This is a genomic window from Pseudarthrobacter sp. NPDC058196, from assembly GCF_042882685.1.
Taxonomy (GTDB): domain Bacteria; phylum Actinomycetota; class Actinomycetes; order Actinomycetales; family Micrococcaceae; genus Arthrobacter.
In genome coordinates, this window is record NZ_JBHVVN010000016.1 from 57672 (window position 1) to 102200 (window position 44529).

Here is a 44529-nt window from a genome sequence, read left to right on the forward strand (position 1 = left end):
AGACCTCGGTACCACCGGCACCACCGACCTGGCAGCCGCCGCAGACGTCAACCTCGGACTCGGCACCAACCCCAACGGGACCACGGCCGACGCCGCCGTAACACTCGGCACCGGCACAGACCTCGGTACCACCGGCACCACCGACCAGGCAGCCGCCGCAAACGTCAACCTCGGACTCGGCACCAACCCCAACGGGACCACGGCCGACGCCGCCGTAACACTCGGCACCGGCACCGAAAGCACGACCACAGTCGACGCCAACGTCACCCTCGGCACCGGCTTTGGCACCGGAACGGCAAGCAGCGGCGGGCCGGAGGCCGCCGCCGGCCTCGGCACTGATCTCGGCATTGGACTCGGCGTCGACAACACCACAGGCACCACAGGACCGGCAGATGGCACCGCCGGGGACGCCGGCACCGTTGATCCGGGAACAAGCACCCCCGGCGCAAGCGATCCTGCCGCCGGAGATGCCGGCACCACGGATCCCGGAGCCGGCAGCCAGGGCACCGGCGACGTTCCGGCGGCATCCGCCGGCTCGAGGGCAGTGAGTGGGGCCATCGCCACCGTCACCGCCCCTGCCAGCGGTGCTTCCACCCCAGCCAACACCGGCACGGCCCACGCCAGCCTCGCCAAGACCGGCTGGGATGCATCCCTGGTGCCCCTGGCACTGCTGCTCCTGGTGGCAGGACTCCTGGTGCTCCGGAAGCGCAGGGTCTCCTAGGGCCACCGTCTTTACAGGATAAGCAGCGCCCGTACAGAGGCGCCTGAAGGGGCTGCCCCGTGCGGGGCGGCGAGAGGAGGACACCCACCCGGAACAGCATGAGCACAACACAAAACATGTCATCAGCACACATGTCCTTGTAGCCAATGGTCCGGCGGTGATGCTTCAACCAGCCGCCGGACCGTTGGCATGCCGCACAGCCAAAGCCAGCCAATCTGTGGTTTCACTGCGCCCCTCGTATAATTTGGGGTACGACAGTGCCGCAGCGCACCGGGAGGAACGGTCATGGTGGCGGAATCGCCTAGCTCCATCAAGAATGAAGTGGTCGGCGGACGTTACCGTTTGAGTGAGGTAATAGGCCGCGGCGGAATGTCATCGGTGTACTGCGCCCGCGACGAAAACCTCGGCCGCGACGTCGCCTTGAAACTCTTTGCCCCGCAGGCCCCGGACGCGGATGAGCTCAAGCGCCAGGAAGCCGAGATCCAGCTCCTTGCCACGCTCAACCACCCTGGCCTGGTCACGCTCTTCGACGCTGGGATTGATGACCGGGTTCCAGACGAACCCAGGCCCTTCCTGACCATGGAGCTCGTCGAGGGACAGGACCTCCGCGGCCGCATCCGGCACAGCCGGGTGCCTCTGGAAGAACTGTCCGTCATCGGTGCAGGCATCGCCGATGCCTTGGCCTACGTGCACGGCCTGGGCATCATCCACCGCGACATCAAACCCGGCAACATCCTGCTGGTCCAGATCCGTCCCGGCGAGCCCTTGCGTCCCAAGCTTACGGACTTCGGCATCGCCAGGATCGTGGACTCTACCAGGCTCACCGCCACCGGGACCATGGTGGGCACCGCCGCCTACCTCAGCCCCGAGCAGGCGCTCGGCAAGCCCCTTTCCCCCGCAACCGACATCTATTCGCTGGGGCTGGTGCTGCTCGAGTGCATCAAGGGGACCGTTGAGTACCCCGGCAGTGCGGTGGAATCCGCTGTTGCGCGGCTGCACCGCGCTCCGGAAATTCCCGACGACGTCCCCTCCGAATGGGCTGAGCTCATCCGCTCCATGACGTCGATTGAGCCCCTTGAACGGCCAACGGCCGCCGACATCGAGACCTCGCTGCGCCAGGCCCTGGTCTCGCCCGCTTCCACCCCGGGGGAACTGGCAGCGGAGACCACCCGGGTGCTGCCCGCCATGCCGTTTCACCCGCCATCCATCACTGCCCAAGAATCGGTGGATGAGCTGCGCCAAGCGGCGGATCCCGGCGGAGCAACCGCTCGCGAAGCGTCGGCCCCGGGGATCCCGCGACGCCCGGCGGAGAAAAGCCCCTCTTCGGTGGGCCGGTTCCTCAGGAGCAACCGAATCTGGCTGGCCGTGATCCTGGGCATCCTGGTGGTTGCCGCGGCCGCCGCCGCGGTGATGATCAGCGTGTCCGCCCGGCCCGCCGACGTCGTCCCTTATCCCACCGTGACGGGCACCCTGGGCGACCATCTCAAGGAACTCCAGAAGAGCGTAGCGCCGTGACGTTGCGGGTGACCACCGTGCTGCGGTTGGCTGTGGCCGGCTCGGCGGCGGTGCTGGCCGCCGGGCTCTTGGGTGCGTGTGCCTCCCCCGGGACAGGCCTGCAACGGGAAGCCGCCACACAATTCCAGGCCCGGGTACTGGAAGTTACCCAGGCGGCCTCGCAGGAGGATCCTGCCACGGCCCTGAAGGCGCTGGACGGGCTTGAATCCGACCTCTCGGCCGCCGCGGCGAAGGGCCAGGTTTCGGAGGAACGGAGCCGCAGCATCACCACCGTCGCCAGCGCCGTCAGGGCAGACCTCAACGATGCCGTTGCCGCCCAGCAAGCTGCCGCGAAGGCCGCCGAGGACGCGCGGACGGCGGCGCAGCAAGCGGCCCAGAGCGCCTCCCCCACGGCGGATGCACCCGTACCCCAGCCCGCGCCTGCCCAAGGTAATTCCGGCAGCGGCGGGGCAAAGAACAGCGGCGGCGACAAGGGCAAGGGCAAGAACTAACCCACGCCATGACGCTGGAATGCAGAAGAGGCGGTGTTCCGGAATCATCCGGAACACCGCCTCTTGTGTGGCTGCCGTTGCAGCGGCCGGGCTAGGCCAGGCTGGCGATGACCTGGTTAAGGGTGGCGGACGGACGCATCACGGCGGACGCCTTGGCGTCCTCCGGGCGGTAGTAGCCTCCGATGTCCACGGGTGAACCTTGGACCTCAGCCAGCTCGCCAACGATCGTTTCTTCCTTGGAGGACAGCTCACCGGCGACCGAGCTGAATGCGGCGGCAAGGTCGGCGTCGGACGTCTGCTTGGCCAGCTCCTCAGCCCAGTAACGGGCCAGGAAGTAGTGGCTGCCGCGGTTGTCCAGCTCGCCGGCGCGGCGGCTGGGCGACTTGTTCTCCAGCAGGAACGTGCCGGTGGCGCGGTCCAGGGTGTCGGCCAGGACCTGTGCGCGGGCGTTGCCCGTGGTGGTGGCCAGGTGCTCGAAGCTCACGGCCAGTGCCAGGAATTCGCCCAGGCTGTCCCAGCGCAGGTGGTTTTCCTTGAGCAGTTGCTGGACGTGCTTGGGGGCGGAACCGCCGGCGCCGGTCTCGAAGAGTCCGCCGCCGTTCATCAGCGGCACAACCGAGAGCATCTTGGCGCTGGTGCCCAGTTCGAGGATGGGGAACAGGTCCGTGAGGTAGTCGCGGAGCACGTTGCCGGTGACGGAGATGGTGTCCTCACCCTTGCGGATCCGCTCCAGGGTGAAGGCGGTGGCGTTGACCGGGGACATGATCTGGAGGTCCAGGCCCTCGGTGTCGTGGTCCTTCAGGTATTCGTTGACCTTGGCGATGAGGTTGGCGTCGTGGGCGCGCTCCTCATCCAGCCAGAACACGGCGGGGGTCTGCGAGGCGCGGGCGCGGGTGACGGCCAGCTTGACCCAGTCGCGGATGGGGGCGTCCTTGGTCTGGCAGGCGCGCCAGATATCACCGGGGACGACGTCGTGTTCGACCAGGACGTTGCCGTTGCCGTCAACGATCTGCACCTTGCCGGCTTCCTGGATTTCGAACGTCTTGTCGTGGCTGCCGTATTCTTCGGCTGCCTGGGCCATCAGGCCCACGTTCGGGACGGTGCCCATGGTGGTGGGGTCGTAGGCGCCGTTGGCGCGGCAGTCATCGATGACCACCTGGTAGATGCCCGCGTAGGAGCTGTCCGGCAGGACCGCCAGGGTGTCGCCTTCCTTGCCGTCCGGGCCCCACATGTGGCCGGAGGTACGGATCATGGCCGGCATCGAGGCGTCGACGATGATGTCGGAGGGCACGTTGAGGCTGGTGATGCCCTTGTCGGAGTCCACCATGGCCAGCGCGGGGCCGTCTTCCAGGCCCTTCTTGATCAGGTTCTGGACGCCGTCGCGGACGTCCGCCGGCAGGTCCTCAAGGCTGCTCAGGATGGCGGCCAGGCCGTTGTTGGGGCTGATGCCGGCGGCGCTGAGCTGCTTGCCGTAGGTCTCGAAGAGTTCGGAGAAGTATGCCTTCACCACGTGGCCGAAGATGATCGGGTCCGAAACCTTCATCATGGTGGCCTTCAGGTGCGCGGAGAACAGCACTCCCTCTTCCTTGGCACGGGCCACCTGGGCCTTCAGGAACTCGTCAAGGGCTGCGGCGCGCATCACGGTGCCGTCGATGACCTCGCCGGCCAGGACGGGGAAGGCCTTCTTCAGGACCTTGACCGAGCCGTCCTCGCGGACCAGCTGGATGGCGATGGTGCCGTCGGCGTCGATGACCACGGACTTCTCGTTGGAGCGGAAGTCGTCCTGGCCCATGGTGGCCACGTTGGTCTTGGAGTCCGAGGTCCAGGCGCCCATGGAGTGCGGGTTCTGCCGGGCGTAGTTCTTCACGGACAGCGGTGCACGGCGGTCCGAGTTGCCTTCGCGCAGGACCGGGTTCACTGCGGAGCCCTTGATCTTGTCGTAGCGCGAGCGCACGGCGGTCTCTTCGTCCGACGTGGGGTTGTCGGGGTAATCCGGCAGGGCATAGCCCTGGCCCTGCAGTTCGGCGATGGCCGCCTTCAGCTGCGGGATGGAGGCGCTGATGTTGGGCAGCTTGATGATGTTGGCTTCCGGCGTCTTCGCCAGCTCACCGAGTTCAGCAAGGGCGTCACCGATCTGCTGCTCCGGGGTGAGGTAGTCACCGAACACGGCAATGATGCGGCCGGCGAGCGAGATGTCGCGGGTCTCCACCTCCACACCTGCAGTCGAAGCGAAGGCCTCGATGATGGGCAGGAACGAATAGGTAGCCAGCATCGGCGCTTCGTCGGTGTGGGTGTAGATAATCTTGGACATGCGCGGGCGTCTCCCTGAAGGTCGGCTTGGTCGTGAAATCTTTGTCTATTTCACCAAGTACAACTTACCCGAGGACGCCGGTTTGAACCTTAACGGGCCTCCCGGATTACCCCGGTGGGAGCAGCATTACAGCGATAGAGAACGCCCGACGACGGCACCCACCCGGGTGCCCCGGCCGGCGTCGCTACCGGGGGGCAGGTACCGGGCGCCCGCCCGGCTCGTGCCGCCGGATGATTGGTCACGAGTGTGTACAAACGCGGCGCGCGGCGATAAGTTCGCTAAGTCACTCCCGATCCCGGGCCCAACCCCGTTCAGACAGGACAACAATGACACGTACCAGGTCCCTGGCATCCGGCCTCCTGACCTTCTCCGCGGCCGCCGTGCTGGCCATCACCTCAGCCGGCGGGGCTTCCGCCACCCCGGCCCCGTCCGACGGGAAGGCACATCCCTCGGTTGCCAGCATCTCTGTCGATGCCGGCGGCGCGGCCGACTACTGGACCCCCGAACGGATGCAGAGCGCCCTTCCGGGTGACACGCTGGCGGGCAAGGCGCTCGAGCGCGGCAACCGCTCCAGCCTCGCCGTGGTGGAGAAGGGCAAGCCGGCCACCACCCAGGGGACCAAGGGAAAGCCCACCATCGCCAAGAGTGAGACCCCCGTCTCGCACATCGGCAAGGTCTTCTTCACCATGGGCACAACCAACTACGTGTGCTCGGGAAACGCCGTCTCCTCCGCGAACGGCAGCACTGTGGCAACGGCCGGACACTGCGTTAACGAAAGTGGCGCCTACGCCACCAACTTCGTCTTCGTACCCGCATACGACAACGGCGCGGCACCCTACGGCAAGTGGTCCGCCAAGGCCCTGTACGCCCCCACCCAGTGGGTGTCCAACGGAGACATGACCTACGACACCGCCTTCGCCGTCGTGAACCCCTTGGGCGGGCAGAACCTGACGGACGTCGTTGGCGGCTCGGGCACTGCCTTCAACCAAGCTTATGGGCTGACTTACAAGGCCTTCGGCTACCCGCAGGCTGCACCGTTCGACGGCACATCCCTGTGGAGTTGCACCGGCAAGGCCACGAATGATCCCAACAATCCACAGTTCGGCACCCAGGGTATTCCCTGCGACATGACGGGCGGTTCCTCCGGCGGACCTTGGTTCATCCAGACGAACTCCACTACGGGCTCCGACGGGCTGCAGAACTCGATCAACAGCTACGGCTACAACCGCTCCGCCGTCATGTACGGCCCGTACTGGGGCTCGGTTATCGAGGCAACGTACACCGATGCAGCGAAATCCTAACGAACCGGCGCCGGACCAGGACCCTGTCAGCCACGCCGACCTTGACCAGTCCAGCGAGGAAGTCCTCGACTACTGGACCGAAGAGCGGATGGCTGAAGCCCGGCCCCGCGAGCTGACGCTTCCGGAACCCGGGCCCGGCCCGGCGGCCCAGGACTAAGCCGCTTAACAGACGACGGCGCCCGTCCCCTTTTCAGGGGACGGGCGCCGTTGTTGGTTCAATCCACCATCGATTGCTCCGTATTTGTCGAACCGGTGGGGAGCAATCGATGCCGCCGATCAGTGGAAGAAGTGCCGGGCGCCGGTGAAGTACATGGTGACGCCGGCCGCGTTCGCTGCCGCGATGACTTCCTCGTCGCGGACGGAGCCACCGGGCTGGACCACGGCGCGGACACCGGCGTCGATCAGGATCTGCAGGCCGTCGGCGAACGGGAAGAACGCGTCCGAGGCCGCGACGGCGCCGCGGGCCCGCTCAGGTGCGCCGCTCGCGTCCGTATTCGAGGCACCGCCGGCGCCGTCGACGTCGGACTCAACCTCCACGCCCAGGGTGTTCGCCCGCTCCACGGCGAGGCGGCACGAATCGAGCCGGTTGACCTGGCCCATGCCGATGCCCACGGCCGCGCCGTTGTCGGCAATCAGGATGGCGTTGGACTTCGCGGCCCGGCACGCGGTCCAGGCGAAGGCGAGGTCCGCAAGGGTCTTCTCATCCGCGGCCTCACCGGCGGCGAGGGTCCAGTTGGCGGGGTTGTCGCCGTCGGCGTCCACCTTGTCGCTGACCTGGACCAGCATGCCGCCGGAAACCTGGCGGAATTCCGTAGGATACCGGCCGTAGCCTTCGGGGAGGGCAAGCAGGCGGATGTTCTTCTTCTTGGACAGGATCTCCACGGCCTCGGGTTCGAAGCCGGGGGCGATCACGACCTCGGTGAAGATGTCCTTGACCGTGTTGGCCATGGCCGCGGTCACGGTGCGGTTGGCCGCGATGACGCCGCCGAACGCGGAGACGGGGTCGCAGGCGTGGGCCTTGGCGTGCGCGTCGGCGATGGGGTCGGCGGCGTCCGCGGAACCAACGGCAACACCGCACGGGTTGGCATGCTTGATGATGGCGACGGCGGGCTCGCTGAAGTCGTAGGCGGCGCGCAGGGCGGCGTCGGCGTCAACGAAGTTGTTGTAGCTCATGGCCTTGCCGTGCAGCTGGTCCGCCTGGGCGATGCCCACCGGCGCAGCCTTGTCCACGTAGAGTGCCGCCTGCTGGTGCGGGTTCTCGCCGTAGCGCAGGACCTCGGAGCGTTCCAAGGACAGGCCGGCGTACGCGGGCCAGTCGATGACGCCGTCGCCGTCTTCATCCAGGAACTGGCCGGCGGTCCAGGTGGCTACTGCGTTGTCATACGCGGCGGTATGGGCGAACGCCTTGGCGGCGAGGCGGCGGCGGGTCTTCAGGTCGAAGCCGCCGGCGGCAGCGGCCGCCACCACCTGGCCGTAGAAGGTCGGGTCCACCACAATGGCGACGGCGGCGTGGTTCTTCGCGGCCGAGCGCACCATCGCCGGGCCGCCGATATCGATCTGCTCAACGACGTCGTCCTGTGCGGCGCCGGACTTTACCGTCTCCACGAACGGGTAGAGGTTCACCACCACCAGGTCGAAGGCCTCGATGTCCATGCTGGCGAGGGTTTCCATGTGGGCCGGGACCCGGCGGTCGGCCAGGATGCCGCCGTGGACGCGCGGGTGGAGCGTCTTGACGCGGCCGTCCAACATTTCCGGGGAGCCGGTGACTTCCTCCACCTCCTGGACGGGGATGCCCGCGGCGGCGATCTTCTTGGCCGTGGAACCGGTGGAGACGAGCTTCACGCCGGCCGCGTGCAGGCCCGTGGCGAGCTCCTCCAGACCGGTCTTGTCGTAAACCGAGATCAGGGCCCGGCGGATGGGTACACGGTCAATGGATACGCGCTCATGCTGCGTGAAGCTCACAAATGTCTCCGTCTTATCTCGCGGAACAGGGCCGCGGTTGGTGGGGATATGGCCAGTTTATCGCGAAGGCAACGGTTACCCCCTGTGTGCGCCGGAGTGTGAACGTCCGCAGCCCCGGATAGAGTCTTCAGCAGGAGGCGGCGATGAATACTTACACCACTGTGCCCAGCGGCGAACAGGTGGTCCAGGAACTGCCCTGGCGATGGAAAGTCCAGGGCAGGATCTTCCTGATCGGGGGCCTCGGATTCATGTTCGACGCCTGGGATGTGACCCTTAACGGCATCCTCATCCCGCTGTTGTCCACGCACTGGGCGCTGACCCCGGGCGAGGCCGCATGGGTGGGTACGGCCAACCTGATCGGTATGGCCCTCGGGGCGTTCGCCTGGGGCACCATCGCGGACACCGTGGGCCGCAAGAAGGCGTTCACGGCCACGCTGCTCCTGTTCTCCATCTTCACCGTACTGGGTGCCTTCTCACCCGACTTCATGTGGTTCTGCATCTTCAGGTTCCTGGCAGGCTTCGGACTGGGCGGCTGCATTCCGGTGGACTACGCCCTGGTAGGTGAGTTCACGCCTCGGAAGCAGCGCGGCAAAGTCCTGACGGCCATGGACGGCTGGTGGCCCATCGGCGCCGCCCTGGCCGGGTTCGTCTCGGCGGGACTGGTGGCCCTGAACGGTGACTGGCGCCTGACCATGCTGGTGATGGTACTGCCCGCCCTCCTGGTGTTCTGGGTCCGGCGGAGCGTCCCCGAGTCCCCCTTGTTCCTGATCCGCAAGGGCAGGCGGGAAGAAGCGGCCAGGATCATTGACGGGCTGGTGGTGGCCACAGGCGCCGAACCCCGGGCCTACAGCCTGCCTGATGCCAAGGACGCGCCAAGGCTTTCGGCCGGCAGCGCCTGGACGCAACTGAGGTCCGTCTGGCAGTTCAACTGGAAGGTCACCACCGCCGCGTGGGCCCTGTTCTTCAGCATTCTCCTGGTCTACTACCTGTCCTTGACCTGGATGCCCAGGATCCTGATCGGAGCCGGGTTCGCGGAGTACAAGGCGTTCGTCACCACGGCGTCCATGGCCGCCGTCGGCTTCCTTGGCGTTGTGGTGGCTGCCCTGCTCGTGGAACGTGTGGGACGCAAGTGGATCCTTGCCGTCACCGGGCCGCTGTCCGCCCTGACCCTGGTGATCGTGGCGTTCGTGGTGGACATTCCCACGGCCGCGGTGTTCTGGTTGCTGGTGTTCGGGTTCGTGGTCCAGGTGGCCATCCCGGTGCTGTATGCCTACGTTTCGGAGCTCTACCCCACGGAACTGCGGGGCAGTGGCTTTGGCTGGGCATCAACGTTCTCCCGCCTGGGCGCCGGCTTTGGGCCGCTGATCTTCGCCAACTACTTCTGGCCGGAACTGGGCCTTGCCACGTCCTTTGCGCTGGCGGGTGCCCTGGTGGTGGTGTCGGTGCTGTGGATGGCCTTCTTCTCCCCGGAAACCCGGCAGCGCCGGCTCCAGTAGGGTGAACCGCGTTCCCCTTCCTTCCCAACTAACTCGCAGTTGTTGTCGTTTTCGCCCGTCAAAACGACAACAACTGCGAGTCAGTTTGCTGACAGCTTGGATGTTTGACTCGCCCGGTGTCCGAGGCTGTCGCTAAACTCCCACACGCACGCCGGGACCAAGCCCGGCCACGCCAAAGGGGGAAGCCATATGAATCCGCGTCAGACGCCGGCACCGAGGTCAACTGAAGGTTCCGTCAGCGAAGTCCGTGGCTGGGTAAGTAATCGGATCCGCAGGGCTGACCTGGCGGTGCAGGGTGAATGCGTAGCTCCACGCACGTCTGAAAACAAGTGGAATTTTGACCTCGCATCCGTCTCTCCCGAAGGGGTGGAGTACCTGCCATGCGTCGTTTGGGAGGATGCAGCACAGAAGTTGGATACGAGGCTAAGGCGGAGCGGTTCTTCATTGGAACAAGCAATGTTGGAAGGAATGGTCCTCACTATTAGAGGTACGCTGTGGTTTAGCGCCGACGGTTCGGTCGGAGTGCGGGTTAGCAACATCGAACCTGGATTCGCCCGCCGCGGCGAGCTCTATATTGAGCATAAAAGGGCAATCGCTTCGCTTCGCAGGGCAGGTCTCGATAGCCGCCGCCTAAGCAATGATTTTGTGCACGACAATCCCAAGAATGCATTTCAAGACGTCGGTTTCAAGCCAGAACGATTCATGGTTCTGGGCCCTGCCAAGGCGCAAGGAATTGGCGATCTGAGACGACGGCTTTCTCAGAGCGCAGGGTCCGCCCATGAGGTCATTTACCGATCCCATTCCTGGACCGCCGGTTCGAACATTGATGCGTTCCGCGCTCATCTTCAAGAGGCAAAGCGTCTGGATCTGGACCTTGTCCTTTTGGTTCAAGGTGGCGGGCATTGGAGCAGGCTCCGCGGCTACCAACGAGCGGACTTGGCTTTGGCAATCCATACGTCGCCGGTCCCTGTTGCAACGGCCGTAGGGCATGACGCCAACATTTCATTGGCCGATCGGGCTGCCATGCTGTCCTTCACCACTCCGACAGCCGCGGCGGAAGCGATCGCTAACGTTCTGGATCTCGATCGGTGGCGGCGGAAGAGGGATGCGCGCAATGCCTTTGCGCAAGAGCGCAGGCAGGAAGAACTTGCTGCCAAGACAGCTTCGATCGACCTCCAAAAAGCCAAAATGAAAGTAGTTGAACAGAGGTGCACTGCCGCGCGGGAGGCCGAAGAAAAGGCACGAACGAAACAGTCGGAGGCTGTTGCCGCATTACATATGGCGCTTAGGCTTCACACTAACGACCTTTTGGAAACCGCGGAGGCACGGGTCAGATTCCTGTCACATGCGGAATCGGCGGTGACTATCCTGGCGATCGTCGCACTCGTGGCCTACAACGATGAAGTGCTGAGGCTTCTTCAAATCAGTCCAAATGCGGTTCACAACTGGATTTACGTCCTGACGACAATATCTACTGGCCTCTGGCTGCTCGTGGGGCAACGGCGGGCACGAAAAGCTGCCGGGCTGCCCTCTGCTTCCCCCATGAAGCATCCGCCGGGAGATGTGGATTCATGGCGTGTCGCCGTCAAGAGAGTCCGTACCGTTCGAAAGCTCCGGCAGCTTCGACGCCACATGCCTCTTTGGCTGTAATCTCGCGCACTGGGGGACCGCCGGCGGCTCCACGGGCACTTCTCATGGTGACCAGCCCCTGCTTAGCAGCGCAGCCCTTACCTTCGAGACCGCATGCCTGGCGTCGTTGTTGTCCATGTGTCGTTTTGAAATCCTGACGAGTAGCCAGCCGGCACGGTTGAAGTCTTCCTCCCGGGCAATATCTTTAACCACTTGGCCAGCTGCGGAATGCGCTTCGCCGTCGTATTCCACCGCAACCCGGTGCTCCGGGTAGCTCATGTCCGGCTGACGCACGACGCCGTCGCACAGTTGCGTGGGCAGGTTTAACCTCGCTTCGGGCAGACCTGCATTCGTCAGGGCCAGCCTCAAGCGCGTTTCCGGCGCAGAGTCGGAGCCCACGCGTGCTTGATCCAGCGCCAGGCGGGCCTTCCTTATGCCTGGGGTGCCTTTGTGCCGGTCCAGCATCTGGGCCAGGTCCTCAAGGCTGCAGTACGGCTCTGATCGGGACTCAAATGCGACTCTTGGAATCCTGACAAGGTGATCCGCCACGACCGTTAGTTCGTCAACGCTCATCTTTCTGGCGTTGTCCAGCCAGGTACGGGGCCTACTCGTCACCAACAATCCCTCCACGCAGACAATCTCGTCGTCAAAGAACTGTCCCACATGCCCTACGACTCCCCTGCGGCGCGGTATCGCCATCGTGTCGGGGCGGGAAATGTGGATGCGGGCATCATTGTCCCCGGGCAAATATCCCGGAAATTGCCAGAACGTGAAAGCGGTGGCGTGCGACGCGGCGGAGAACGCCGTAATCGTCGTAAACGGGCGGACAAACTCCGGCCTGGGTACGGCCTCCGGACCAGCTGGGACCGTGGCGCCCGGAATCCTAATGCCGCGGCTGGGGGCGGGCAGCCCATGGTGACGCAGTCTCCTGAGGCTTATGCCGGCGTCGACCGCTTCCTGGAAGGTAAACGGCCGATTCAGGAGAGGGCCCGGGAGCGGACTGGGAGTCTTCACGGCAACATCGTTGCAAATTTAGACTCCCCGGTTGGAGTTATCCACAGGCTGGAAGCGCCCGGGACATCTGGCCGGCAGTTGTTGTCGTTTTCCGAGCTCAGAACGACAACAACTGCGAGTCAGTTGGGTGGCGAGGGGTCTGCGGCGAGGGCGGCCAGGGTGGACACCAGCAGCCGGCGCTCCACCACTTTGATGCGCTCGTGCAGGGTCTCTTCGGTGTCCGAGTCCTCGATAGTCACGGCCTCCTGGGCAATGATGGGCCCGGTGTCAACGCCGGCGTCGGCCCAGTGCACCGTGCAGCCGGTCACCTTCACGCCGTAGGCCATGGCATCCCGTACGCCGTGGGCCCCGGGAAACGCCGGAAGGAGGGCGGGGTGGGTGTTCAGGTACTTCCCGTTGAAGGCGTCGATGAACTCCGGGCTGACGATCCGCATGAAGCCCGAGGACACCACCACCTCTGGCTTGAAGGCTGCCACGGCGTCGGTCAGGGCGGCGTTCCAGTCTGTGCGGTCCTGGTAGGCCTTGAAGTCCACCACGAATGTGGGGATGCCTGCCGCGGCGGAGCGTTCGACGCCGAAGGTCCCCTCCCTGTCGGCCCCCACCGCAGCGATTTCCACGTCGAGTTCCCCCGCTTTGACGGCGTCGATGACTGCTTGGAGATTGGACCCGGTGCCGGAGACGAGGACGACGATACGCATTGGTCCAGCTTAGGTGCACGCTCGCGTACGCTGGAAAACATGAACAGCCAACCGGGCCGGGGCGTCCAGCAACAGGCCAAACCCCCGCTCAGCGAGGCAGCAAAGGCCTCCCGCGCCAAGACCGCTGCCCTGTTCCGGATGTTCCTGGTCTCGGTCCTCGGCGCGCTGTTCGTCTACCAGTTGGACGTCAACTACCTGTGGCTTTCAACGGCCCTCACGGCGGCCGGCATGGTCCTGGGGATATTCCTGCTGGTCAGGGCCATCCGGTTGAAGGAATCCAAACTGGTTCTGGTCGGCACCATCTCGGGTTTGGTGGTGGCCCTCGTCATGGTGCCGCTGCTCGTCACTGCCATGGTCTTCTTCAACCAGGTGCGCGACTACCAGGGGTGCGTGGGCCGGGCACTGACGGACCGGGCGACTACTGCGTGCGTGACGCAGTTCCAGGATGTGCTGCCTACCAAGGTGGGTTAGCGCGCGCCGGCACGGCGCCTAACCGACGAGTTCGGCGTCGCGTTCCGGGGCGCGGCTGTCCTCACGTTCCAGCCAGGGCCCGGCGGCGTAGCCAATGACGACGCCGACGCCAACCTCGGCTGCCACCCACAGGCCGGTCCAGAGCGGGTCGGGCCCGATATCGGTCAGGCGGCCGAGCCCCGCGGACCCCCTGGCTGCCCAGGCCAGGCACAGCGTCAACACCCCGGCGGCCAGCCCGGCGAGAGCCCCCAGCACCAGGGTGGAGACGGTGGCGGTGAACCAGCGCGCATGGACCTTGATGGCGAGCCATTCGTCGAAGTGGTTTTCCCCCTCCCGAAGGAACCACCAGCCCGCCACGACGCCCGCCAGCACCGGTACGATCAATGCCACGAACGCGTAGTCCATGGGGCCGGACGGGATGGCTGCCAGGACGGGAACCGATGGCATGGGCCCCACCGCGGTGCCCAGCGGACCCGCCTGGGACCCCACGCCCATGGCGAAACCCGCACCTGAGGTCCAGGCGAGGGCGAAGACCACCAGGTTTGGCAGGAAGCCGAGCTGCGCAATGGTGAGGGCGGCGCCTCCCACGGGACCGGCGTCGAGCGCTTCATAGACGGACACCACGAGGTTCCAGTGGATGAACAGGTCCATGGCCAGCAGCACGGCGGCAAGGGTCAGCGCGGAGGCCACGGCCACGAAGCCGGCCTTCGCCGCAGAGGCGAAGTATGAGCCCGCCCAGCGGGAGTGCTGGCTGGTGCGCGAAATCCAGTCCACTGCGTCGACGCCGATGAGCCTGCTCCAGGAGCCTGCTTCCCGGCGGGCGCCGATCACCATGCCCAGTCCGCAGGGAATGAGCGGAACCAGCATGGCGTACCAGAGATTGATGACGACGTCGGTGCTGCGGCACACGAAACCGGTGGCCGCACCGAAGGCTGCGTAAATTACCCATGAGCCCAGCAGGGCCTGCCACAGTTGGTCGGTATAGGAGGCCCGGGCCAGGCGGCGGCCGGCGCGCCACGCCAGCAGGAAGGGAATCAGGGTCAGGCCAAGGGGTATCAGGTTCAGGACGTCCGAGCCGCCGTGTGCTGCCGGCGCCGGCCCCGCTCCCCTGAGTTCCAGCGGCACGCCGTGGACCAGGAGCCAGGACTGGCCGGCCAAGCGGGCCAATACCTCGAACTGCCCGTTCTGGAAACCCGCGGTGGCCCAGACGGCGACGATGGGCGCTATCACCACCAGCGCGGAAATGATGGCCGCCTGCGCTGTTTCAAGGGCACCCTGCAGCCACAACGGCATGGGGAGGCCACGGTTTCCGGTCTGATCAGCACGCAGTTTCATCGTGTTCCATGGTGTCACGCCGGGTGCGCCCTGCCCGCGAACGACAGGCTCCGCGGCGGCACTGGGTCAACAATCAAATGGTGGCCTGTCCGGCGCTTTTTCCGGGACCCGGCCGTAAAATTGGTATCTAAACCAACATCCCGCCCATCCGGGCGCAGTGCGATGTGTGCCGGCCGCCTGACGTGACCCGCGCCGGCCAAGGACCCGGATCCGTAAACCGGGAAACAGGAGCCGCGAATGAGAGATGAACCGTAAGTTCTGAAGATATTCGTCCTACTGGCTGGTGCACCCGCGGCATTCAGCGTGGTTGCACCAGCGCTTAACGGTGCGGCGCCGGGAACCTCCAAGGCTCCCGGCGCCGTTCACTGCGGAAGGGCTACTCCCTCGGCCCGTACTTCCGGAGCCGGGGGGCGGTGTCCCGTTCGGGGCTGATCCCGGCGGTGGGGGTGCCGGCGTTCAGGTCGGCATCGCCCTGCAGGTCCACGTCGCCGGGGTCGGATCCCATGCCGGTGCGGGCTTCCGTGTACGTCCGTGCGCCGCGGTCGTAGTAGGTGTACAGCCGGTCCTCCTCTTCAGGGGTGAGGTGGCCGTCGGCGTCCACCCTGGGAGCGTCCTTGACGTGCTCCTTGGTGAACGGAACCACCAGGTCCTCGCCCTCGCTGCGGGCCCCTTCGACCGGCACGAAGGTCTCGGACGTGCCGAAGAGGCCGGTCTTGACGCTGACCCAGGTGGGCTCACCCGTGTCGTCGTCGGCGTACAGCTGGCCGATCGAACCAATTTTTGCACCATCGGTGCCCACGACGTTGCCGCCCTTGGCAAGCAGGCTTTCGAGGTTTTCCCTGTTGAGCATGACGTCTCCTTGGTTGTGTCTTGGTACCGGGTTTGCCAGCCCGGAGCCCGGACACCGGGTCCCCCCGGTGTCCGGCCCCTGCCCCGGCTGCTTGAGGCGCGCTGACTACCCCCACAACGTAAGCATGCTTAGCATCAAATGCCAAGCCTACTTAGTATTTTTCCTGCTCGTGGGGCAGCTGTTCACCCAACCTTTCCCTGCGGGTCACGCCCTCTCCCCCGCCATTTCAAGGCATGCACCCACGGTTGAAGGGTGAGGATCGCAATCGTTGCCGAATCATTTTTGCCGCTGATGAATGGCGTCACCCATTCAATCCTGCGGGTCCTGGACCACCTCCAGGACCGGGGCGATGACGTCCTGGTCATTGCGCCGTCCGCCCATGACGGACAGGCGCCGGGACAGGTGAAGGGCGCGGCGGTCCACCGGCTTCCCGCGGTTCCGCTGGCGGGATACACGAATGTGCGGGTGGCACTGGGGGGTGTGTACCGGGTCAAGCGAATCCTTGCCGAGTACGCCCCTGACGTGGTGCACCTTGCCTCACCGTTCGTGCTGGGCTGGCGGGCTGCCCAGGCCGCCCATCAGCTCGGCATCCCGTCGGTTGCCATCTACCAGACCGAGGTTCCCAGTTACGCCGCCCGGTACGGGGTGCCGTTCCTGGAAAACTGGGCCTGGAACCGCGTGGAGAACATCCACCTGCTGGCCACGCGCACCCTGGTGCCGTCAACGTTCGCGCTGAACCAGTTGCGCGGACGGGGTATCCCCCGGGTGCGGATGTGGCGGCGCGGCGTGGATACCGCGAGGTTCTCGCCGGAGAAGCGCGACGACGGGTGGCGGGCTTCGGTTGCCCCCGGCGGCCAGCGGATCATCGGCTATGTCGGCAGGCTCGCGGTGGAAAAGCAGGTGGAGGACCTCGCCGCGCTGGCCGGGATCCCCAACGCGAAACTGGTGGTGGTGGGTGACGGCCCGCAGCGGGCCGCCCTGGAAGCCGCACTCCCCGGCGCATCCTTCACGGGATTCCTGGGCGGTGACGAGTTGGCACGCGCAGTGGCGTCGTTCGACTTGTTCGTGCATCCGGGCGAGTTCGAAACCTTTTGCCAAACCATCCAGGAGGCCATGGCATCGGGCGTGCCGGTGGTGGCCACGGGCCGGGGCGGCCCGCTGGATTTGGTGGAGAATTCGCGGACCGGGTGGCTGTACGAGCCGGGCGACCTGTCCGCCATGCGTGCCCGCGTGCAGGACCTGATGGGCGACGACGCCAAGCGCCGCGCGTTCGCCGCCGCGGCACACGCCTCCGTACAGAACCGAACCTGGCCGGCTCTCTGCACTGAACTGGTGCAGCACTACGCCGACGTCATCGCGGATGCCCCGGTGGCAACGGAACCGGTCAACAGCAAGGGAGCAAACCTGTGAAAATCTCCGTGATCGGCTGCGGATACCTCGGAGCCGTCCATGCCGCAACGCTGGCGTCCATGGGCCATACCGTGGTGGGCATCGACGTCGATCCCCGCAAGGTGGCGCAACTGTCCAGCGGCGTAGCGCCGTTCCACGAGCCCGGACTCGATGAGCTCCTCCGGGACGGCCACACCACCGGCCGGCTGCGCTTCTCCACCGACCCCGCCGAGGCCAAGGCAGCACAGGTGCACTTCCTGTGCGTGGGGACGCCGCAGGAGAAGACGTCCGACGCCGCTGACCTCACCTTCCTGGTCTCCGCGACGGAAGCCTTGCTGCCGCACCTGGCCGCGGGCGCCGTCGTCGTCGGCAAATCCACGGTGCCCGTGGGCACCGTGGACATGCTCCGCGGAGTGCTGGCTATCCGGCCTGACGTGCTGCTGGGCTGGAACCCCGAGTTCCTGCGGCAGGGAACCGCCGTCAAGGACTCCCTGGTGCCGGACCGGTTGGTGTACGGCGTGGAAGGGGGCCGGGCGGCGGCCTTCCACCCCGCCACCGGCGCGCCGCTGGGCGTGACGGCGGCACTGGACGCCGTCTACGAACCGCTGCTCCGCGCCGGAATACCCCGGCTGGTCTGCAACTTTGCCACGGCGGAACTCATCAAGTCAGCCGCGAACGCCTACCTGGCCACCAAGGTCAGCTTCATCAATGCCGTCGCCGAATTGTGCGACGCCGCGGGAGCCGACGTCGGCGAACTCAGCGAGGCGATGGGGCTGGACCCGAGGATCGGCGGCCGCTACCTGCATGCGGGCCTGGGCTTCGGTGGCGGCTGCCTTCCCAAGGACATCCGCAGCTTCCGGACCCAAGCCGCCGCAATGGGCGTCTCCGCGGTGGAGGACTGGATGGGCCTGGTTGATTCGGTGAACCTGGGCCAACGGGCGCGCACGGTGGACCTGGCAGCGGCTATGTGCGGAGGCTTGCTGGCAGGGCGTTCCATCACCGTGCTCGGCGCCTCCTTCAAGCCGGACACGGATGACATCCGCGACTCCCCCGCCCTGGACGTGGCGGACCGGTTGGCCGCCGCCGGTGCGCACGTCACGGTGACGGATCCCAAGGCGGTGAACAACGCGTGGCGCCGCTACCCCCGGCTCCGGTTCGAGGTGTCCACCGGGAGGGCACTCCAGGACGCCGAGTTGGTGTTGCTGTTGACCGAGTGGGACGAGTACCGGCAGCTTTGCCCTGCGGCCGCCGGCCGGCTGGTCAGACGCCGGGCGGTCCTGGATGCGCGGAACGTCCTGGACGCCGCGGCATGGCAGGCGGACGGCTGGACCGTGCGCGGGCTTGGAACGTCCGCGGGCGCGGTCATTGCCCCAGCTGCGGTCCGCTGAGGTTCAGCCCAGGAGCCCCAGATCGGCAAACGCCAACGCAACACCTGCCCCTGCCGGTCCGGCGGTGGTCCTGTCGGCCACGGCAAGGACGGCCGGGTGGCCGCCCTCCACGGCAATGCCCACCCCGGCGTATTCGAGCATTTCAATATCGTTGGCACTGTCACCAATGGCAACGATGTCGGCCCGGTGGAGTCCAAGCCGGGACTCCACCACCTGGATGCCCACAGCTTTGTGCGTGCCCGCCATGAAGATCTCCCCTGCACGGTCCCCCAGCGACGAGAGTGAACTCGGGATCAGCCCGACGTCGGGACCCAGCTTTTCCATCAGCCGCCGCAGAGGGACCGTCGAATCGAAGACCGAGATCTTGGCATAGGACGTGCTGCGGAGGTCGTCGCCGTACTGCATCGGCCCCAGGATGTCCTCCAGCGGGTCCACGTCGGTGCTGAGGATTCCGTCGTGCCGGGGCCGGCCGGCGAAGATGGGGCCCAGGACCTCCCTCAGCCGCTGGTCCACCCCGGTGCGGCCGTGCAGGGCCTCGGGTGCCTCCAGGATGTAGGCGGCCCCGTGGGCATCGAGGGTGTCCACGATGAGCGCCGCCAGGTCCGGCTCAAAGCGTTGGTCCCGAAGGACCTCACCGTTGACTTCCACCCTTGCACCGGCCCCCGTGATGGTCCCGTCGAAGCCGGCGTCCAGGATGTGGCCGGGCACCATGGACAGCGGGCGCCCGGTGCAGACGAAGACCAGGTGGCCCAGCCTGCGGGCGGTCCGGACCGCGTCCACGTGCGCATCCGGGGCCAGGCCGTGGTCCGCATAGGTACCGTCGATGTCGAGGAAGACGGCACGCGGCCTGGCGGTCTGGCTTGGCATGCCTGGGCTCCTTGGTCAGTTGCGGATCATCCAAATCCTATCCCCGGACGCTGCGCCATCCGGGCGGACCCAGTTGGCTTCTTCCGCCCAAAGTGACAGCCATCCTGTGATATTCAAGGCCTTGCACAACAAATAAGCCTGCTGATTGAATAAAGGAACCGGAAATGGGGGCCCGGCACAACTTACTGACAAGGAGTGACAACATGGGCATTCTCGGATTTCTCATTTTGGGCCTGATCGCCGGTGCTATTGCCAAGGCCATCCTTCCGGGCCGCCAAGGCGGCGGCTGGGTGGTAACCATGGTTCTCGGAGTTGTGGGGGCCATCCTGGGCGGCTGGATCGGATCGCTGATTTTCGGCGGCGGACTGGCCGAATTCTTCGACCTGCGGACATGGCTGCTGGCGATCCTCGGCTCCATCATCGTGCTGCTGGTCTACGGAGCAATCACCAACCGCAGCGGCCGCAGGGTGTAGCCGCACCACCACCTGTCCCATAAGCGAAAGGCGCCGGACTCCCCTCGGGAGATCGGCGCTTTTTCACGTTCCCGATGAACACACCGGCAAAACGGACAGCCGCCCAACAGCTTTGCCGGTGAGCCGCCCAATTTGCGGTCTGCCCTCTATGATGGCCAAGGGGTGGTGTTATGACCGGCTTTTCGAGCCGTGGCAATGATGTGGCATTACAAATTTTTGGTGCGGTCATGAATGCCAGTCCGGATGCCCTGCTGGCCCTGGACACAGACGGCATCATTCTCTGCGCCAACGCTGCTGCGGCCCGGCTCTTTGGGTTGCCCCAGGAGGCGTTTGCCGGTGTGGACCACCGGCCCCTGATCGCCGAAAGATTCCGCGTTGAGGTGGACAACCTGTTCCGGCAGCTCCTGGCCCACCCTGATCAACCGCAGCCGCCGCGTGAGATCACCGGCCTCCGCAGCGATGGAACCGAGTTCCCCCTCGAGGTTGCCGCCGCCGTCCTTCCCGCCGGGCCGCTGTCCGATCCTGCCCTCATCCCTGCCTGGCACAACGGCGCTGCCGGAGCACACCTCCTGCTCTCCGCCCGGGGGACCGCACACCGCCAGGCCGCCAACGACGGCCTGCGCGAAGCCATGTCACTGCTCACGGCCACCCTGGAATCCACTGCAGACGGAATCCTGGTGATGGGCATCGATGGGAGCGTGGCCGGATTCAACGAGCAGTTCCTCGCCATGTGGGGCATCCCGCCCGCATTCCTGGAAGCGGACAGTGAGGAGCCTGCGCTGCAGGTGGTGATGGCGCAAGTGGCCGACCCTGTTTCCTTCACTGCGCGGCTGAACGAAGTCCAGGAGGACCCGTCCGCCGAAAGCCACGACGTGGTTGAGCTGCTCGACGGGCGCACCTTTGAACGGTACTCACGCCCGCAGCGGGTGGGTGAGAAGATCGTGGGCCGGGTGTGGAGTTTTCGGGATGCGACGCCGCGGCGGAAGGCACAGGAGCAGGCGCACCAGGCGTTGAAGGATCTCGCGGAGCAGGCCGAAAAGTTCCGGGCCATGGCTTTCCAGGACCCGCTGACCGGGCTCGCAAACCGGGCGGTGTTCAACGAGGCTCTGGCCAACTCCATCGCGGAGCCACGGCTGAAGACGGTTGACGTCCTGCTCCTGGACCTGGACGACTTCAAGGAGGTCAATGACATCCTTGGCCACCAGGCCGGCGATGACATGCTGGTGGAGGTGGCGCGCCGGCTCCGAGGCTGTACACCCACAGCGGACGTGGTGGCACGCCTTGGCGGCGACGAATTCGTGGTGCTCCTGACCGCCTGCCCCGACCCGGACGAGATCGCGGCGTGCATTGTGCGGTGCCTCCATGTGCCGGTGACCATCGGCGGCACGGTCCTTCGTCCCAGCCTGAGCCTGGGGCTCGCCTCCCTGGGCCAGGACAGCGTGGGCCCCTCCGAATTGCTCAGGCATGCTGACATCGCCATGTATGCGGCCAAGGCTGCGGGCAAGAACCGGTTCCTGCGCTTCCACCCGGACATGATGCAGGCGCTGGTGCAGCGGACGCACATGGAAAGTGGCTTGCAGCTGGCGGTACCACGGGGCGAGATTACGGTCGATTTCCAACCGATCGTCTCGCACCGAATGGGGCAGGTGGTCCAGCTGGAGGCGTTGGCCCGTTGGGACCGCGGCGGCGAACGGGTGCCGCCGTCGATCTTCATTCCGCTCGCCGAGCGCACCGGACTGATCAACGAAATCGGGGCCGAGGTGATGGCCGCCAGCATGGTCCAACTGGCACGCTGGCTGAGCGAGGATCCGTCCCGGTCGCTGGCCGTGAACGTGTCCGGCGTCCAGCTGCAGGAGCCGGACTTCGCCGAAACGGTCCTCAAGCTGGCGGAAGCCAGCGGCGTGGCCCCGTACCAGCTGGTCCTGGAGGTGACGGAGAGCGTCTTTTTCGACGCCGACGGCGGCCTGATCGACCAGCTTGGGACGCTGCGGGACGCCGGAGCCCGGGTGGCGCTGGACGACTTCGGCACCGGCTACTCCTCGCTTGGCAGGCTGCAGGAGTTGCCCGTGGACACGGTCAAGATCGATAAGACCTTTGTATCCATGGTGCGGACTGGCAACGAGCGGTTGCCGATCCTCAGCTCCATGATCAACATGGCCCACAGCCTGGGCCTGACCGTCACCGCGGAAGGGATCGAGACGGCGGCGCAAGCGGACTACCTGACAGCCCTGGACTGCGATTCGCTGCAGGGCTACCTGTTCTCACTGCCAGAGCCGGGCGACAGGCTGATACCGGCCCTGCAGCACGCCGAAGAGGCGCTCAATGCCCTGAAAGGGCGGTAGGGCAGGAAGGCTAGGCTGCTTCCCGGCCGGATTGCCGCGGTTTTTTCGCGGGCAGTGGCGGGCGTGACGCTTGCGTGGCACCGGAAGAAGACTTCGCAGCGTCTGCTTCGGCGGGGCCGGCAGGCACGGGTGGGGTTGCTGTGGAGGAGTCCGACGCCGTTTCGTCGCCGAAGATTCCATCCTCGGCTTCAGAGCGGGTTTCCGGAGCGGCGGCACGGTTGCGTCGCCAGCGGCGGACCAGGTCGATGCCGGCCACCAGTCCGGCGACGGGGCTGAGGACGGCAGCGGAGTAGACGAACAGCAGCCACGTCAGCGTGGTCAGCGGCGGCTGGTTGTTGTTCAGCAGCGACAGTCCACCGAGCAGTCCCACCACCCAGAAGAGCAGCACGGCCGCCAGCACGGATCCGGCAGGGAAATACTGGTTGGTCACGATTTTTTTCAGGGTTTCCATGCACTTCCTCCTGCCTGGGCCGGGGACGGCGAAGGCCGTTCAAGACAAGTATGGGGCCCGGCCGGCACGAAACTGCGCAGGACGCCACGGCGAGTGACCAAACTAACCCGGCCGCCCGGCGTCGTACGGATTCCCGGTCCGAAAATGCCCTGCCGAACCCTTCCGCCCATCGGCTCCGGGCGCATAGCGTAGGGCTGAGCACTCGATCAATGGAGGACCCATGCGCAAAGTCACTGCCGGACTGTTCCACTCAGTCGACGGGGTGGTGTCAGAACCGTTCAAGTTCCAGTTCGACAGCTTCGATGAGGACCTCGGCCAGGGGCTGACCCGGATGATGAACACCGTGGATACCGTGGTGCTGGGCCGTGTCAGTTACCAGGAGTGGGCGGGCTACTGGCCCACCGCCTCCGCCGACCAGGACTTTGCCGCCTTCATCAACCCCGTGGAGAAGTACGTGGTGTCGCGGACACTGGCGGGGCCGCTGGAGTGGGAGAACTCGCAGCTGATGGATGCACCGCTTGAGGAATTCGTGGCGGCCCTGAAGGAACGTGACGGCGGTGAGATCGCCGTGTGCGGGAGCATCTCCGTGGTGCGGCAGCTGCTGTTTGCCGGGCTGCTGGATTCGCTTCAACTGATGACCCACCCGGTCATCGCGGGCACCGGCCGTCGCCTGTTTGAGGACGGCGACCCTTTGACCCGCCTGGAGTTGCAGGAGCAGTCCCGGACCAGCAAAGGGAACGTGCTCAGCACGTATGGGGTCCGGGCCGGGTAGGTCATGCCGCCAGGGGCGCCCCGAACAGCTCCTCCGCGAGCCGGGGCAGGTGCTCCGGGATGTCCGCTTCGGCCCCGTGTTCGCCGCGGCCAAGGAAGACAGCGGTGCCGCGGATCCCGTCCAGGTCCAGGCCGCATTCGTGCATGAGCTGGCCGGCGCGGAAATTCACCGGCAACAGCATGGCCGCGCTTTCGGCATTCAGGTACACGTGCCAGTCACCGCGGATCACCGATTCAAGCGGACCGTCCACCAAGGCTTCCAAGGCCGGCAGGTCCGCACCCACCTGATCCATGCGGATGGGCTCGGCGTTGTTCGCCGGTATAACGAGTGCTGCGTACGTTCTGCTGTCCATGATTGATCTCTCCACAGGTTTTAACATGCGGGGAGGGTGTGGTGTTCCCGACCCGGCGTAGCCCGTGGGCAGCACCCTGTTGGTGCTTAGCTGGCAGCTGCGACGGCGGCGATGTCGCCGGGGGTGGTCCGGCAGCAGCCCCCAATGATCCGGGCACCCTGTTCGCGCCAGGCAGGGGCCCAGCCGGCGAGGTCCCGGGGCGCCCGCTCCGCCGTTCCGCCGATCCCGGCCGCACCCCATGTCTTGGTGTCCGGGTGGTAGGTTTCGCCGGAGTTCGGGTAAGCCAGCAGGGGCTTGTCCGTGTGTTGCCGCAAGACTGAGAGTGCCGGTGCCACCAGGTGCAGGGGTACGCAATTGACACCGACCGCGGCAACATGCGGGTGCGCATCGAGGAGCCTGGCCACGTCCGCCAGGGGTGTGCCGTCGCTGATGTGGGTGCCATCTCGCAGGGTGAAGGAGAACCAGGACTCGACGCCGGCTTCCGCGGCGAGTGCCAGCAAGGACTCCGTCTCGGCGTAGGAGGGCAGCGTTTCACAGGCCAGGACGTCGACGCCGGACTGGACGAGGGCTGCGATGCGGGGCTCGTGGAAGGCACGGAAGTCCGCCGGGCTGAGGACGTAATCCCCGCGGTATTCGGAACCGTCGGCCAAGTAGGCTCCGTACGGCCCGACCGATCCCGCGATGAGCAGCGGACCGGCGTCAGGGTGGTCCGCCACGTGCTCCCGCCGGGCCTCATCCGCCAGCCGGACCGACAAGCCAACCAGCTCCAGGGCCTCCTTCCCGCCGATTCCCCGGGCCGCAAATCCTTGGGGCGTTGCCTGGTAGCTGGCGGTGGTTGCGATGTTGGCACCGGCGGCGAAGTAGTCCCGGTGCACGTCCCTGATCAGTCCAGGCTGTTCCAGGAGGACCTTGGCGGACCACAGCGGATCGTTCAAGTCGCAGCCGCGCGCTTCAAGTTCGGTGGCAAGGGCGCCATCGGAGACTAAGCCGGCGCTGTCTTCAAGCGAGGTGGTAAGGGAAAGGCGGTGAGGCATCGCAACTCCGGTCAATTGGCGCAGTTTTATTCATTATAGACAAGTTTCCATGCTTGTAATGCATATCACTCTGTGTCACCATGACAGCATCGACCACCACCCCAGGAGGAAAATTCGTGAGTGTGCACCTGAACAGCGTCCGCAAGCTGCGGGTCCATTGGCCCATCAGTGCAGAAACCTTCGGCCGCATCGCAGCCGGAGATGCTCATGCCGTCCAGCAGGATCCGGGGCTGGCAGAACTCCTGAAAGCCGTCGAACAGTTTCCGGACCTTGGTGATTTCGGGAACTACAAGCACGTCTTCGAATCTGGAATCGGGTTCGAGGGATTCTCTTGCGGCGAAGGGGCCACGCCCACCCTCGGCCGCGTGGGCGAGCAGACCCTCTCGCCCACGTTCGTCTTTACCACCTATTTTGATGCCACCCTGGCCGACGCCGTCCTGGAGCGTGCCATCCAGGAACTGGTGGCCATCCACCCATGGGAACTGCCCGTCATCGAGGTGACCGGTCCACTCAGCGTTGCCGGCGGCCTGCACCGCAAAACTCCCTCGGCAGCGGCAGCGTCATGACCCTCACCACCACTGCCGCCTGGCCCGCGCTGCAGTCCGCGCTGGCAGGCAGGACGTTCACGGACCTCACCCACGCCTTCCACCCGGGCCAGCCCCGTTTCGCCGCTTTTCCGGACGAAAGCCGGGAAGCGCTTTTCGATCTTGAAAAGGGCGACGGATTCACGGCCCACCGGTATTCGATCGTGGGGCAATGGGGTACGCATGTGGACCCGCCGTCCCACTTCATCCGCGGCGGCCGCACCCTGGACCGGATTCCGGTCCAGGACATGATCCTTCCCCTTGTGGTGCTGGACATCACCCGGCGCGTTGAGCAGGATCCTGATGCCACCCCTGCGCTGCAGGACGTGCGGGACTGGGAAGACCGGAACGGAACAATTCCCGCCGGATCCTTCGTTGCCCTGCGGACCGGGTGGAGCCAACGGTGGCCTGACGGGGAGGCAATGGCCAACAGGGACGCCGACGGCGTAAGCCACACTCCCGGCTGGTCCCGGGAAGTGCTCTCCTTCCTTATCGAGGAACGTTCGATCTCCGCTGTCGGGCACGAGCACACGGACACGGACCCCGGGTTGGCGACGTCCCGGGGAGACTTCAGCCTGGAAAACTACATCCTCGCCCGGGACCGCTGGCAGATAGAGCTGCTGGCGGACCTGACCGGACTTCCGGAGTCCGGGGCCGTGGTGGTGGCCAGCTGGGCAAAGCCACGTGGAGGAAGCGGCTTTCCCGCCCGCGTCTTCGCCATCTCCTGACCGCCGCCAAGGGTCATCTAAACTCGGACCATGGTGAGGACAACAAGCATGGGGCGGGGAATCATGGCAGTCCTGGCTGCCGGGGAGCGCCACGCCCGCGGCCTCCCCGGCGGCAGTGTGGCCGAGATCGCCGCGGACCTCGGCAAAGACCGCAGCCAGGTCTCCAGGAGCCTGCGGACAGCGGAGCAGGAGGGTTTCCTCCAGCGGACGCCCCAGCGCACCTTTGCCTTGGACTGGGGTGTCTTGACGGACGCCCACCTGCTGACCCGCCGTCGGCTGCATTCCGACGGAGCAACCGCGTTGGAGCACCTTTCGAGCCAGACCGACGAGGGGTGCTTCCTGGGGGTTCTCAGCGGCAACAGCACTGTGACTGTGGGGGAATGCATCCCCGCCAGCAGCAGAATGGTGGGCTCCTGGCTGGGCCGGCCCTACCCCGCCTACTGCAGTGACGCAGGTCAGGCGCTCTTTTGGGAAACCTCCGATGACGAAGTCCGTAAGATCTTCGCGGGCGTACCTTTCAAGCAGCACGGCCCAAACACGCCGGCCAACGTTGAGGAATACCTGGCGCGCCTTAGGGGTGCACGCCTGCGCGGTTATTCAATCGTCGACGAGGAAGCGGAACCGGGGCTCTACTCGCTGGCCGTGCCCGTCAGGGACTTCAGGGGTGAGGTAGTGGCCGCGCTGCAGGTGGTTGGACTCAAAAGCCGCATCGAACCCAGGCAGGCCGAACACGCAAAGGCGCTCCGAAGCGAAGGTGAATGGCTTGAAGCCATGCTCGGAGGGCATTCGCCCAACCATCCCTAGGCCCAGCGGACGGTCTTCACTGGTCCACCGCGAGACGGCCGGATCCGAGCCTGGCCGCAGCCCCGGCGAGGATATCCGCCACTTCCCCAGCCCGACCATCAACATCGGCGCGGCCGCCCAGCACGCTGAGCGACGCCAGGACGCCGCCCTCCGGATCGCGGATAGGTACAGCCACCTCAGTGATGCCGTGTTCAAACTCCTCGGCAGCAACAACATAGCCCCGGGGCTTGTCCCTGGCCATCAGCTCCCAGGCCTCCGCGCTGGAGTGCGGAGCTCCGGGGCCCCCGACCCCGACAAAGTTCACGTTGGCAAGCAACGCCTCAAAACCGCCCCGCCTATGGTCCCACAGCAGGGCCCGCCCCGATCCCGTGCACCAGACGGGGGTGACCATGCCGGGCTGGACGAAGCTGCCGCTTTGCGAATCGTTGCTGGACGCCAGCAGCAGGATGACCCGGTAACCGTCACGGACGGATACCCGGGCGCGCAGCCCCGTTGAGGCCACCAGGGTCTCGAGCTCCGCTCCTGCGTCCCTTACCCAACCGGTGTTAAGTGTGGCGGCAAGGCTGAAGAAGCCGCTTCCTACCCGGAACGGGCCCCGCTCGCGGCGCTCCAAGAGGCCAAGGTCGCAGAGTTCCTGTGTCAGGCGGGAGACCCGGCTCTGGTCCATATCCAGTTCGGCGGCCAGTTGCGAGACGCCCAAGAGCTGCTTGCCGGCCTTTTCCCGGTCCACCACCAGACGCACGATCCGCAGCCCCTGCGCCAGGGATGACGCCTCCGGGGAGTTATCCACGCTTACTGCTCCTTCCGACCGGCAACCACCCTATCCTCACACGTGCCCGGCTTTCACGGCCCAAAGGCACCACCGTGCCCCGCCCAACAGGCGGGGCACGGTGCAGGTGGTTCAGCCGTCCGCGCCGGGCCCCGGTAAGGCCTCTTTCCCTAGTTCACCCGGACGGCCCGGGACTTCCGTCCGTACCTGAAGTGGAAATAGCCGTAGCAGGCAGCAACGAAAGGGACACCAAAGTACAGGGCCGCGACCTGGGCCGGGTCCAATGCGATGCCAACGAGGGAAAGCACGCAGAGGGAAAACGCCAGGACCGGCACCAGCGGGAAGAGTGGGGCGCGGTACGGCAACGTGGAAACGTCCCCGCCGTTCCGGACAAAAGACCGTCGATGGAAGAAATGCGAGGCAGTGATGGACATCCACACTCCCACCACGGCGAAGCCCGCTACCGAGACGAGCGCCAGGTAGACCGACTCCGGGGCGACCACGCTGCTGATGAGTGAGGCCAGGCCGCCGAGCATGCTCACTGAGAGCGCGATCATGGGAATGCCCCGCCCCGTCAACCTCTTGAGTGCCTGGGGTGCGTGGCCTTCGTCGGCGAGGGAATAGAGCATCCTGGCGCACGAGAACAAGCCACTGTTGCCGGCAGACAACAGCGCCGTAATGATGACGAAGTTCATCAGGTCGGCGGCGAACGGGAGACCGGTGGCCGTGAACACAGTAACGAAGGGGCTCTCATCGAGCCCTACTTCCTGGTACGGAATAGTGGCCGCAATGACAGCGATGGCACCCACAAAGAACACCAGGAGGCGGATTACCGTACTCCGCATCGCCTTGGGGATGCTGGTGGCGGGGTCCTTCGTCTCCCCCGCGGCCACACCAATGAGCTCGGAGCCGGAGAAGGCGTAAAAGACAGCGAGCGCTGTCACGAGGACGCCGGTGAACCCGTTGGGAAACAGACCGCCATCAGTGTTGAAATTCTCGAACAGGAAAGGATGGGCGCCGGATTCGCTCAGCGGATGGAAGCCCAGAAGGGCTGCCCCGCCGAGGACGATGAGCGCAATGATGGCGCCTACCTTGATGATGGCGAACCAGAATTCCGACTCACCGAAGAACTTGGACGACACCGCGTTCAGTCCGAACAGCGTAGCGGCGAACACGAGGCACCAAACCCACACATCAACGCCGGGGAACCACCGCTGCATCAGCAAGCCCGAGGCTGTGAACTCGGATCCGATGGCAACCGCCCAGCACAGCCAGTAGAGCCAGGCTGTGGCGAATCCGGTGGCGGGGCCGATGGACCGCGCAGCATAGATATGGAATGCGCCGGACACCGGGTACGCGATGGCAAGCTCACCCAGGCAGGCCATCACCAGATAGACCACGAAGGCGCCCACCAGGTAGGCGAGCACGGCGCCCAGGGGGCCCGCCTGGGAAATGGTGTATCCCGAGCTGAGGAACAGGCCGGAACCGATCACGCCGCCCATGGCGATCATGACCAGGTGCCGGGGTCCCATGGAGCGGCGCAGGCCCGACTCCGTGGCCGGTGGTGCACCCGGCTCCGGCTTGAGGGTGAGGGGGGTCAAAGATTCCAAGAGATGCCTCCAGTGGGGGGATGGTGTGAAGGACGGCCGCAGTTCGATGGCCCGTCCGAGAGGAGCTGTTAGCGCGTCGACAGTGACGAAAGTAACACGGAAATGAAGTTTTAGTCATCAAAATCATATGAAAATGCGAATGTTGCACGCCTATGGCCATTACGCCGTATGTCGATGTGGTTCTCCAATGGTCGATGTGGCCGCCCGATAGTGCGTTTGGACATGCCCCGACGGACAGCGGTCGGGGCCACGATGAGAGCACCAAACCACCACATCAAAGGAGCACCATGACCACCTACGACATTGCGCTGATCGGGTTCGGCGGCGTCAACCGAACCCTCGCCGAACTGGTTGCAACCCGTGGTGATGAGCTCAGCCGCGAATTGGGCTTCGGCCTGCGGGTGGTCGCCATCACGGACCTTCGGCTCGGTTCCCTGGTCCGGGACGGGGGAATCGACATGGACATGGCCCTGCGGATAAACCCTGCCGACGAGACCTTCGCAGCGCACGGAGGATCCGCGGACCCGGACAACGAGCGCGTCATCAGGACGTGTGCCGCCGACATCATTTGCGAGGCGACCTTCACCAACCCCGCAACCGGGGAGCCGGCTGCTTCGCATGTGCGGTGGGCACTCGAGGCGGGGAAGAGTGTCTGCACCACCAATAAGGGTCCCGTGGCCCTGCACGGTGCCGAGCTCACCGGACTTGCCCAGCGGAACGGGCTGCATTTCGAATTCGAGGGCGCCGTGATGAGCGGGACCCCCGTCATCCGATTCGCCAGGCAATTATTTCCCGGACTGAACCTTAACGGGTTCGAGGGCATCCTCAACGGCACCAGCAACTATGTCCTGGGCCGGATGGAAGAAGGCCTTGGGTTTGAGGAGTCGGTCCGGGAAGCCCAGCAGCGGGGATATGCCGAGGCGGATCCCACAGCCGACATCGACGGCCATGACGTCCAGCTCAAAGTCCTGATCATGGCCAACGAACTGCTCGGCGCGGGCCTTAGGCTTGCGGACGTTCAGCGCCAAGGTATTTCAGCCCTGACCCCCGGGGACCTCAGCAGGGCAAAGAACGAGGGCCGCCGATGGAAACTCGTGGGCTCAGCACGGCGGAACCCGGACGGAACCGTCAGCGCCTCGGTGGCACCCGCGGCCCTTCCCCTGGACCACGGCCTCGCGGGCGTGTCCCGTGCGAACAACGCCGTCTCGTTCAATACCGACCTCCTCGGTCCGGTGACCGTTTCAGGGCCCGGCGCCGGACGGGTGGAGACTGCGTATGCCCTCCTGTCGGACATTATCGCCATGCACGGTGCCCGGAACCAGGTGGCCGCAGATGCGTGAATCAATGCTTGCACCCCTTGACCCTGACATGGCCGTCTTCCGCGACGTCCTGAGCCCCTACGATGGCCGGGTGGTGGGCGCGGTCGCCCTTGCCCACCCGGAATCCGTGGAGGCGATCGTTGCGGCGGCCCGGTCCGGTGCGCGGCAGGCACGGGCGATGTCCCGCCACGCCCGGGGAAAAATCCTGGACAGTGCCGCCTCTCTGATCGAGGAACGGTGCACGCAATTTGCCCGCACCATCACGGCGGAGAGCGGAAAAACGATCCGCCAGGCGCGCAAGGAGGTGCTGCGGGCAGTCAACACCCTGCGCCTCTCCGCGGCTGAGGCCCGCCGCAACGCCGGCGAGACAATTCCTTTCGATTCCTATGAGGGCTCGGAAGACCGCACGGGCTGGTACTCCCGCGAACCGCTGGGGATCATCGCGGCAATAACGCCCTACAACGATCCCTTGAACCTGGTGGTGCACAAAGTGGGCCCTGCCATCGCAGGAGGAAACGCCGTCATCCTCAAGCCATCCGCCCTGACGCCTTTGTGCGCGGAACTGCTGGCGGCGGTCCTCACCGAAGCCGGCCTGCCGCCGGGGGTGCTCACGGTGGTCCACGGGGACAAAGACGTTGCGGAGGCGATCGTGGCACACCGCGGGATCCGCCTGGTGTCCTTCACGGGCGGGTTTTCCACCGGGGAAGCCATCGCCAGGACGGCAGGACTGAAGAAGCTCGCCATGGATCTTGGTGGGAATGCCCCGGTGATCATCATGGACGACGCGGACATTGACGCTGCCGTGGAGGCCTGCGTCTCGGGAGCATTTTGGGCGGCGGGCCAGAACTGCGTGGGAGTGCAGCGCATCCTTGTGGCCGAATCCCGCTACCAGGAATTCCGCCGTGACTTCCTGCACGCGACGGCCCAGCTCGTATCCGGGGACCCGGACGACGAAGCCACCGACATGGGGCCGATGATCACGGCCTCCGCCGTGGACCAGCTCACGGCAAAGATAGATGCGGCGGTCGCTGCCGGGGCTGCTGTCCTCGCGGGCAACAGCAGGGTTGGCAACGTCTTCCAGCCCACGGTCCTGGAGAAGGTCAGTCCCTCCAGCGGGCTCTGGATGGAGGAGGTTTTTGGACCGGTGGCCATGCTTCAGCCGTTTTCAACCTTCCACGAAGCCCTGGAGATGGCCAACGCCGTGGACTTCAGCCTCCATGCCGGGATTTTCACGCGGTCGCTGGACACGGCGCTGCAGGCGGCATCCCGACTCGAGGCAGGCGGAGTCATGGTCAACGATTCGTCGGACTACCGCTTCGACGGCATGCCGTTCGGAGGATCCAAGTACGGCAGCATGGGCCGCGAAGGCGTACGTTTCGCCTACGAGGAGATGACCCAGCCAAAGGTCGTCTGCATCAAGCGCCCAAAAGGGAGCGGACCTGCCGTTACCGGAAACCACACCGTCCTTCACCCGAAAGAAACCCTGGAATATCGCATCGAGACGGACACGTCAGGTGGCACCCGCATGCCCGGTTCCCCTTGCTAGGCCGGCAGCACTCCTGCGCCGCGCCGGACATAGTTGGACAGGGTCATCGCCGTTACCGTGTCCGTTACACCCGGTGTGGCCGCTATCTGCTCCCAGATCTCCTGGATCCGTTCAAGCGAACGCGCTTCAACCCGCACCAGGAGGTCGAAGTCACCACTGACCACATCGCACAGAACCACCTCCGGGATCGACTGCAGCACGGCAATAACGTCCGCCCCGCGAACCCTGTCCTTCCGGTAGACCATCAGGAAGGCCGAAACTGTGCCCTGTCCCGGAGCGCCGGCCACCACGGTATAGCCCTGGATATAACCCTGCCGTTCCATCCGGTCGATCCGTTGCCGGACAGCGTTGCGCGAGAGCATCACCTTGGCTGCCAGCTCCGCATGACTGATGCGGGCATTGCGCGTCAGTTCCGCCAGGATGCTCTGATCGATCCGATCAAGACTCGCCCGATCCATGTCCACCCTTCACCGTATGAACTCCCAACAGCAGACACGAGTCGGCCCGGCTCCAGAATGAAAGTACACAGAGATGATACTTCGGCACCAGCGCCTCCACCCCCGCACGGCAGCCTTCAGTTGCGTGCTGTTCGACATGGACGGGACGCTTCTCGATTCGGCACCGGGCGTCACGGCCAGCGCCGCCCTTGCCTTGGCTGCCGTGGGGGCGCCGGTTCCACCGGGTGCAGATCTGCTCCGCCTGGTAGGGCCGCCCATGCTCGAATCCTTCAGGGAGATATTCGGACGCGATGAAGTCCTCGCCCGGCGGGCCCTCACCCATTACCGGCAGGCCTATGCGGACGTCGGCGTGCAACAGTCGGTTCCGTACCGGGGCGTTCGGGAAATGCTGGAACAACTCCGTCTTGCCGGCATCCCGATGGCGGTGGCAACGTCCAAAGCCGAAGACCAGGCGGTCCGGATGGCACGCCGCTTTGGGCTGGACCACTACTTCACCACCATTTGCGGTGCATCGGACCTGGACGCGAGATGGAGCAAAGCGGATGTTATTGCCGAAGTGCTGGCCAGGCTGCAGGCTGCAAATGTGGACGTGGGCGGCCCGCTCATGGTGGGTGACCGCAGCTACGACGTTGCCGGAGCCACCGTCCACGGTATGCCCGCAGTATTCGCGAGCTGGGGTTACGGCTGCGCCGGAGAAGACGAAGGAGCCACCTTCGTTGCCGGCTCACCGGCTGCAGTGCTCGCTGCGGTCATGGGCCCCGAAGGAAGTGCAGGCCCGAGGGCACGGCGGATCCCGCTCCCCCGCCCATGAAGGAGGGCGACGGCGGCACTCCGCCACGTGCCGTCGTCGCCCGTGCACCTCGAGGGTGCGAAGGCGAGCGGGTAAACTTGTCCGGTCATGGACTGCTCCTATTTCGATGCCGGCGCCTGCCGTTCCTGCACCCACATGGGCATGCCGTACGGCGAACAGCTGGCCGGCAAGCAACTCCACTGCCAGGGCCTCCTCTCCGCACACACGGAACTCGAATGGCTGCCGCCGGTTGCCAGCCGGGAGTCAGGCTTCCGCAACAAGGCCAAGATGGTGATCGGTGGAACGGCGCAGAACCCCACCATCGGAATCCTCGACGCCGACGGCCACGGCGTGGACCTGCGCCGGTGCGGCATCTGCTCCCCCGGCCTGCTGGCCTGCTTCCCGGTCCTGGCGAACTTCATCCGCCGGATCCGCCTGACACCCTACGATGTGCCGCGCCGCACCGGCGAACTCAAGCACGTCATCATCACCGAATCCCCCGATGGCGAGGTCATGCTCCGCCTGGTCCTGCGCTCCGAACAGGTGGTGCCGCGCATCCGCAAACACCTGCCGGAACTGCTGGCGGCGCTGCCCCAGGTGAAGGTGGTCTCGGTCAACCTGCACCCGGAGCACAAGGCCGTGCTGGAAGGTGACCGGGAGATCCTGTTGACCGGCCGGGAAACTTTGGCCATGCGGGTCAACGACGTCACCCTGCACCTGCGCCCGCAAAGCTTCTTCCAGACCAACAGCGAGATGGCCGCAGCGTTGTACCGGCAGGGCCGCGAATGGGTCAACGAGCTCGCACCCGCATCCGTCTGGGACCTTTACTGCGGGGTGGGCGGCTTCGCCCTGCACTGCGCCGCCCCGTCCCGTAACGTCACCGGCATTGAAACCAGCACGGAGGCAATCGTGTCGGCCCGGCTCAGCAGCAGGGAGGCAGGCCTGGAGGGAATGGCGTTCCAGGCCGGCGACGCCACCGCCTTCGCCTTGGCCGCGGAGGAGTCGCCGGACCTGGTGATTGTTAACCCGCCCCGGCGCGGCATCGGCAAGGACCTGTGCGGCTGGCTGGAAGCCTCGGACGTGCAGCATGTGGTGTACTCCAGCTGCAACGCACAGTCGCTGGCCCGCGACCTGGCGGCCCTTCCGTCCTTCACCGCGCGGCGGGCGCGGGTGCTGGACATGTTCCCGCAGACCACGCATTACGAGGTCATGGTGCTGCTGGAACGGGCCGCCTGACCGGCTGCTTCGTCCTGCCGTGAATCTCAGTTCCTGCGGGCGCGCTCGACGGCGGCCGCGCCGGCTTCCCGGCCGGCGGCCCGCAGGCCTGCCGCCACCCCGGCAGCGTCGGCGTCGGAACGGTTTTGGCTCAGCTTTTCCTTCGCCTCGATCCGGGTGACCAGCAGTTCCACGCCGACGATCGCCCGCAGTTGCCCGGCAATGAACTTCTCCGGGGCGTCGTCCACACCCCAGGGGTGCTCCCGGCTGTCTTCGTGCAGGCCTGTCAGGTGCCGGACGTGCCGTGCCAGCCAGCCGGCGTCGTCATGGATCACCAGCTCGCCGTAAACATGCAGCGTGGCGTAGTTCCAGGTGGGCACCACCCGCCCGTGCTCGGCCTTCGCGGCGTACCACGACGGCGAGATGTAGTCATCGGGGCCCTGGATGACGGCCAGCGCTTCGCCGGTTGGCAGGCTGGACCACTGCGGGTTGTTCCGCGCCATGTGCGCCTGCAGGGAACCGTGCGGCCCCACGCCGGGGTTGAAGGCGACGGGCAGCAGCGTTGCCAGCAGGCCCTGGTCCGTCATGGTGATGAGGTTTGCGGCGCCGGGCCTTGCCAGCAGGCTGTGGACAGTTTCGGGGGCGGCGGCGAAGTGGGCGGGAATATACACGGGTGCTCCTTTTCGGGCTAGCGGACGGGACGGTTGAGTCGGACACGGACGGCCGCGGCGGCGCAGAGGATGACGGCAAGGGCGCCCAGGACGGTGGTCCAGGTGAGCTCCTCCCCCAGCAGCAGCGCTGCCCAGCCGATGCTGAGGACCGGTTGCAGGAGCTGGATCTGGCTGACCTGCGCCATGGGACCAATGGCCAGCCCGCGGTACCAGGCGAAGAAGCCCAGGAACATGCTGACGACGGCCAGGTAGCCGAAGGCCGCCCACTGGACAGGCGTGGCCGACGGCGGCTGGCTGAGGACGGAGGCCACGGCCAGGACCAGCATGGCCGGGGCGGCCAGGACCAGCATGGCCGGGGCGGCCAGGACCAGCGCCCAGGCGATGGTTTGCCACGAGCCCAGTTCACGGGCCAGCAGTCCCCCTTCGGCGTATCCGACGGCGGCGCAGGCCACGGCTCCGAGCAGCAGCAGGTCTGCCCACTGCAGGTGCCCGACTCCCCCGGACTGCAGGAAGGCGAAGGCAACCGCCGCCAGCGAGCCAAGCGCCATGACAACCCAGAAGGCGGCGGCCGGCCGCTCGCCGGTGCGCAGCACTGCCACCGTGGCCGTAGCCGCGGGGAGCAGCGCGATGACCACGGCGCCGTGCCCGGCGGGCACCGCGGTGAGGGCATAGGAGGTCAGTAGCGGAAAGCCCGCGACGACGCCGCCGGCCACGAGGGCAAGGCGCAGCCAGGTGCCGCGGCGGGGCAGCCGCTGCCGGGTCAAGGCAAGCGCTGCGGCGGCGAGGACGGCGGCGACGACGGCACGGCCCGAGCCGATGAGCAGCGGGGGGATCCCGGCGACGGCCACACGGGTAAAGGGTACGGTGAAGGAAAAGGCTGCCACGCCAAGGAGTCCCCACCAGACTCCGGCGGACAGTCCCTGCGGTATCGCTGGGCGCTCCATGACAGTAGCGCTACTATGTTCTTTCATGAACAACGATAGCAGTTCGCGCATCACTGCGGCACTCCGGCAATGGATCAGCAGCGCGGCTCCCGGCGCGCGGCTGCCCTCTACCCGGCAATTGGTGGCCGAACACCAGGCGAGCCCCGTCACGGTGCAGAAAGCCCTGCAGGCCCTGGCCGCGCAGGAACTGATTGAAAGCCGGCCCGGCGTCGGAACCTTCGTCCGCGCGGTCAGGACTGCCCGTCCGTCCGACTACGGCTGGCAGACCGCAGCCCTGCGGTCGCCGTCCTCGCCGCTGCCGTCCTCGTCGAGCACCATGCGCACCGTTCCCGGCGATGCCATCTGGCTGCATTCGGGATATCCGGACCGGGAGCTGCTCCCCGAGCGGCTGGTGCGGGCAGCCCTGGCCCGTGCTGCCCGCGGTGATGCCGCATTGTCGCGTCCGCCCGCCGCCGGCATGCCGGAACTGCAGCAATGGTTCGCCCGCGAACTGGGCCAGGCAACACCGGTAGGCGTCACGCCGCCCACGCCCAATGACGTCATCGTGCTGCCGGGAAGCCAGAGCGGACTGAGCTCCATCTTCCGCGCCCTCGTGGGAGCCGGGCAGCCGCTGCTCATCGAATCGCCGTCGTACTGGGGCGCCATCCTGGCCGCGGCACAGACCGGGGTGCGCCTGGTACCGGTCCCCACCGGGCCGGACGGACCCGACCCCGCGGACGTGGACCGCGCCTTCGCCGAGACCGGAGCCCGCGCCTTCTATGTGCAGCCCAACTACGCCAACCCCACCGGCACACAGTGGGCGGCGGGACGCGCCGGCGAAATCCTGGACGTGGCCCGCCGGCACGGCGGGTTCCTGGTGGAGGACGACTGGGCGCACGACTTCGGCATCACCTCCGATCCCGTGCCGCTGGCCACCCGGGATGATTCCGGCCACGTGGTGTACATCCGGTCCCTGACCAAAAGCGTCTCCACCGCCATCCGCATCGCGGCGGTTATTGCCCGGGGCCCGGCGCGGGAACGAATCCTTGGCCAGCGTGCGGCCGAATCCATGTACGTCAGCGGACTCCTCCAGGCCGCCGCCCTGGATGTGGTCACGCAGCCCGGCTGGCAGACACACCTGCGCAGCCTCCGGCAACAGCTCCAGTCGCGCCGGGACCTGCTGGCCACCAGCATCCGCGAACACGTCCCACGGGCCCACATCGACAACCTGCCCCGCGGCGGATTGAACCTGTGGGTGCGCCTGCCCGATGGCACGGACCTCCCGCGGCTGGCGCGCGACTGCGAAGATGCCGGTGTGATCATCGCCGCCGGCACGGAGTGGTTCCCGGCGGAACCCGCCGGGGCCTTCATCCGGCTGAACTTTTCAGGCCCCAACCCGGGCGCGTACCCGGACGGGGCACGCATCATCGGCGAAGCGCTGGCGAGGCAGGACGGCTAAGGGCTTCCGCGTTTTCCCGGCGGAAACGCGTCAACCGGACAGTCCTGCGACAACGGCAGTTCACCGGGGCGCCATGCCCGGTTCATTACCCATTAGTAACTTGAGAGCTCCTGTTGAGACCCCAACCTTAAGAGGCCCTATGAGCTCGAAACCCACACGACGCGCCCTCACCGTGGCCGCGTCCCTGATCGTTGCAGCCTGTGCGGCCGCCGGTACAGCGGCCGCACAAGCGGACACCCCGGACAACGGCAGCAGCCCCGCCTCCGGCACCCACCATGAGACAAACACCGACCTGGCGGACGCCTTCGACTCCGTCACCCGGACCACCGCCTGGCAGCAAACGTCCAAGCTGAAACTGAACTTCCCCACGTACCACACCGAGGGCATCGCCTACAGCCAGGACCACATCTTCCTGTCCGCCGTCCAGATCCTCGAGCCCACGGTCAAATACCCCACCCCGCAGGGCGGCTACGACCGCACGCCCGGCAAGGGCATCGGCCACTTGTTCGTCATGGACAAGGCAGGCAACCTGCAAAAGGACATCATCCTTGGCGAGGGTGACATGTACCATCCGGGCGGCATCGACTTCGACGGCACCAACGTCTGGGTTCCGGTGGCGCAGTACCGGCCGGACAGCAGCGCCATCATCTACAAGGTGGATGCTGACACCCTGGACGTCCACAAGCAGTTCGAGGTCAAGGACCACTTCGGCGGTATCGTGCTGGACAAGCAGACCGGCCACCTCGTGGGAAACACCTGGGGCTCCCGGCGGTTCGCCGAATGGGACCTCCAAGGCAAGCAGCTCTCCACCTGGGAGAACCCGAACTACTTCATCGACTACCAGGACTGCGAGTACGTTCCCAACGCGAAGATGCTCTGTGCCGGAGTGACCAATCTCCCGCAGACACCGCAGGCCGGCGGGAAGGCAGCCACTTATGAACTGGGCGGCATGGCGATGATCGACCTGACGTCCCACGAGGTGACCCGTGAGGTCCCGTTCCAGCAGTGGTCCACCGCAGGGCACGTGGCCACCCGGAACCCGTTCAAAATGACCGCCAACGGCGGGCACCTCACCATGACGGTGGCCCCCGACAACGGCGATGAAGGCAACGGCACCGAAATCCTCACCTACGAAGCCGACGCCGCGAAATAGCACTCCCCCGCACCCGCCGCAGGCCCCGGCGGTGCACCCCACAGGAATGATTGGACACCCCATGCCTTATCCGGCACCCAGATTCACCAGGAAAAGCGTTACCGCTGCCACCGGCGCGGCTGCCTTGGCCGCGTCCGCATTGACGGCCGGGCTGGTCGGCTTCGGCGCCGTCCCGGCCACCGCCGGCACGCACGACGACACGGCGACGCCGATCAAGCACGTCGTGGTCCTCTTCCAGGAGAACGTTTCGTTCGACCACTACTTCGCCACCTACCCCAACGCGGCCAACACCGCGGGCGAAACCCAACAGGGCTCCGGTGCCCCGGCGGCCAAATTCACCGCGTCGACGGATACGCCCAAGGACATCAACACCCTGGCCAATGCAGGACTGCTGGCACCGAAAAACCCCAATTCGGTCCAGCCCTCGCGGCTGTCCCCGATGCAGGCCGTCACGTGCGACCAGGACCACGGCTACAAAGCCGAACAGAACGCCTACAACGGCGGGGCGATGGACAAGTTCGTCCAGTTCACCAGCCGCGACGCGTGCGGAGCCAACCAGTACGGACGCCCCGGCCTGACCATGGACTACTACGACGGGAACACCGTCACCGGCATGTGGAACTACGCCCAGAACTACGCGATGAGCGACAACCACTTCAGCACTGTCTTCGGCCCCTCAACGCCGGGCGCGCTGAACCTGATCTCGGGCCAAACCCATGGCGTCAAGGAATACGACGCCGCCGGCCAGCCCACCGCCACCCCGGCAGGGGGCAGCAGCGCGGTCCGGCAGCCGGACGCCAACGGTGTGGGCACCGTGATCAACGACCCCGACCCTGTCTACGACGACTGCTCGAACAGCAGCCACGCCAAGGCCAACAACCTGGCCGGCATGACGGGCAAGAACATCGGCGACCTGCTCAACGCCCAGGGAACGTCATGGGGCTGGTTCCAGGGCGGCTTCGCCCCCACCACCACCGCGAACGGCAGCACTCCCGCATCCTGCCTGGCCTCCCACACCAACGCCGCCGGCGCGTCCGTGGTGGACTACTCCCCGCACCACCAGCCGTTCCAGTACTACGCCTCCACCGCCAACCCGCACCACGTGGCCCCGGCCTCGGACGCGGAGATCGGCCACAACGGCCAGGCCAACCACCAGTACGACCTTGCCGACTTCAGCAAGGTGGTGGACAGCGACAACATGCCTGCCGTGTCCTTCCTCAAGGCCTCGGAGTTCCAGGACGGGCACGCGGCGTACTCGGATCCGGTGGACGAGCAAAACTTCGTCACCAAGACCGTCAACCAGATCCAGCAGTCCAAGAACTGGGACAACACCGCCGTCGTGCTCGCGTATGACGACTCCGATGGCTGGTACGACCACGTCGCCGCCCAGCCGAAGAACGCCTCCACCGGATCCGACGACGCCGCATGGTGCCTGAACGCCGCGGCCAACGGCGTCCCGGTGGCAGGGGGCTACGCCGACCGGTGCGGCCCCGGCCCCCGCCAGCCGCTGGTGGTCATCTCCCCGTACGCGAAGAAGAACTTCGTGGACCACACCCAGACGGACCAGGCCTCCATTCTGCGGTTCATCGAGGACAACTGGCACACCGGCCAGATCGGTGACTCCTCGGCCGACGCGACGGCAGGATCGGTGGACGCGATGTTCAACTTCCACCATGAGCGCAACGACAAGGTGCTCCTGGACGAACAGTCCGGCGCCGTCGCCTCCATCAGCCACCACGGCAACGTGCAGGGCAGCGGATCGGACAACTCCGGCCGCTGACCCGTCCTGCGACGCTTGTAGGTCCGCGTCGCCGGAAATGCGTCACTTATACGCCAGGGACAGGACCAAGGCACCCGTCACCACGGGGCCAGCACCTGCCAGTGCGCTGATAAGTGGCGCATTCCGGCGTCGTCAGACATTCCCGGAATCCTTGAGGTGGGTAATTTCAGGCATTATCCAAAGAAACCATCAAGATTTGTGCCTAACCCGTTTTGCCAGAGTTTGCAACGCTACGCTGGCCATGCATTCGCAGCCAGCACAAAGCATTTGGGGGAATCATGCCTGCACCTTTCAGATCTGCCATGCCATCGAACAGCCGAGAAGACGGCACGCATGTGGGCACTGCCCCGCGGACGGGGCGGAACAAGACCTTGGCGGCGGTGGCTGCCGCGGCCGCCATTCTTGTGCTGACAGGCTGTGGGGGATCCCCCGCCTCCCTGACCGCAGCGGCTGGGCCGGTCACCGAATCCGCCACCGCAACACCCACGGCAACACCTATTGCCGGTACAACGTGCAGTACCGTAAGCGGGCAGCAGATCTCAGCTGGCACCACCTATGTTTGCACCAAGGACGAATCGGGCCGGTTGGTGTGGCTCGAAGCCACGCAGTCAAAGCGCCTGACAGAGAAGCTTGCTGCCGCCGCTGCGGCAAAGGTGGCGGCCGACAAAGCGGCTGCCGATAAGGCCGCCGCCGACAAGGCTGCCGCAGATAAAGCCGCAGCCGACAAGGCCGCTTCAGATAAAGCCGCTGCCGATGCGGCCGCAGCAGCCCAGCAGGCCGCTGATGCGAAGGCCGCCCAGCAGGCTGCCGCAGCCCAGGCGGCAGCGGCAGCCGCAACAGCTGCCAAGGCCCCTGCACCGCAGGCCCCAGCCGCTCCCGGAACAAATCCCGGCTGCGATCCAAACTATTCAGGATGCGTTCCCATCGCCTCCGACGTCGATTGTGCCGGCGGAAGCGGCAACGGACCCGCATACGTCCGTGGCCCGGTGCAGGTTATCGGCCGCGACATCTACGGACTGGACGCAGATCACGACGGCGTGGGATGTGAGTAACCCAGCGGGTCAGGCGGCGGCTTCAACCAGTCCTTCGCTCTTCTCCCACAGCCCGCGAGCCAAGTCAGCGTCGTAGGCCTGGCGGTTGGCTTTGGCCAGGGCCCGCTTGGCGTAGTAGGCGCCGGAAATCCAGTCGGTGCCGGCAGTCCCGTTGATGAGCCACAGCATGGTGTCGGCCCCTTGGTCCGGGCTGAGCATGAAGCGGTTGGCCACGCTCTTGTAAGCGTGCCGGAAGGGGCTGGTGGAGTCCGCCGCGAAGTTGGTGCGCACCACGCCCGGGTGGAAGGCCGCCGTCGTGATTCCTTGTTCGTGGAAGCGGCGGTGGAGCTCGGACGTGAAGAGGATGTTGGCCAGCTTGCCCGTGCCGTAGGCGCGGAAGGTGCGGTACCCGTGCTCTGCGTTGAGGTCGAACAGGTCCACTTTGCCGGAGAAGTTCGCGGCGCTGGCCGTGTTGATGATCTTCGCGCTGCTGGCGGTCAGCGTGTCCATCAGGGAGGTGGTGAGCAGGAACGGCGCGAGGTGGTTGACCTGGAAGGTCAGCTCGTTGCCGTCCACGGTGAGCGTGCGCTTGCCCATCATGCCGCCGGCGTTGTTGGCCAGGACGTGGATGCGCGGGTAGGTGGAGCGCAGGGTGTCGGCCAGGGCGCGCACCTGCGACAGGTCGGCGAAATCGGCCAGGTGGTGGTCCGCACCGATCTCAGCAGCCAGGGCGCGGGTCTTTTCCGCAGACCGGCCGACGACGACCACCCGCTCCCCTTCCTTGGCCAGCGTCCTGGCGGCTGCCGCGCCGATACCGTCGCTGGCGCCGGTGATCACGATGGTGCGAGGAGTCAAGGGGTGTCCTTCGGTTGGCGGGCGGCGCACCGGGAGGGCACACCAACGGAAACAACGACGGCGGGGCGCCAGGTGTTCCCGGCAGCGCATGGATCTGACGCATGTCGCCTACCGGGTTCGCCAACCGAAGCCCCTTGCGTGGCGAACAAGCTTATGGTGCTCTTTACTGCATGGACAAGCGGCGTCGCCGAATCCACGGCCTTCCGCACACCGATCCGCTGCGAGCACGGACCCAGGGACGGACCTTGTGGCCCGCTCCCACGAACGGCGGACGCGTCCAACCCCGGCTCAGCGGGCTTCACCGCAGCGCCGGTTTTGTGCCCTCATGCCGGGCGTTCGATGGCTCCTAAGGTTAGCCCTCGGAACGCGCCGGCACTCAGCGGCCCCTTCGGCCGTCGCCGCACCATACCCTTCCCAGGTAGGAGAACTCCCGTGATCCACAGATACGCGCGCGGAGCCGCATTGCTCACCATGCTGCCGGCAGCGCTCATGCTCAACATGAGCGGAGCCGCCGCCGCGACGCTCACACCCCTGACGGTTCCGAGCGGAGCCAGCCCATTCTCAACCTGCACGGCAGGCTCTGCGCCCGGCGCAGTAAACTACACGAACGCCGAGGTCGAGCCGTGGGTCGCCGTCAATCCGCAACGCTCCAACAACATCATTGGCGTCTGGCAGCAGGACCGCTGGTCCGACGGCGGCGCGCACGGCCTCGTGGCCGGATACTCCACGAACGGGGGCAAGACCTGGAGTGAGGCAGCACAGCCGTTCACGGCGTGCGCCCCCGGCGGACCCTCCCGCTACGACCGCGCGTCCGACCCCTGGGTCTCGATCGGACCGGACGGCACGGCATATTCGGTATCCATCTCCTTCCAGGGTGTGGGCTACGACAATGCCGTTCTCGCCTCGACCTCGCGCGATGGCGGAGCAACATGGAGCCCGCCGAAGTCCTTGATTGAAGACCTCGGGTCGGCCCAGTTCTTCAATGACAAGGAGTCGGTCACGGCCGACCCCGCGATTCCAGGCACGGCCTATGCGGTGTGGGATCGTCTTGTGTCACCGACCGACAATCCGCGGTCAGCGGCCCATGCTGCCGCCTACACGGGACCGACGCTTTTCTCCAAGACCACAGACGCGGGCGTCACCTGGAGCACCCCGACGGTCATCGTTCCCACCGCCAACAAACAGCAGACCATCGGCAACCAGATCGTGATCGGCCCGGACGGGACACTGTATAACTTCTTCGACCTCATCCTGGGCACGGGACAAAACGGTATAGACAAGTTGCACGGGATGAACGTGGCCTACACCAAGTCGACAGACGGTGGCACCACCTGGACGGCCCCGCAGGTCATCGCGAAGCTGAACACTGTTGGGGTTACCGATCCCAACACGGGCGCGCCCGTCCGGACTGGCGACATCATCCCGGAACCGGCCATCGATCCCGCCACCGGGCAACTGTACGTCGTATGGCAGGACTCACGGTTCAATGGCGGCCACTACGACGAAGTCGCGATGGCGACGTCGACTGACGGCGGCGTGACCTGGAGCGCACCGCAGCGGGCCAACACTCCCCATGGGGTCCCAGCCTTCACCCCCAGCGTTCGCGTCGCCGGCGGGAACGTCGCGGTGGCGTACTACGACTTCCGGAGCCTCACCGCCGGGAACACCAGCACGCTGCCAACGGACTACTGGTTCACCTCCTCCCCTGTGGGACCGCTTACTCTCGGGGGCGAGACACACGTTCATGGCCCATCCGACATGATGACGGCGCCCTCGTCCCGAGGGTTCTTCGTAGGTGACTACGCAGGACTGGCGTCCACCGGTTCATCCTTCGCATCGCTGTCTATACGGGCCAACGACGCAAACACCCGCAACCGGACGGACGCGGTATTCACTGTGATCACACGGTAGGCGAAGGGACTGCACTGACAACCAAGACGCCGATGGCCCGGCCGGAGCATCCGCTCCGGCC

The 44529-nt window shown here is 66.0% G+C and carries 41 protein-coding genes (1 of these 41 cut by a window edge); 25 read left to right on the top strand and 16 right to left on the bottom strand.

From position 1 onward, the window contains the following. From ACFVVC_RS19910 to ACFVVC_RS19920, 3 genes are all read left to right on the top strand, one after another. A protein-coding gene (locus tag ACFVVC_RS19910; protein ID WP_387457301.1) for a hypothetical protein crosses the window boundary here: on the top strand, positions 1-721 show its 3' portion. It extends 296 nt beyond the left edge of the window; 721 of the gene's 1017 nt are visible here — the last part of the coding sequence; the start codon falls outside the window, past its left edge; it ends in the stop codon at positions 719-721. 285 nt (positions 722-1006) lie between these two features. Continuing rightward, complete coding sequence (locus tag ACFVVC_RS19915) at positions 1007-2236, top strand: serine/threonine-protein kinase (RefSeq protein ID WP_387457304.1); 1230 nt, start codon at positions 1007-1009, stop codon at positions 2234-2236. After that, positions 2233-2727: a hypothetical protein gene (locus ACFVVC_RS19920; protein ID WP_387457307.1), complete on the top strand. Its 495-nt coding sequence runs from the start codon at positions 2233-2235 to the stop codon at positions 2725-2727. The genes ACFVVC_RS19915 and ACFVVC_RS19920 overlap by 4 nt, the downstream gene beginning before the upstream one ends. A 91-nt stretch (positions 2728-2818) precedes the next feature. On the opposite strand, the gene ACFVVC_RS19925 is transcribed toward ACFVVC_RS19920, so the two are convergent. Beyond that, positions 2819-5038 (bottom strand): NADP-dependent isocitrate dehydrogenase, encoded by a 2220-nt coding sequence (locus tag ACFVVC_RS19925; RefSeq protein WP_387457310.1) that lies wholly within the window; start codon positions 5036-5038, stop codon positions 2819-2821. A 326-nt stretch (positions 5039-5364) separates the two neighbouring features. On the opposite strand from ACFVVC_RS19925, the gene ACFVVC_RS19930 reads away from it, so the two are divergent. Both ACFVVC_RS19930 and ACFVVC_RS19935 read left to right on the top strand, forming a co-directional pair. Next, complete coding sequence (locus tag ACFVVC_RS19930) at positions 5365-6339, top strand: trypsin-like serine peptidase (RefSeq protein ID WP_387457313.1); 975 nt, start codon at positions 5365-5367, stop codon at positions 6337-6339. Continuing rightward, on the top strand, positions 6323-6496 hold the full coding sequence (locus tag ACFVVC_RS19935; protein ID WP_387457316.1) for a hypothetical protein: 174 nt from the start codon (positions 6323-6325) through the stop codon (positions 6494-6496). Before ACFVVC_RS19930 ends, ACFVVC_RS19935 begins: the two co-directional genes overlap by 17 nt. Before the next feature lie 119 nt (positions 6497-6615). Here the strand turns inward: ACFVVC_RS19935 and purH are convergent, their stop codons facing one another. Beyond that, entirely contained in the window at positions 6616-8301 is a 1686-nt protein-coding gene (gene purH, locus ACFVVC_RS19940; RefSeq protein ID WP_387457319.1) for a bifunctional phosphoribosylaminoimidazolecarboxamide formyltransferase/IMP cyclohydrolase, read from the bottom strand. Between the two features lie 143 nt (positions 8302-8444). On the opposite strand from purH, the gene ACFVVC_RS19945 reads away from it, so the two are divergent. Both ACFVVC_RS19945 and ACFVVC_RS19950 read left to right on the top strand, forming a co-directional pair. Continuing rightward, positions 8445-9797 carry an MFS transporter gene (locus ACFVVC_RS19945; RefSeq protein WP_387457322.1) on the top strand — a complete coding sequence of 451 codons (1353 nt, stop codon included), beginning with the start codon at positions 8445-8447 and terminating at the stop codon, positions 9795-9797. Between the two features lie 468 nt (positions 9798-10265). Next, positions 10266-11447 (top strand): exodeoxyribonuclease VII large subunit, encoded by a 1182-nt coding sequence (locus ACFVVC_RS19950; protein WP_387457325.1) that lies wholly within the window; start codon positions 10266-10268, stop codon positions 11445-11447. A gap of 42 nt (positions 11448-11489) precedes the next feature. Here the strand turns inward: ACFVVC_RS19950 and ACFVVC_RS19955 are convergent, their stop codons facing one another. After that, positions 11490-12440 (bottom strand): endonuclease domain-containing protein, encoded by a 951-nt coding sequence (locus ACFVVC_RS19955; protein ID WP_387457328.1) that lies wholly within the window; start codon positions 12438-12440, stop codon positions 11490-11492. 119 nt (positions 12441-12559) lie between these two features. Beyond that, entirely contained in the window at positions 12560-13138 is a 579-nt protein-coding gene (gene purN / locus ACFVVC_RS19960) for a phosphoribosylglycinamide formyltransferase (RefSeq protein WP_387457331.1), read from the bottom strand. 39 nt (positions 13139-13177) lie between these two features. On the opposite strand from purN, the gene ACFVVC_RS19965 reads away from it, so the two are divergent. Next, positions 13178-13609 carry a hypothetical protein gene (locus tag ACFVVC_RS19965; protein ID WP_387457334.1) on the top strand — a complete coding sequence of 144 codons (432 nt, stop codon included), beginning with the start codon at positions 13178-13180 and terminating at the stop codon, positions 13607-13609. A gap of 18 nt (positions 13610-13627) precedes the next feature. Here ACFVVC_RS19965 and ACFVVC_RS19970 read toward each other — a convergent pair whose 3' ends face one another. Then, positions 13628-14944, bottom strand: coding sequence for a DUF6350 family protein (locus ACFVVC_RS19970; protein ID WP_387457337.1), 1317 nt, complete (start codon positions 14942-14944; stop codon positions 13628-13630). Positions 14945-15320: 376 nt separating this feature from the next. Next, positions 15321-15794, bottom strand: a complete 474-nt coding sequence (locus ACFVVC_RS19975; protein WP_387457340.1) for a PRC-barrel domain-containing protein — start codon at positions 15792-15794, stop codon at positions 15321-15323. A gap of 252 nt (positions 15795-16046) precedes the next feature. Here ACFVVC_RS19975 and ACFVVC_RS19980 point away from each other — a divergent pair, with 252 nt between their 5' ends. Both ACFVVC_RS19980 and ACFVVC_RS19985 read left to right on the top strand, forming a co-directional pair. Then, positions 16047-17204, top strand: a complete 1158-nt coding sequence (locus ACFVVC_RS19980; RefSeq protein WP_387457343.1) for a glycosyltransferase family 4 protein — start codon at positions 16047-16049, stop codon at positions 17202-17204. After that, complete coding sequence (locus ACFVVC_RS19985) at positions 17201-18571, top strand: UDP-glucose dehydrogenase family protein (RefSeq protein WP_387457346.1); 1371 nt, start codon at positions 17201-17203, stop codon at positions 18569-18571. The genes ACFVVC_RS19980 and ACFVVC_RS19985 overlap by 4 nt, the downstream gene beginning before the upstream one ends. A 3-nt stretch (positions 18572-18574) precedes the next feature. Here the strand turns inward: ACFVVC_RS19985 and ACFVVC_RS19990 are convergent, their stop codons facing one another. Further along, positions 18575-19438: an HAD hydrolase family protein gene (locus tag ACFVVC_RS19990; RefSeq protein WP_387457349.1), complete on the bottom strand. Its 864-nt coding sequence runs from the start codon at positions 19436-19438 to the stop codon at positions 18575-18577. Positions 19439-19641: 203 nt separating this feature from the next. Between ACFVVC_RS19990 and ACFVVC_RS19995 the strand changes: the two genes are divergently transcribed. Continuing rightward, positions 19642-19911: a GlsB/YeaQ/YmgE family stress response membrane protein gene (locus ACFVVC_RS19995; RefSeq protein WP_285244753.1), complete on the top strand. Its 270-nt coding sequence runs from the start codon at positions 19642-19644 to the stop codon at positions 19909-19911. 227 nt (positions 19912-20138) lie between these two features. Beyond that, positions 20139-22253 (top strand): EAL domain-containing protein, encoded by a 2115-nt coding sequence (locus tag ACFVVC_RS20000; RefSeq protein WP_387457352.1) that lies wholly within the window; start codon positions 20139-20141, stop codon positions 22251-22253. A 10-nt stretch (positions 22254-22263) separates the two neighbouring features. On the opposite strand, the gene ACFVVC_RS20005 is transcribed toward ACFVVC_RS20000, so the two are convergent. Continuing rightward, complete coding sequence (locus tag ACFVVC_RS20005) at positions 22264-22704, bottom strand: hypothetical protein (protein WP_387457355.1); 441 nt, start codon at positions 22702-22704, stop codon at positions 22264-22266. A 220-nt stretch (positions 22705-22924) separates the two neighbouring features. On the opposite strand from ACFVVC_RS20005, the gene ACFVVC_RS20010 reads away from it, so the two are divergent. Continuing rightward, positions 22925-23476 (top strand): dihydrofolate reductase family protein, encoded by a 552-nt coding sequence (locus ACFVVC_RS20010; protein WP_387457358.1) that lies wholly within the window; start codon positions 22925-22927, stop codon positions 23474-23476. A gap of 1 nt (position 23477) precedes the next feature. On the opposite strand, the gene ACFVVC_RS20015 is transcribed toward ACFVVC_RS20010, so the two are convergent. Beyond that, positions 23478-23828, bottom strand: coding sequence for a hypothetical protein (locus ACFVVC_RS20015; protein WP_387457361.1), 351 nt, complete (start codon positions 23826-23828; stop codon positions 23478-23480). A gap of 86 nt (positions 23829-23914) precedes the next feature. After that, positions 23915-24862 carry a homocysteine S-methyltransferase gene (gene mmuM / locus ACFVVC_RS20020; protein ID WP_387457364.1) on the bottom strand — a complete coding sequence of 316 codons (948 nt, stop codon included), beginning with the start codon at positions 24860-24862 and terminating at the stop codon, positions 23915-23917. A 116-nt stretch (positions 24863-24978) separates the two neighbouring features. Between mmuM and ACFVVC_RS20025 the strand changes: the two genes are divergently transcribed. The 3 genes from ACFVVC_RS20025 to ACFVVC_RS20035 are packed head-to-tail and all read left to right on the top strand — an operon-like array spanning position 24979 to position 26978. After that, complete coding sequence (locus ACFVVC_RS20025) at positions 24979-25428, top strand: hypothetical protein (protein WP_387457367.1); 450 nt, start codon at positions 24979-24981, stop codon at positions 25426-25428. After that, positions 25425-26174 carry a cyclase family protein gene (locus ACFVVC_RS20030; protein ID WP_387457370.1) on the top strand — a complete coding sequence of 250 codons (750 nt, stop codon included), beginning with the start codon at positions 25425-25427 and terminating at the stop codon, positions 26172-26174. Before ACFVVC_RS20025 ends, ACFVVC_RS20030 begins: the two co-directional genes overlap by 4 nt. Before the next feature lie 30 nt (positions 26175-26204). Continuing rightward, on the top strand, positions 26205-26978 hold the full coding sequence (locus tag ACFVVC_RS20035; protein ID WP_387457373.1) for an IclR family transcriptional regulator: 774 nt from the start codon (positions 26205-26207) through the stop codon (positions 26976-26978). A 16-nt stretch (positions 26979-26994) separates the two neighbouring features. On the opposite strand, the gene ACFVVC_RS20040 is transcribed toward ACFVVC_RS20035, so the two are convergent. Then, positions 26995-27768: an IclR family transcriptional regulator gene (locus tag ACFVVC_RS20040; RefSeq protein ID WP_387457376.1), complete on the bottom strand. Its 774-nt coding sequence runs from the start codon at positions 27766-27768 to the stop codon at positions 26995-26997. Positions 27769-27917: 149 nt separating this feature from the next. Continuing rightward, positions 27918-29357, bottom strand: coding sequence for an amino acid permease (locus ACFVVC_RS20045; RefSeq protein ID WP_387457379.1), 1440 nt, complete (start codon positions 29355-29357; stop codon positions 27918-27920). Between the two features lie 287 nt (positions 29358-29644). On the opposite strand from ACFVVC_RS20045, the gene ACFVVC_RS20050 reads away from it, so the two are divergent. Both ACFVVC_RS20050 and ACFVVC_RS20055 read left to right on the top strand, forming a co-directional pair. Next, positions 29645-30697 (top strand): homoserine dehydrogenase, encoded by a 1053-nt coding sequence (locus ACFVVC_RS20050; RefSeq protein ID WP_387457382.1) that lies wholly within the window; start codon positions 29645-29647, stop codon positions 30695-30697. Beyond that, complete coding sequence (locus ACFVVC_RS20055) at positions 30690-32222, top strand: aldehyde dehydrogenase family protein (RefSeq protein WP_387457384.1); 1533 nt, start codon at positions 30690-30692, stop codon at positions 32220-32222. The genes ACFVVC_RS20050 and ACFVVC_RS20055 overlap by 8 nt, the downstream gene beginning before the upstream one ends. Here the strand turns inward: ACFVVC_RS20055 and ACFVVC_RS20060 are convergent. Beyond that, positions 32219-32680, bottom strand: a complete 462-nt coding sequence (locus tag ACFVVC_RS20060) for an Lrp/AsnC family transcriptional regulator (protein ID WP_018761987.1) — start codon at positions 32678-32680, stop codon at positions 32219-32221. The genes ACFVVC_RS20055 and ACFVVC_RS20060 overlap by 4 nt on opposite strands. 124 nt (positions 32681-32804) lie before the next feature. On the opposite strand from ACFVVC_RS20060, the gene ACFVVC_RS20065 reads away from it, so the two are divergent. After that, a complete protein-coding gene (locus tag ACFVVC_RS20065; RefSeq protein ID WP_387457387.1) occupies positions 32805-33491 on the top strand; it encodes an HAD hydrolase-like protein in 687 nt (228 codons plus the stop codon). Between the two features lie 87 nt (positions 33492-33578). Further along, positions 33579-34706 carry a 23S rRNA (uracil(747)-C(5))-methyltransferase RlmC gene (gene rlmC / locus ACFVVC_RS20070; protein ID WP_387457390.1) on the top strand — a complete coding sequence of 376 codons (1128 nt, stop codon included), beginning with the start codon at positions 33579-33581 and terminating at the stop codon, positions 34704-34706. A 26-nt stretch (positions 34707-34732) separates the two neighbouring features. Here rlmC and ACFVVC_RS20075 read toward each other — a convergent pair whose 3' ends face one another. Further along, complete coding sequence (locus ACFVVC_RS20075; protein ID WP_387457393.1) at positions 34733-35356, bottom strand: FMN-binding negative transcriptional regulator; 624 nt, start codon at positions 35354-35356, stop codon at positions 34733-34735. A 17-nt stretch (positions 35357-35373) separates the two neighbouring features. Further along, positions 35374-36327: a DMT family transporter gene (locus tag ACFVVC_RS20080; protein ID WP_387457396.1), complete on the bottom strand. Its 954-nt coding sequence runs from the start codon at positions 36325-36327 to the stop codon at positions 35374-35376. Here ACFVVC_RS20080 and ACFVVC_RS20085 point away from each other — a divergent pair. The 4 genes from ACFVVC_RS20085 (at position 36326) to ACFVVC_RS20100 (ending at position 41723) form a co-directional block, all read left to right on the top strand. Next, entirely contained in the window at positions 36326-37738 is a 1413-nt protein-coding gene (locus ACFVVC_RS20085) for a PLP-dependent aminotransferase family protein (protein WP_387457399.1), read from the top strand. The two genes, ACFVVC_RS20080 and ACFVVC_RS20085, sit on opposite strands and share 2 nt — an antisense overlap. Positions 37739-37877: 139 nt before the next feature. Beyond that, complete coding sequence (locus ACFVVC_RS20090) at positions 37878-38891, top strand: DUF6454 family protein (RefSeq protein WP_387457402.1); 1014 nt, start codon at positions 37878-37880, stop codon at positions 38889-38891. Positions 38892-38952: 61 nt separating this feature from the next. Further along, on the top strand, positions 38953-40671 hold the full coding sequence (locus ACFVVC_RS20095; protein WP_387457405.1) for a phospholipase C: 1719 nt from the start codon (positions 38953-38955) through the stop codon (positions 40669-40671). Positions 40672-40973: 302 nt separating this feature from the next. Further along, positions 40974-41723 carry a hypothetical protein gene (locus tag ACFVVC_RS20100; RefSeq protein ID WP_387457408.1) on the top strand — a complete coding sequence of 250 codons (750 nt, stop codon included), beginning with the start codon at positions 40974-40976 and terminating at the stop codon, positions 41721-41723. A 9-nt stretch (positions 41724-41732) separates the two neighbouring features. Here the strand turns inward: ACFVVC_RS20100 and ACFVVC_RS20105 are convergent, their stop codons facing one another. After that, entirely contained in the window at positions 41733-42557 is an 825-nt protein-coding gene (locus ACFVVC_RS20105) for an SDR family NAD(P)-dependent oxidoreductase (RefSeq protein WP_387457411.1), read from the bottom strand. Between the two features lie 432 nt (positions 42558-42989). Between ACFVVC_RS20105 and ACFVVC_RS20110 the strand changes: the two genes are divergently transcribed. Further along, a complete protein-coding gene (locus ACFVVC_RS20110) occupies positions 42990-44468 on the top strand; it encodes a sialidase family protein (protein WP_387457414.1) in 1479 nt (492 codons plus the stop codon). The last annotated feature ends 61 nt before the right edge of the window (positions 44469-44529 follow it).

Bases quoted from the DNA above. Each gene is read 5' to 3' on its own strand.
- ACFVVC_RS19915 (WP_387457304.1), top strand. From the start codon at position 1,007: ATGGTGGCGGAATCGCCTAGCTCCATCAAGAATGAAGTGGTCGGCGGA.
- ACFVVC_RS19925 (WP_387457310.1), bottom strand. From the start codon at position 5,038: ATGTCCAAGATTATCTACACCCACACCGACGAAGCGCCGATGCTGGCT.
- ACFVVC_RS19930 (WP_387457313.1), top strand. From the start codon at position 5,365: ATGACACGTACCAGGTCCCTGGCATCCGGCCTCCTGACCTTCTCCGCG.
- ACFVVC_RS19935 (WP_387457316.1), top strand. From the start codon at position 6,323: ATGCAGCGAAATCCTAACGAACCGGCGCCGGACCAGGACCCTGTCAGC.
- ACFVVC_RS19945 (WP_387457322.1), top strand. From the start codon at position 8,445: ATGAATACTTACACCACTGTGCCCAGCGGCGAACAGGTGGTCCAGGAA.
- ACFVVC_RS19950 (WP_387457325.1), top strand. From the start codon at position 10,266: ATGGTCCTCACTATTAGAGGTACGCTGTGGTTTAGCGCCGACGGTTCG.
- purN (WP_387457331.1), bottom strand. From the start codon at position 13,138: ATGCGTATCGTCGTCCTCGTCTCCGGCACCGGGTCCAATCTCCAAGCA.
- ACFVVC_RS19965 (WP_387457334.1), top strand. From the start codon at position 13,178: ATGAACAGCCAACCGGGCCGGGGCGTCCAGCAACAGGCCAAACCCCCG.
- ACFVVC_RS19970 (WP_387457337.1), bottom strand. From the start codon at position 14,944: ATGAAACTGCGTGCTGATCAGACCGGAAACCGTGGCCTCCCCATGCCG.
- ACFVVC_RS19975 (WP_387457340.1), bottom strand. From the start codon at position 15,794: ATGCTCAACAGGGAAAACCTCGAAAGCCTGCTTGCCAAGGGCGGCAAC.
- ACFVVC_RS19990 (WP_387457349.1), bottom strand. From the start codon at position 19,438: ATGCCAAGCCAGACCGCCAGGCCGCGTGCCGTCTTCCTCGACATCGAC.
- ACFVVC_RS19995 (WP_285244753.1), top strand. From the start codon at position 19,642: ATGGGCATTCTCGGATTTCTCATTTTGGGCCTGATCGCCGGTGCTATT.
- ACFVVC_RS20000 (WP_387457352.1), top strand. From the start codon at position 20,139: ATGAATGCCAGTCCGGATGCCCTGCTGGCCCTGGACACAGACGGCATC.
- ACFVVC_RS20005 (WP_387457355.1), bottom strand. From the start codon at position 22,704: ATGGAAACCCTGAAAAAAATCGTGACCAACCAGTATTTCCCTGCCGGA.
- ACFVVC_RS20010 (WP_387457358.1), top strand. From the start codon at position 22,925: ATGCGCAAAGTCACTGCCGGACTGTTCCACTCAGTCGACGGGGTGGTG.
- ACFVVC_RS20015 (WP_387457361.1), bottom strand. From the start codon at position 23,828: ATGGACAGCAGAACGTACGCAGCACTCGTTATACCGGCGAACAACGCC.
- mmuM (WP_387457364.1), bottom strand. From the start codon at position 24,862: ATGCCTCACCGCCTTTCCCTTACCACCTCGCTTGAAGACAGCGCCGGC.
- ACFVVC_RS20030 (WP_387457370.1), top strand. From the start codon at position 25,425: ATGACCCTCACCACCACTGCCGCCTGGCCCGCGCTGCAGTCCGCGCTG.
- ACFVVC_RS20035 (WP_387457373.1), top strand. From the start codon at position 26,205: ATGGTGAGGACAACAAGCATGGGGCGGGGAATCATGGCAGTCCTGGCT.
- ACFVVC_RS20050 (WP_387457382.1), top strand. From the start codon at position 29,645: ATGACCACCTACGACATTGCGCTGATCGGGTTCGGCGGCGTCAACCGA.
- ACFVVC_RS20055 (WP_387457384.1), top strand. From the start codon at position 30,690: ATGCGTGAATCAATGCTTGCACCCCTTGACCCTGACATGGCCGTCTTC.
- ACFVVC_RS20060 (WP_018761987.1), bottom strand. From the start codon at position 32,680: ATGGATCGGGCGAGTCTTGATCGGATCGATCAGAGCATCCTGGCGGAA.
- rlmC (WP_387457390.1), top strand. From the start codon at position 33,579: ATGGACTGCTCCTATTTCGATGCCGGCGCCTGCCGTTCCTGCACCCAC.
- ACFVVC_RS20085 (WP_387457399.1), top strand. From the start codon at position 36,326: ATGAACAACGATAGCAGTTCGCGCATCACTGCGGCACTCCGGCAATGG.
- ACFVVC_RS20080 (WP_387457396.1), bottom strand. From the start codon at position 36,327: ATGAAAGAACATAGTAGCGCTACTGTCATGGAGCGCCCAGCGATACCG.
- ACFVVC_RS20090 (WP_387457402.1), top strand. From the start codon at position 37,878: ATGAGCTCGAAACCCACACGACGCGCCCTCACCGTGGCCGCGTCCCTG.
- ACFVVC_RS20095 (WP_387457405.1), top strand. From the start codon at position 38,953: ATGCCTTATCCGGCACCCAGATTCACCAGGAAAAGCGTTACCGCTGCC.
- ACFVVC_RS20100 (WP_387457408.1), top strand. From the start codon at position 40,974: ATGCCATCGAACAGCCGAGAAGACGGCACGCATGTGGGCACTGCCCCG.